The 54,456-nt window shown below is 59.7% G+C and carries 66 protein-coding genes (2 of these 66 running past the window's edge); 25 read left to right on the top strand and 41 right to left on the bottom strand.

Translation table 11 applies throughout. From position 1 onward, the window contains the following. From LDN04_RS05275 to LDN04_RS05215, 12 genes are all read right to left on the bottom strand, one after another. Window positions 1-515, bottom strand: partial view of a GGDEF domain-containing protein gene (locus LDN04_RS05275; RefSeq protein WP_223907250.1) — the 5' portion only. 145 nt of this gene lie to the left of the window's left edge; only the first 515 of its 660 coding nucleotides appear in the window; the start codon lies at window positions 513-515; its stop codon lies off the left edge, out of view. 27 nt (window positions 516-542) lie between these two features. After that, on the bottom strand, window positions 543-1,811 hold the full coding sequence (gene nuoF / locus LDN04_RS05270) for an NADH-quinone oxidoreductase subunit NuoF (RefSeq protein WP_223907247.1): 1,269 nt from the start codon (window positions 1,809-1,811) through the stop codon (window positions 543-545). A gap of 25 nt (window positions 1,812-1,836) precedes the next feature. Continuing rightward, the gene (locus tag LDN04_RS05265) at window positions 1,837-2,175 is read right to left on the bottom strand and encodes a DUF488 domain-containing protein (RefSeq protein WP_223907244.1); all 339 of its coding nucleotides are present in this window, start codon (window positions 2,173-2,175) and stop codon (window positions 1,837-1,839) included. Between the two features lie 59 nt (window positions 2,176-2,234). Continuing rightward, a complete protein-coding gene (locus LDN04_RS05260) occupies window positions 2,235-2,543 on the bottom strand; it encodes a c-type cytochrome (RefSeq protein ID WP_223907242.1) in 309 nt (102 codons plus the stop codon). A 41-nt stretch (window positions 2,544-2,584) separates the two neighbouring features. Next, window positions 2,585-2,926, bottom strand: coding sequence for a c-type cytochrome (locus tag LDN04_RS05255; RefSeq protein ID WP_223907239.1), 342 nt, complete (start codon window positions 2,924-2,926; stop codon window positions 2,585-2,587). 24 nt (window positions 2,927-2,950) lie between these two features. Beyond that, window positions 2,951-3,433, bottom strand: a complete 483-nt coding sequence (gene nuoE / locus LDN04_RS05250) for an NADH-quinone oxidoreductase subunit NuoE (protein ID WP_223907236.1) — start codon at window positions 3,431-3,433, stop codon at window positions 2,951-2,953. Window positions 3,434-3,444: 11 nt separating this feature from the next. Then, a complete protein-coding gene (locus LDN04_RS05245; protein ID WP_223913341.1) occupies window positions 3,445-5,820 on the bottom strand; it encodes an NADH-quinone oxidoreductase subunit B/C/D in 2,376 nt (791 codons plus the stop codon). Next, entirely contained in the window at window positions 5,807-6,244 is a 438-nt protein-coding gene (locus LDN04_RS05240; RefSeq protein ID WP_223907233.1) for an NADH-quinone oxidoreductase subunit A, read from the bottom strand. Before LDN04_RS05240 ends, LDN04_RS05245 begins: the two co-directional genes overlap by 14 nt. Window positions 6,245-6,313: 69 nt before the next feature. Continuing rightward, window positions 6,314-6,775 carry a co-chaperone YbbN gene (locus LDN04_RS16795; protein ID WP_238482226.1) on the bottom strand — a complete coding sequence of 154 codons (462 nt, stop codon included), beginning with the start codon at window positions 6,773-6,775 and terminating at the stop codon, window positions 6,314-6,316. Between the two features lie 27 nt (window positions 6,776-6,802). Next, window positions 6,803-7,213 (bottom strand): bacteriohemerythrin, encoded by a 411-nt coding sequence (locus LDN04_RS05225; RefSeq protein WP_223907225.1) that lies wholly within the window; start codon window positions 7,211-7,213, stop codon window positions 6,803-6,805. 32 nt (window positions 7,214-7,245) lie between these two features. Continuing rightward, window positions 7,246-7,740: a peroxiredoxin gene (locus LDN04_RS05220; RefSeq protein ID WP_223907223.1), complete on the bottom strand. Its 495-nt coding sequence runs from the start codon at window positions 7,738-7,740 to the stop codon at window positions 7,246-7,248. Between the two features lie 51 nt (window positions 7,741-7,791). Then, window positions 7,792-12,378 (bottom strand): glutamate synthase-related protein, encoded by a 4,587-nt coding sequence (locus LDN04_RS05215; protein ID WP_223907220.1) that lies wholly within the window; start codon window positions 12,376-12,378, stop codon window positions 7,792-7,794. Between the two features lie 235 nt (window positions 12,379-12,613). Here LDN04_RS05215 and LDN04_RS05210 point away from each other — a divergent pair, with 235 nt between their 5' ends. Continuing rightward, window positions 12,614-13,009, top strand: a complete 396-nt coding sequence (locus tag LDN04_RS05210) for a hypothetical protein (RefSeq protein ID WP_223907218.1) — start codon at window positions 12,614-12,616, stop codon at window positions 13,007-13,009. Between the two features lie 74 nt (window positions 13,010-13,083). Here the strand turns inward: LDN04_RS05210 and greB are convergent, their stop codons facing one another. Both greB and rpsA read right to left on the bottom strand, forming a co-directional pair. After that, the gene (greB, locus tag LDN04_RS05205; protein ID WP_223907215.1) at window positions 13,084-13,599 is read right to left on the bottom strand and encodes a transcription elongation factor GreB; all 516 of its coding nucleotides are present in this window, start codon (window positions 13,597-13,599) and stop codon (window positions 13,084-13,086) included. A gap of 4 nt (window positions 13,600-13,603) precedes the next feature. Then, the gene (rpsA, locus tag LDN04_RS05200) at window positions 13,604-14,815 is read right to left on the bottom strand and encodes a 30S ribosomal protein S1 (RefSeq protein WP_223907213.1); all 1,212 of its coding nucleotides are present in this window, start codon (window positions 14,813-14,815) and stop codon (window positions 13,604-13,606) included. 450 nt (window positions 14,816-15,265) lie between these two features. Between rpsA and LDN04_RS05195 the strand changes: the two genes are divergently transcribed. Continuing rightward, window positions 15,266-15,415, top strand: a complete 150-nt coding sequence (locus LDN04_RS05195) for a hypothetical protein (protein WP_223907210.1) — start codon at window positions 15,266-15,268, stop codon at window positions 15,413-15,415. A 79-nt stretch (window positions 15,416-15,494) separates the two neighbouring features. Here the strand turns inward: LDN04_RS05195 and LDN04_RS05190 are convergent, their stop codons facing one another. After that, the gene (locus tag LDN04_RS05190) at window positions 15,495-15,758 is read right to left on the bottom strand and encodes a cytochrome c3 family protein (RefSeq protein WP_223907208.1); all 264 of its coding nucleotides are present in this window, start codon (window positions 15,756-15,758) and stop codon (window positions 15,495-15,497) included. A gap of 293 nt (window positions 15,759-16,051) precedes the next feature. Between LDN04_RS05190 and LDN04_RS05185 the strand changes: the two genes are divergently transcribed. The 6 genes from LDN04_RS05185 (at window position 16,052) to LDN04_RS05160 (ending at window position 19,988) form a co-directional block, all read left to right on the top strand. Next, entirely contained in the window at window positions 16,052-16,816 is a 765-nt protein-coding gene (locus LDN04_RS05185; protein ID WP_223907205.1) for a GldG family protein, read from the top strand. 135 nt (window positions 16,817-16,951) lie between these two features. Then, window positions 16,952-17,332 (top strand): desulfoferrodoxin, encoded by a 381-nt coding sequence (locus LDN04_RS05180; protein ID WP_223907202.1) that lies wholly within the window; start codon window positions 16,952-16,954, stop codon window positions 17,330-17,332. Between the two features lie 177 nt (window positions 17,333-17,509). Beyond that, complete coding sequence (locus LDN04_RS05175) at window positions 17,510-17,851, top strand: PilZ domain-containing protein (protein ID WP_223907199.1); 342 nt, start codon at window positions 17,510-17,512, stop codon at window positions 17,849-17,851. 56 nt (window positions 17,852-17,907) lie between these two features. Further along, window positions 17,908-18,423, top strand: coding sequence for a thiol peroxidase (tpx, locus tag LDN04_RS05170; RefSeq protein ID WP_223907196.1), 516 nt, complete (start codon window positions 17,908-17,910; stop codon window positions 18,421-18,423). A gap of 45 nt (window positions 18,424-18,468) precedes the next feature. Further along, the gene (locus tag LDN04_RS05165) at window positions 18,469-18,966 is read left to right on the top strand and encodes a ferritin family protein (RefSeq protein ID WP_223907192.1); all 498 of its coding nucleotides are present in this window, start codon (window positions 18,469-18,471) and stop codon (window positions 18,964-18,966) included. Between the two features lie 179 nt (window positions 18,967-19,145). Further along, window positions 19,146-19,988, top strand: a complete 843-nt coding sequence (locus LDN04_RS05160; RefSeq protein WP_223907190.1) for an RluA family pseudouridine synthase — start codon at window positions 19,146-19,148, stop codon at window positions 19,986-19,988. Here the strand turns inward: LDN04_RS05160 and LDN04_RS05155 are convergent. The 9 genes from LDN04_RS05155 to LDN04_RS05115 all read right to left on the bottom strand — a co-directional run bounded on the left by LDN04_RS05155 (window position 19,985) and on the right by LDN04_RS05115 (window position 29,106). Further along, window positions 19,985-20,308 carry a two-CW domain-containing protein gene (locus LDN04_RS05155; protein WP_223907187.1) on the bottom strand — a complete coding sequence of 108 codons (324 nt, stop codon included), beginning with the start codon at window positions 20,306-20,308 and terminating at the stop codon, window positions 19,985-19,987. The genes LDN04_RS05160 and LDN04_RS05155 overlap by 4 nt on opposite strands. A 133-nt stretch (window positions 20,309-20,441) precedes the next feature. Continuing rightward, window positions 20,442-21,431, bottom strand: coding sequence for an NAD(P)H-quinone oxidoreductase (locus LDN04_RS05150; protein WP_223907185.1), 990 nt, complete (start codon window positions 21,429-21,431; stop codon window positions 20,442-20,444). Between the two features lie 222 nt (window positions 21,432-21,653). Next, window positions 21,654-22,496 carry a M48 family metallopeptidase gene (locus tag LDN04_RS05145; protein ID WP_223907182.1) on the bottom strand — a complete coding sequence of 281 codons (843 nt, stop codon included), beginning with the start codon at window positions 22,494-22,496 and terminating at the stop codon, window positions 21,654-21,656. A gap of 123 nt (window positions 22,497-22,619) precedes the next feature. Beyond that, window positions 22,620-23,501 (bottom strand): ATP-binding protein, encoded by an 882-nt coding sequence (locus LDN04_RS05140; protein WP_223907179.1) that lies wholly within the window; start codon window positions 23,499-23,501, stop codon window positions 22,620-22,622. A gap of 149 nt (window positions 23,502-23,650) precedes the next feature. Beyond that, on the bottom strand, window positions 23,651-24,055 hold the full coding sequence (locus tag LDN04_RS05135; RefSeq protein ID WP_223907178.1) for a CoA-binding protein: 405 nt from the start codon (window positions 24,053-24,055) through the stop codon (window positions 23,651-23,653). 224 nt (window positions 24,056-24,279) lie between these two features. Then, window positions 24,280-25,221, bottom strand: coding sequence for a hypothetical protein (locus LDN04_RS05130; protein WP_223907176.1), 942 nt, complete (start codon window positions 25,219-25,221; stop codon window positions 24,280-24,282). Between the two features lie 86 nt (window positions 25,222-25,307). Beyond that, window positions 25,308-26,219 (bottom strand): AMIN domain-containing protein, encoded by a 912-nt coding sequence (locus LDN04_RS05125; RefSeq protein WP_223907174.1) that lies wholly within the window; start codon window positions 26,217-26,219, stop codon window positions 25,308-25,310. A 304-nt stretch (window positions 26,220-26,523) separates the two neighbouring features. Continuing rightward, window positions 26,524-28,785: a primosomal protein N' gene (gene priA / locus LDN04_RS05120; RefSeq protein WP_223907171.1), complete on the bottom strand. Its 2,262-nt coding sequence runs from the start codon at window positions 28,783-28,785 to the stop codon at window positions 26,524-26,526. Window positions 28,786-28,926: 141 nt separating this feature from the next. After that, on the bottom strand, window positions 28,927-29,106 hold the full coding sequence (locus tag LDN04_RS05115; RefSeq protein WP_223907168.1) for a helix-turn-helix domain-containing protein: 180 nt from the start codon (window positions 29,104-29,106) through the stop codon (window positions 28,927-28,929). Between the two features lie 180 nt (window positions 29,107-29,286). On the opposite strand from LDN04_RS05115, the gene LDN04_RS05110 reads away from it, so the two are divergent. The 9 genes from LDN04_RS05110 to LDN04_RS05070 all read left to right on the top strand — a co-directional run bounded on the left by LDN04_RS05110 (window position 29,287) and on the right by LDN04_RS05070 (window position 34,053). Continuing rightward, complete coding sequence (locus LDN04_RS05110) at window positions 29,287-29,964, top strand: DUF2238 domain-containing protein (protein WP_223907165.1); 678 nt, start codon at window positions 29,287-29,289, stop codon at window positions 29,962-29,964. Between the two features lie 115 nt (window positions 29,965-30,079). After that, window positions 30,080-30,373 (top strand): DUF2845 domain-containing protein, encoded by a 294-nt coding sequence (locus tag LDN04_RS05105; protein WP_223907162.1) that lies wholly within the window; start codon window positions 30,080-30,082, stop codon window positions 30,371-30,373. A gap of 160 nt (window positions 30,374-30,533) precedes the next feature. Continuing rightward, entirely contained in the window at window positions 30,534-31,646 is a 1,113-nt protein-coding gene (locus LDN04_RS05100; protein ID WP_223907159.1) for an aspartyl protease family protein, read from the top strand. Window positions 31,647-31,771: 125 nt separating this feature from the next. After that, complete coding sequence (locus LDN04_RS05095) at window positions 31,772-32,554, top strand: hypothetical protein (RefSeq protein ID WP_223907156.1); 783 nt, start codon at window positions 31,772-31,774, stop codon at window positions 32,552-32,554. Beyond that, a complete protein-coding gene (locus tag LDN04_RS05090) occupies window positions 32,551-32,799 on the top strand; it encodes a VF530 family DNA-binding protein (protein WP_223907153.1) in 249 nt (82 codons plus the stop codon). The genes LDN04_RS05095 and LDN04_RS05090 overlap by 4 nt, the downstream gene beginning before the upstream one ends. After that, window positions 32,796-33,053, top strand: coding sequence for a hypothetical protein (locus LDN04_RS05085; RefSeq protein ID WP_223907150.1), 258 nt, complete (start codon window positions 32,796-32,798; stop codon window positions 33,051-33,053). The genes LDN04_RS05090 and LDN04_RS05085 overlap by 4 nt, the downstream gene beginning before the upstream one ends. 34 nt (window positions 33,054-33,087) lie before the next feature. Beyond that, window positions 33,088-33,432, top strand: a complete 345-nt coding sequence (locus LDN04_RS05080) for an HIT family protein (protein WP_223907147.1) — start codon at window positions 33,088-33,090, stop codon at window positions 33,430-33,432. A 118-nt stretch (window positions 33,433-33,550) separates the two neighbouring features. After that, window positions 33,551-33,721, top strand: a complete 171-nt coding sequence (locus LDN04_RS05075) for a hypothetical protein (protein WP_223907145.1) — start codon at window positions 33,551-33,553, stop codon at window positions 33,719-33,721. A 104-nt stretch (window positions 33,722-33,825) separates the two neighbouring features. Beyond that, a complete protein-coding gene (locus LDN04_RS05070; RefSeq protein WP_223907142.1) occupies window positions 33,826-34,053 on the top strand; it encodes a hypothetical protein in 228 nt (75 codons plus the stop codon). Window positions 34,054-34,594: 541 nt separating this feature from the next. Here the strand turns inward: LDN04_RS05070 and LDN04_RS05065 are convergent. The 4 genes from LDN04_RS05065 to LDN04_RS05050 form a co-directional block, all read right to left on the bottom strand. Next, window positions 34,595-35,422 carry a PA4780 family RIO1-like protein kinase gene (locus LDN04_RS05065; protein WP_374045137.1) on the bottom strand — a complete coding sequence of 276 codons (828 nt, stop codon included), beginning with the start codon at window positions 35,420-35,422 and terminating at the stop codon, window positions 34,595-34,597. Between the two features lie 312 nt (window positions 35,423-35,734). Continuing rightward, entirely contained in the window at window positions 35,735-35,911 is a 177-nt protein-coding gene (locus LDN04_RS05060; protein WP_223907135.1) for a hypothetical protein, read from the bottom strand. A 97-nt stretch (window positions 35,912-36,008) separates the two neighbouring features. Next, on the bottom strand, window positions 36,009-36,449 hold the full coding sequence (locus LDN04_RS05055) for a hypothetical protein (protein ID WP_223907132.1): 441 nt from the start codon (window positions 36,447-36,449) through the stop codon (window positions 36,009-36,011). A 161-nt stretch (window positions 36,450-36,610) separates the two neighbouring features. Continuing rightward, complete coding sequence (locus tag LDN04_RS05050) at window positions 36,611-36,991, bottom strand: VOC family protein (RefSeq protein ID WP_223907129.1); 381 nt, start codon at window positions 36,989-36,991, stop codon at window positions 36,611-36,613. Between the two features lie 314 nt (window positions 36,992-37,305). Between LDN04_RS05050 and LDN04_RS05045 the strand changes: the two genes are divergently transcribed. Next, window positions 37,306-37,992 (top strand): DUF554 domain-containing protein, encoded by a 687-nt coding sequence (locus tag LDN04_RS05045; protein WP_223907127.1) that lies wholly within the window; start codon window positions 37,306-37,308, stop codon window positions 37,990-37,992. 21 nt (window positions 37,993-38,013) lie between these two features. On the opposite strand, the gene LDN04_RS05040 is transcribed toward LDN04_RS05045, so the two are convergent. Both LDN04_RS05040 and LDN04_RS05035 read right to left on the bottom strand, forming a co-directional pair. After that, entirely contained in the window at window positions 38,014-38,295 is a 282-nt protein-coding gene (locus LDN04_RS05040) for a hydrogenase maturation nickel metallochaperone HypA (protein ID WP_223907124.1), read from the bottom strand. Window positions 38,296-38,417: 122 nt separating this feature from the next. After that, the gene (locus tag LDN04_RS05035; RefSeq protein WP_223907122.1) at window positions 38,418-39,038 is read right to left on the bottom strand and encodes a trimeric intracellular cation channel family protein; all 621 of its coding nucleotides are present in this window, start codon (window positions 39,036-39,038) and stop codon (window positions 38,418-38,420) included. A gap of 532 nt (window positions 39,039-39,570) precedes the next feature. Between LDN04_RS05035 and LDN04_RS05030 the strand changes: the two genes are divergently transcribed. Continuing rightward, window positions 39,571-39,981, top strand: a complete 411-nt coding sequence (locus LDN04_RS05030) for a DoxX family protein (protein ID WP_223907120.1) — start codon at window positions 39,571-39,573, stop codon at window positions 39,979-39,981. Between the two features lie 111 nt (window positions 39,982-40,092). On the opposite strand, the gene LDN04_RS05025 is transcribed toward LDN04_RS05030, so the two are convergent. Both LDN04_RS05025 and LDN04_RS05020 read right to left on the bottom strand, forming a co-directional pair. Continuing rightward, window positions 40,093-40,920 carry a transglycosylase domain-containing protein gene (locus LDN04_RS05025; protein ID WP_223907118.1) on the bottom strand — a complete coding sequence of 276 codons (828 nt, stop codon included), beginning with the start codon at window positions 40,918-40,920 and terminating at the stop codon, window positions 40,093-40,095. 26 nt (window positions 40,921-40,946) lie between these two features. After that, a complete protein-coding gene (locus LDN04_RS05020; protein ID WP_223907115.1) occupies window positions 40,947-41,858 on the bottom strand; it encodes a YceI family protein in 912 nt (303 codons plus the stop codon). A gap of 205 nt (window positions 41,859-42,063) precedes the next feature. On the opposite strand from LDN04_RS05020, the gene LDN04_RS05015 reads away from it, so the two are divergent. From LDN04_RS05015 to LDN04_RS05000, 4 genes are all read left to right on the top strand, one after another. Continuing rightward, window positions 42,064-42,345 (top strand): peptidylprolyl isomerase, encoded by a 282-nt coding sequence (locus LDN04_RS05015; protein WP_238482225.1) that lies wholly within the window; start codon window positions 42,064-42,066, stop codon window positions 42,343-42,345. Window positions 42,346-42,585: 240 nt separating this feature from the next. Continuing rightward, window positions 42,586-43,974, top strand: a complete 1,389-nt coding sequence (locus LDN04_RS05010; protein WP_223907113.1) for a lipase family protein — start codon at window positions 42,586-42,588, stop codon at window positions 43,972-43,974. Between the two features lie 135 nt (window positions 43,975-44,109). Further along, window positions 44,110-44,607 (top strand): GbsR/MarR family transcriptional regulator, encoded by a 498-nt coding sequence (locus LDN04_RS05005; protein ID WP_223907110.1) that lies wholly within the window; start codon window positions 44,110-44,112, stop codon window positions 44,605-44,607. A gap of 54 nt (window positions 44,608-44,661) precedes the next feature. After that, window positions 44,662-45,582: an SDR family oxidoreductase gene (locus LDN04_RS05000; protein ID WP_223907108.1), complete on the top strand. Its 921-nt coding sequence runs from the start codon at window positions 44,662-44,664 to the stop codon at window positions 45,580-45,582. 54 nt (window positions 45,583-45,636) lie between these two features. Here the strand turns inward: LDN04_RS05000 and LDN04_RS04995 are convergent, their stop codons facing one another. Then, window positions 45,637-45,840: a hypothetical protein gene (locus LDN04_RS04995; protein ID WP_223907106.1), complete on the bottom strand. Its 204-nt coding sequence runs from the start codon at window positions 45,838-45,840 to the stop codon at window positions 45,637-45,639. Window positions 45,841-45,854: 14 nt separating this feature from the next. On the opposite strand from LDN04_RS04995, the gene LDN04_RS04990 reads away from it, so the two are divergent. Then, window positions 45,855-46,703, top strand: coding sequence for a mechanosensitive ion channel family protein (locus LDN04_RS04990; RefSeq protein WP_223907104.1), 849 nt, complete (start codon window positions 45,855-45,857; stop codon window positions 46,701-46,703). Between the two features lie 161 nt (window positions 46,704-46,864). Continuing rightward, complete coding sequence (locus tag LDN04_RS04985) at window positions 46,865-47,044, top strand: CsbD family protein (RefSeq protein WP_214173672.1); 180 nt, start codon at window positions 46,865-46,867, stop codon at window positions 47,042-47,044. 95 nt (window positions 47,045-47,139) lie between these two features. Here the strand turns inward: LDN04_RS04985 and LDN04_RS04980 are convergent, their stop codons facing one another. The 8 genes from LDN04_RS04980 to LDN04_RS04945 form a co-directional block, all read right to left on the bottom strand. After that, window positions 47,140-47,604: an HAD family hydrolase gene (locus LDN04_RS04980; protein WP_308464655.1), complete on the bottom strand. Its 465-nt coding sequence runs from the start codon at window positions 47,602-47,604 to the stop codon at window positions 47,140-47,142. Window positions 47,605-47,707: 103 nt separating this feature from the next. Beyond that, window positions 47,708-49,456, bottom strand: a complete 1,749-nt coding sequence (locus tag LDN04_RS04975; protein WP_223907102.1) for a thioesterase domain-containing protein — start codon at window positions 49,454-49,456, stop codon at window positions 47,708-47,710. A gap of 58 nt (window positions 49,457-49,514) precedes the next feature. Next, complete coding sequence (locus LDN04_RS04970; RefSeq protein WP_223907100.1) at window positions 49,515-50,477, bottom strand: methionyl-tRNA formyltransferase; 963 nt, start codon at window positions 50,475-50,477, stop codon at window positions 49,515-49,517. Continuing rightward, entirely contained in the window at window positions 50,474-51,235 is a 762-nt protein-coding gene (locus tag LDN04_RS04965) for an acetyltransferase (RefSeq protein WP_223907097.1), read from the bottom strand. The genes LDN04_RS04970 and LDN04_RS04965 overlap by 4 nt, the downstream gene beginning before the upstream one ends. Before the next feature lie 11 nt (window positions 51,236-51,246). Next, on the bottom strand, window positions 51,247-52,170 hold the full coding sequence (locus LDN04_RS04960) for a radical SAM/SPASM domain-containing protein (protein ID WP_223907094.1): 924 nt from the start codon (window positions 52,168-52,170) through the stop codon (window positions 51,247-51,249). A gap of 145 nt (window positions 52,171-52,315) precedes the next feature. Next, window positions 52,316-52,594, bottom strand: coding sequence for an acyl carrier protein (locus tag LDN04_RS04955; protein ID WP_223907091.1), 279 nt, complete (start codon window positions 52,592-52,594; stop codon window positions 52,316-52,318). Continuing rightward, window positions 52,591-54,165 (bottom strand): amino acid adenylation domain-containing protein, encoded by a 1,575-nt coding sequence (locus LDN04_RS04950; protein WP_223907088.1) that lies wholly within the window; start codon window positions 54,163-54,165, stop codon window positions 52,591-52,593. The genes LDN04_RS04955 and LDN04_RS04950 overlap by 4 nt, the downstream gene beginning before the upstream one ends. 268 nt (window positions 54,166-54,433) lie before the next feature. Then, on the bottom strand, window positions 54,434-54,456 hold the end of the coding sequence (locus LDN04_RS04945) for an HAD family hydrolase (protein ID WP_223907086.1). The gene runs 610 nt beyond the window's last position; the window shows 23 of its 633 coding nt (coding positions 611-633); its start codon lies beyond the right edge, outside the window; its stop codon occupies window positions 54,434-54,436.

Here is a 54,456-nt window from a genome sequence, read left to right as displayed (position 1 = left end):
TCAAATTCTCTGATCCGCTCCAGTATTACACCGGATGCGTTCATGTTGGCCTTCGGCAGGAGCATGGCAAATGCGCCATCCCCATACCAGGCAACCACATCCCCTCCCCGGACCACTCGCTGGAGAACCAACGCCGTGTTGCGGATGAGCTGGTCACGGGCCACCTTCCCCTGGTGGGTACCGAGATCGCCCAGCCCGTCCAGTTCGACGAGGATAATGCTGACCGGGAACTGCCTTCCCCGCTCATGGAGGGCAAGTACCTCTTCGAAATAGTCCCTTGTGTAAAGTCCGGTGAGAGAGTCACGGCCGGCAAGGAAAGAGTGCCGTTCGGAGGCTGTAAGTTGTTCGATGGCATGGCCCGTAGCGGTGACAAGGCGATCGATGGACCTGCAAAGCAGCGCCAGATCGGCATTGGATTCGCCGCTGGAGAGATGCTGCTGCAGCGACTTGTTTTCGAGAAACGATTCGATAGCAGTCGTCAGTTGCTGAATGATCTTCCGCTCTGGGGCTTTCATGATGACCTTCCTTTTTTGCGCCACCGTTCAATGATTGGAGAACGGACAGCTCTTCCTGAGGATATGTTGCCGGATTTCGTCCTCGAACAGTCGCAGAAGCCCCTCTACCGGCCCCATGGCACCAGGGGCAAGGGGACAGAAGGCGTAATTGAGATACTGCACATGCTCCCGGAGCATGGCGATATGCTCCTTCGTACCCCGTCCCGCCTCAATCTCCTCAAGAATCCACCGCACGTAAGGAAGCCCTTCCCTGCAGGGGGTGCACCAGCCGCACGACTCCCGGGCGTAGAAGGAGATGAGGTTCAGGGTCGCCGCCACCATGCAGGTGTCCGTGTCGAAGACCACGATACCGCCGGTTCCCAGCCGAGAGCCGGCCTTGGCCACGGCGTCGAAGTCCATGGGGACCCCCCAGTGTTCCTTCGTGAAAAATGGCGTCGAGGCGCCGCCGGGGATGCACGCCTTAAACTCCCGCCCCGGGAGCATCCCGCCACAGGGGCCGTCGATGATCTCTCCCAGAGGCATCCCGAGAGGGAGCTCAAAGCAGGCAGTGTTCCGGACGTGGCCACTGATGCAGAAGAGCTTGGTTCCCGACGCCTCGGGGATCCGCGCCAGCCCCTTGAACCAGGCGGGGCCATGGGCAACGATGGCGGGAATGTTTGCCAGGGTCTCCACGTTGTTCACCACCGTCGGCCCGCCCCAGAGCCCCTTCACCGCCGGGAAGGGTGGCTTGGCGCGGGGGTTGGCCCGCCGCCCCTCCAGGGCGTTCATGAGGGCCGTCTCCTCGCCGCAGATGTAGCGGCCTGCGGAGACGTGCACGTCGATGTCGCAGGAAAAGCCGCTCCCCAGGATATTCTCCCCCAGTAGCCCCGCTTCCTGCGCCTCGACGATGGCCCGCCGGAGATTAGCCGCCGCCGTCTCGTATCCGCGCCGGATGAAGATGAAGGCGTGGCGGACGCCGATGGCGTAGGCAGCCAGCACCATCCCTTCCACCAGCGAGTAGGGGTTAGCCTCCAGGAGCACCCGGTCCTTGTAGGTCCCCGGTTCCATCTCGTCGCAGTTGCAGATGAGCCAGCGGGGGCCCGGGAGATCGCGGGGGACGAAGGACCATTTCTTCCCCGTCGGGAAGCCCGCGCCACCACGGCCGCGCAGGTTGGCGTCGATCACCAGCTGCTGAACGGCATCGGGAGAGAGCTCACGGAGCGCCTTCCGGAGAGCGTCGAATCCCCCCTCACCGGCATACTCGGCAAAGGTGACCGCCCGGCCGGGGCGGTTATGGCGGAAGAGGAGCTGTTCCATGGAAAGTTCTCTGAATCCCCTGTGGCTAATCGAGCAGTTCTTTCAGCACCAGCGCATTGTTGTGTTCTTCATCCTTTGCCGCGTAGAGGAGGGTGACGGTCCCCTTGTTCGCCGCGGCGCGCAGCGTTGCCAATGTCTCAGCATGGGATTGCAGCTCGGTACGGTATCGGGTTCGAAACTCCTCCCACTTCGCCGGGTCGTGGCCGAACCACTTCCGCAGTGCGTCGCTCGGAGCGATCTCTTTCAGCCAGTCGTCGAGCCGCGCCTCCTCCTTCGCGATTCCGCGGGGCCAGAGGCGGTCCACCAGCACCCGTCTCCCGTCGTCCGGCGCCGGAGGGTCGTAAATGCGTTTGAGCTTGATCATGGTAATGACACCTCAAAGAGCGGAGCACCCACGGGGGGTGCCCCCACAGAGCCGGCAATCTACTTGAACGTCTTCAGGATATACTCCGCCACGGCCTTGGCGTCCTTGTCCGGCAGGGCCTTGGCGTCGAACCTGGTCATGCCGGGGCCGGGGTTACGCATATACTTGACCAGCGCCTTGGTGTTGTTCAGCTTGTTGGCGGCTAGGTCCTTCCCCTTCAGGGTCTTTTCCTTTTTCATGATGTTGCCGCCGTCCGGATGGCAGGCCATGCATTTCGCCTTGAAGATATCCTCGCCGGACGCGAACGCCGTTGCGGCAAACAGGGTGGATGCTGCCAGGGTCACTGCTGCGGTCGTGAAACGTTTCATTGCATACCTCCACGGGTGGTTGGATTACGGGTCAGATAACGTTACTTGAATGTCTTCAGGATATAGTCGGCAATTGCCTTCGCTTCCTTGTCGGAGATGGTCTTCTTGTCGAAGGCAGTCATCCCCGGGCCGGGTTTGCGCATCGTGGCGGTGATATCCTTGGCGTTCTTCACGCCGCTTGCCTCCCGGTCCTTTTTGCTGAGGGTCTTGGCCGGATTGACGATGTTGCCGCCATCCTTGTGGCAGACGGCACAGTGCTCCTCGAACTCCTTCTTGCCGTCGATCTTCTGCCCCTTTTTCGTGTCCGCGAAGCTGCCGGTGGCAAATGCAGTCAGGGCAAGCATGCAAACGGTAGTGAGTACGCCTTGTTTCATCCTGTTCATTTCTTCCTCCTCATGGGTTGGCGATCAGTGCCGTTCAGCGCCCGCGCGCTCCTCGGCAAGTATCTCATCGATTCTGTCGGCGGTCAGCCGACCGTAAAGGGTGTCGCCGACCATCATGGTCGGCCCCTCGCCGCAATTACCGAGACAGCAACAAGGGAGGAGGGTGAAGACCCCGTCACCGGTAGTTTCCCCCGGCTCCACGCCGAGACGCCGGGCAAGATGTGCCAGCATGGTCTCCCCCCCAACCGCCCAGCAGGATATGGAGTCGCAGACATGGATCACCCGCTTCCCCACCGGCCGGCGGTAGATCATCTCGTAGAAGGTCGCCAGCTCCTCCACCTGGAGCAGCGTGAGACCGAGGAGTTCCGCCGCTTCACCCACCGCCTCGTCGGTCAGCCAGCCGTCGTGCCGCTGCAACTCCTTCATCACGTCCACCGCCGCCTCGCGGGGGGTGACGGCGGCGGCAATGCGGGCCTGGATTTCAGTTTTGAGTGATTCTGGAATCATGAAAACCTTTTTTACCTGTCCAGATCCGCCAGCACGAAATCTATCGACCCGATGATCGCCAGAAAATCCGCCACGAGCCACCCCCTGCTCATGAGGGGAAGGGCCTGGATGTGGGGGAAGCTGGGGGTCTTGATCCGGACCCGGTACGGGACGTTGAGGCCGTCGGAGACGACGAAGTAGCCGTTCTCCCCCTTGGGGGCCTCGATGGCATGATAGCACTCCCCGGCCGGCGGCGCCATCCCCCGGGTGCTGTTGACAAAGTGGTGGATGAGCGACTCGATGTCGTTCAGGGTGTCCCGTTTCTGTGGCAGGACGAAACGATAATCATCGGTGATCCAGCGGCCAACCGGCATATCTTCGAGGCACTGCCGGACAATGCGGAGCGACTGGCGGATCTCCTCCATCCGGACCAGGTAGCGAGCCCAGCAGTCCCCACCTTCCGCCACCGCCACATCGAAGTCGAACCGCTCGTATCCGGCATAGGGGATCTTCCTGCGCAGGTCCCACTCTACCCCGCAGGCCCGCAGGTTGGGGCCGGAAAGCCCCCACTCCATGGCCTCCGTCGCGGTGATCACCCCTATTCCCTTGAGTCGGGCGGTGAAGATCGGATTGCCGTTCAGCAGATCCTCGTACTCCTTGAGCCGCTGCGGCATCCAGGCGAGGAGCTCACGCACCGGTCCTTCCCATCCGTCGGGCAGGTCCTCGGCCACGCCACCGATCCGGAACCAGGCCGGATGCATCCGGCCGCCGGTGATCTGCTCCACGATGTCGAAGATCTTTTCCCGGTCGGTGAAGGTGTAGAAGACCGGGGTCATGGCTCCCACGTCGGCGGCGAAGGTGCCGAGCCAGACCAGGTGGCTGGCGATCCGGAACAGCTCCGCCAGCATGACCCGAACGGTGACGGCCCGCTCGGGAACGGTGATACCGCAGAGCTTCTCCACGCTCGTGACATAGGCCAGGTTGTTCTGCACCCCCGCCAGGTAGTCGATCCGGTCGGTATAGGGGATGAACTGGTTCCAGTGCTGGCGTTCGCCGATCTTCTCCGCCCCCCGGTGGTGGAAGCCGATATCCGTGTCCATGTCGACGATCTCCTCGCCGTTCAGCTTCAGGATAAAGCGGATGATGCCGTGGGTGCCGGGATGCTGGGGTCCGAGGTTGAGGATAAGCGTTTCATCGTCTACCCGGTCGAAGAAATCACTCGCGGGGAGCGGCTGGTGGCGCCGGGCATCCTCCGTGGTGTAGGGGGGCATCTCCGTCGCCCGGAACGGGTGCTCCTTCCTGAGGGGGTGCCCCTCCCAGTCGGGGGGCATGAGGATGCGCCGCAGGTCGGGGTGGCCGGCGAACCGGATGCCGAACATGTCGAAGACTTCCCGCTCGTACCAGTTGGCGGCGGGGAAGACGGGGGCCACGCTCGGCAGCTCGGGAAAATCACCTTTCAGGTCGGTCTTGATCCGGATATGGCCAGGGGTGTCGAAACAGAGGAGGTGGTAGTTGAGGGTGAAATCGGGAAAGCAGTCACGCTCGCGGCGGCACGACTCGTCCACGGCCGCCACGTCCTCCAGGCGACGGAACGGGTTGGTGCCGCGGCTTTTCAGAAACTTCAGCACCTCCGGCACCAGTTCCGCCGGGGCCCGGTAGGTGAGCATGTCGGTGGCAACCGGGTCGATGGCAACCCGTCCTTCAAAGACGCGCTCCAGTTCGCCGGGAAGGCCAAAATCGGGATAGGGGTGTTTCGGGGCGGGAGGACGCCACATCTCGTCGGAGCGGGGCATCCAGAACCGGGGGTGCTGCACCGACGTGCCGCGGATGGCGGTTCCCTCCATGCCGGGGCCACGGGTATCACGGGACTTGGTCACACCGTCCACGAGGACCGGCGCCGTGGTCCCCTGGATGCCACCCTGGAGGTGGAATACCGGCCGGGCCGGCCGCTCGTCCCGCCTGATCTTTTCCTGCAGCAGCATGAGCCCCTGGAGGAACGCCTCGGGACGGGGGGGGCAACCGGGGACGTACACGTCTACGGGAAGGATCTGGTTTACCCCCTGCACCACGCTGTAGACATCGTACATGCCGCCGGAATTGGCGCAACTCCCCATGGAGATGACCCAGCGGGGCTCGGCCATCTGCTCGTAGAGGCGAAGTATGGAGGGGGCCATCTTCTTGAAGACCGTCCCGGCGATCACCATCAGGTCCGCCTCCCGCGGGGTACCGCGCAGCACCTCGGCGCCGAAGCGGGAGATGTCGTACCGGGAAGTGAAGGAGGTCATCATCTCGACAAAACAGCAGGAGAGCCCGAAGAACATCGGCCAGAGGGAGTTGGCCCGCCCCCAGTTGATGAGATCGTCCAGGCGGGTGAGGAGGATATTGTCGGGTGTTTCAGTTTCCATCAGCATCCTTGAGCTGTTCGCGCGAAGGGCCCCAATCTAACCCCCCTTTGATCCAGAGCCAGACAAGCCCCAGCAGGAGCACCACGATGAAGAAGGAGATGTGGATGAGGCCGGGAAGTCCCAGCTCGTTCCAGACCACGGCCCAGGCGAAGATAAAAACCGCCTCCACGTCGAAGACGATGAAGAAGATGGCAACCAGGTAGAAGGGAACCGGGTAGGCGAGACGGGCGGTACCGGTGGGGATGACCCCCGATTCGTACGCCTCGTCCTTGACGTCGCTGCGCCGCCGGGCACCGAGCCACCAGGCCGCCAGGAGGAGCACCCCGATGAGAAGGACCGCTATGGCCGTGTAGGCAATGAGCGGCGCCAGCTCCCCCTGGAGAGTGGGGGTCGGTAGCGATACGGTATTAATTGGCGGTTTTGGCATCGTCCCCTCTGCACATGCCCCGACTGACCGGGTGCAGCATCTAAAATGTTAGCCGGTACCCTCTGCTTGTCAACGTTCTTGCCGGATCACCCGGTGGAACCAGGCAATGAGGGAGCTCTTGTCGCGGGAGCCGCTGAAGGAATCGAGCACCCTCCCCTGCCGGAGGATGAGAAGGGCCGGTATCCCCCGGATGCCGAACCGCTGGGCAAGCCGGGGGTTCTCCTCCGTATTGACCTGAACGACGGCTGTCTGCCCGGCCAGTCCCCTGGCCACTTCCCGCACCACCGGCGCGAAATCGCGGCAGTGCGGTCACCAGGGGGCCCAGAACTCGGCCAGAACCGGTACCGGATAAGCGTTAACAAACGAGTCGAAGCTTTGGTCGGTGAGGGGGACCGGCGTCGAATACAGGGGGGGGAGGTGGGCGCGGCAGTTGCCGCATCTCCCCGCATCCCCTTCACGACTTGCCGGAACCCGGTTGGCGGTGCCGCACTGCGGGCAGGCCACGATGAAAACGGTGCTGTCGGTCGTCATGGGCTACCTTCCTCCGGTTCCCTTTGCTCACTTCCCGGCCTTGGCAGCGAGGTAGTCGCCGATCTGCCGGTCAAGCTTGGAGATGTGGTTGATGAGCCAGTCCACCATCATGTGGTTGGTCTGGAGTATGACGGGGAGCGAGGCGCCGTCCGTGGCCAGCTGCCGCTTCAGATCGTTGAGACGGGAAACGAACTGCTGGTGCTGTCGGCGGTGCTCCGTGTACCCCGGGAAGTTGCTGTTGGCCTGGATCCGTTCCTCGTCGCGGAAGTGGGTCCGGACGTAATCGTCGAGAAAATCCAGCAGTCGGGCGATCTCCTTCTGTCCCTGACCGCTGTCACAGGCCTTCAGCAGTTCGTCGAAACGGCGGAAAAGTTCCTGGTGCTGTTTGTCTATTTCCGCCACGTTAATGGCAAGTTCCGGTCGCCATTCTACTCCCATGGTAGGTGTGTCTCCTTCTCACGTTGTATGTTTCACTTGGATGCGCCGGCGGCTAAAACACCCTGTTTCTGCTGCAGAAAGGCAAGCACATCCGCCGGATGGGCCTCCGCCTTGGCCACCTTTGCCCAGTGCCTGACGACCTTTCCGTCCGGGCCGACGATGACTGTGGAGCGGATGGTGCCGGTGGTCTTCTTGCCGTACATCACCTTTTCCCCGAAGGCGCCGTAGGCCGCCATCATCTTCGCGTCGGGGTCGGAGAGGAGGACGAAGGGGAGCTTGAAATCGGCGATGAACTTGTCGTGGGACGTGAGGCTATCCTTGCTGACGCCGAGCACCACCGCATTAAGCCCCGTCAGGGTCTGGTGGTGGTCACGAAAGCCACATGCCTCCTTGGTGCAACCCGGCGTATTGTCGCGGGGGTAAAAATAGATGACGACGGTCTTGCCGGCATACTCCGTCAATGAATGCATCCTGCCGTCGCTTCCGGCCAGTTCGAAGGCCGGCGCCTGCTTCCCTTCAAGTGACATGCTTCCTCCTCTTCAGTGTGGTGGACGTCAACCGGACAAGTGTACCACAGATTATTCCGTTATCAGCCGGGGAGGGACATCTCCGGCTACCGGCACGATCTTCACGAAGCGACTCCGGCACCGGGCGATGGCACTCTCCACCCAGTCCGCCTCATCTTCCTGGTGGGAGTGGAGGAGCTCCCGGTGATAGGCGAGGAGCAGTTCCTCGACCTGGGCGATGTCACTTTCCTCCAAGTCGCGGATCTCCACCGATGCTCCCCGGGCAATCCGGCGCCGGAGGGCATCGCGAGTCATCCCCAGCTCTTCGTCCAGATGGCAGTATACGATGCCGCCGGTCATGCCGGAACAGAGCCATGGCCCCGGATCCCCCAGCACCACTGCCCGGCCGGCGGTCATGTATTCGAAGGCGAACCCCTTGATATTGGCCTGTCCGGCCAGGTTGCCGACAACGTCGTTGCGCGGGCCCCGTAGCCGTCCGCCGATTACCACGTCCGCCCCGGAGAGGCGGATGCCGGCCCGGCTGTCGGCGTCACCCTGGATGATGAAGGTCCCCCCCTGGGCGCCGTAGGCAAGCCCTTTCCCCACCGATCCCCCCACCCGCTGACCGTTGCGGTTCTCCCCCTTGAGGATGACAATCTTCCCCCCCCGGGCCGATTTGCCGACCCCGTCCTGGGCGCCACCCTCGACGCGGATGTTGATGCGGGGGGTGTTGAAGGCCGCCAGCCCGTTGCCGGGAATGGCGTCGCGATGGAAATGGAGGAGGGCCTCGTTGCCGCCACTGAAGCGCCCCTCTTCGAGACCGCGCACCAGCGCGCCGGCGAGATGGGTGCCGATGGCGCGATCGGAACTGGTGGCATTGTCGTCCTCATAGCGAACCCGCTCTTCGCCGGCATCGAAGGCGCTGGTCACCAGGTTGGAAACAAGAGAGGTGAGGTAGTTGAGTGGCTTGCGGATGATGCGTACCTTGGCTTCCGCCGGCCTGGAGCTTCCTGCCGGAACCGGGGCCAGGAGTTCCGTCAGGTCGAGACGGTCGAGTCCCCGGGCCTGGACCAGCAGATCGGCACGGCCCACCAGGTCCTGGGTCCGTTTGAAGCCGAGCCTGGCGGTGAGGATACGGATCTCCCGTGCCATTCCCCGGAAGAAGGTGGTCTCGTAGATGACGCCGTTTTCCAGCACCCGCGGTACGAACCGCTTTAAACCCCGTTTTTCCGCCTCCTCCACGGTCTCGATCTGGGTGGCGATCCCCACGTGGCAGGTCCCCAGGTGGCAACCGCGGCAGGCGGTGCAGCCGACGATGATCATGGCCATGGTGCCGAAGCCGACCCGATTGGCCCCCAGGAGCATCAGCTTGAGCACGTCGCGGCCGGTGCGGGCGCCGCCATCGGCCCAAAGCTCAACCTTGTGGCGCATCCCCGCCTGGGTCAGGGCGCGGTGGGCTTCCCGTACCCCGATCTCGGCCGGGAAGCCGACGAACTTGATGGCATGCTTGCGCGCCGCACCGGTTCCCCCGTCATAACCGCTGATGGTGATGATGTCCGCTCCCGCCTTGGCGATGCCGAGGGCGATGGTGCCGATCCCCGCCACCGACGGCACTTTCACCGAGATGCGGGCCCGGGGGTTGGCGGTGCGGAGTTCCTCGATGATCTGGGCCAGGTCCTCGATGGAGTAAATGTCATGGTTGTTGGAGGGGGAGATGAGGGCGACTCCCGGCGTGGCATGGCGGGCGGCGGCAATCTTCTCGGTCACCTTGAAACCGGGGAGGTGTCCCCCTTCTCCCGGTTTGGCCCCCTGCCCCACCTTGATCTCCAGGAAGTCCACCGAATTGAGGAACTCCATGGATACGCCGAAGCGGCCGGAGGCAATCTGCTGGCCACGGTTGTGCCGGTAGGCACCGAGCATGTCGGCGATCTCCCCCCCTTCGCCATTCATGCAGATGATGTTGAGACGGCGCGCCGCCTCGGCGTAAATGCGAAACGGCGTCTCTCCCTGGGAGCCGAAGCTCATGGCGGAGAAAAGGATGGGGAGGCTGTGGCTGCCGATTCCCGTGTCCACCTCCTCCGGATCGACGGAAAGCTCGTCGGGGAAGCGAAGGTCGATGAGGTGGCGAACCGCCAGGGGGTTCTCCCCCTCCAGCTGCTGGATGAGGCGGGAGAGATCGGCATAGGTCTCATCCATCCTGGCCACAGCGCCGACCATCTTCCAGATGCGGGGATAGAGACGGAACTGCACCTGGGCCGGCTGTTTCGCCCGGCTCCTGGCCACTGCCGTGCGGCTCCGGTTCTCCTGTTCCAGCCGGGCCAGGGTCAGTCCCCCCTCGCCGGAACCGCAGAAGTTGGGGGTCTCGAATATTCCCGCCAGGTGCCGGCAGAGGCCGATGGAGGCGAAATACTTGCCGTAGCCGCCGATCTCGTGGGTCCCCATGGTGGATATCACCTTCTCCAGCCCCTTGGCGAGGACGGAGAGGAGGTTGCGGGTACCGTTCACCTCCTCCCCTGCCAGTTCCCACATGAGGTAGGGACAGAGGGCATCGGCACCCATGCCGAGGGCGAAGATCAGGTCGTGGAGGTTGCGGAGCGCCCCGGAACGGACCACCAGGGAAACCTTTCGCCGCAGGCTGCTGCCGTCGGCGAGGGTCGCCTCCTTCAATCCCTTGTGAAGGACCGCCACCGCCAGGTAGGGATCGAGGAAATCGCGACCGGGCGCAAAGACCGCCGTGTCGTCCAGCACGAGCAGGCGGGCGCCCCGTTTGACGGCCGCTATCGCCTCCGCCGCTAACCGGGCGGCGGCCTGATCGATGGTCTCGCCGCGTCGGAGCGTGCAGGGGAGCGTGCGGCTGCCACGGGGGCCGAAATGACCGATCAGCACCTCCAGGGTGCAGGTGCCGAATTCCCGGGCCGCATCCCGGTCGGCCAAGGACTCTTCTCCCGGCCGGCCACCGGTGAGGAGCGGTACGTCGAGGGACAGGCTCCGCTCCGCTTTTCCCCGCAGGGTGGGACGTGGACCGAGGTAGACCCGGGTGGAGAAGTGCTCCGCCTCCCGCTCCCGGTCGATGGCCGGGTTGGTCACCACCGCCACCTGTTCCTTGAAATAGTCGGAGAGGTTCTGGCGCAGGTTGGAGAGTGCGGCCAGGGGACCGTCATAGCCGAGGGACGCGATGGGGTCCTGGCAGGTGCGGGCCATGTCCCGCAGGTTCTGCAGGTCGGTGCTTTTCCAGGCCAGGGCGGAGAGGAAGTTGTCGCGGAGAGGGGGCCTTGCTTTGCCGGCTGTACCGGTGTTGGCTGCGGTGCCCTGTAGGGGCGCCCCCTGCGGGCGCCCGGCATCAGGATACCCGCGAGGGGTATCCCTACAAAGTGCCGCTGCCTCAACCAGATTTCCGGCATGGCCCGCCAGGTTGGTCCGGCGGCGGAACAGCTGGTAGACCTCGCTCCGGAGATCCTGGTGCTCCAGCACCTGGACCCGCTTCCCGGCGGCGAGCCGGAGGCCGATCTTCTCTCCCGGTGCCAGTGGTTTCGGGTCGGAGCTGATCTCCTCGTGGGGTACCACACCCAGCTCGGAGGAGGCGAACAGCTCCTTTTCCGTCTCGCCGAACCAGAGGGGCCTGAGCCCCATGGCATCGACGCTGAAGACGCAAAGGTCACGGTGACGGGCGATGATGGCGGCCGGCCCCTGGGCGGAGGCCTTGAGATAGCGACGCATCCAGCCGTACATGGACTTGAGCTCGGGGGGAAACTGCTCCATCTGGCTGAAGATGGGAGGGAAGACCATCTCCATCGCCTCGAACAGGGTGAGGCCGGAGCGGAACATGAGCCCTTCCAGGGTCCGGTTCAGATCCTGGGAGTCGCTGCCGTCGCTGGTGAGGTCGATCCCCATCATCCTGGCCTCTTCCCGTAGCCGGGCGATGGTGTTGATTTCGCCGTTGTGGCCGAGTAGTGAAAAGGGCTGGGCGCGGAGAACGGTGGGGAGGGTGTTGGTGGAGTAGCGGCTGTGGCCGATGGTGACGGCGGAGAGAAAATCCCGCCTCTTCAGCTCCGGATAGTAGCGGGAAAGGATCTCCGGCGCGCCGTGGACCTTGTAGGCGGCGACGGTCGTGGAGAGGGATGCGACGTGGACCGGAAACCGCCGTTCCAGCTCGACCTGAAGGCCATAGAGGAGCGCGGGTGCCACGGCCGGGTCGGGGCAGAAGAGTGCGATCTGCCGAAAGAGAGGCTCCCCGGCCTTTGCCATGGCGGAAAGCACTTCGTTCCTGACGAGACCGTCCCGTTCCAGGAGCAACTCCACGCCGGCGGCACGGCAGCAGTCCCGAATGGCGGCGTGCAGGTCCGGCGTGGCGACAAGATCCTCCCGGGGGATAAGGAGGTGTCCGACGGCAAAGCCGGCCTCCTCGGCCAGTTCCGGGTCGAGGCCGGCCTCGGCAAGAATCTCGCGCCAGATGAGCCGCGGAATGTCGGTGAGGATGCCGCAGCCGTCCCCTTCGCCGTTGATCTCGCCGGCCCGGTGCCCCATCTTGATGAGGGCCTCGATGGTCCGCTGCACGTTGCCGTGGGTCGGCCGGACCTCCTTGTTGACGTAACAGATTATGGCACAGGCATCCCGTTCGACGGGAAACTGGCCTGAAGGGTCGTAATGGGGGATGGTCATGAAGACTCCTGTAGTTCGTGGTAACATCGAAAACGGCATCCGCGTACCGGCTTGGGCAACATCACCTCGCTACCGTGCGTCGCCTGCTGGCGTCACGTTCAGCTACAGGTATAGCAGAGGGGAGAGCAACAGGCAAGCGGGGACAGCCTCCTGCACCGTACCCGGGGAAAACGGGTTGCGACCCCCTTCGTTCCATGCTAAACTCCCCCAAAATTAATTTCGTTGGAGGTGTCACATGAAAAAACTGTTGACCGTTCTTGCCGCTACCCTTACCGCCACAGCCTTTGCCGGCCTCGCCTGGGCCGCAGAGCCTGCCAAGGAGTACTCCCCCACCACCGATCTCATGAAAAAGCACGACGAGATGAAGGAAAAGGCCGTAAAAAAAGAGGGGGAGATGAAGGAGAAGGCTGCCAAAAAGGAATCGGCAGTAACGGATAAGGCCAAGAAAAAAGAGGCGGAACTGCAGGAGAAGAAGAAAAAGTCGGACGAGAAAGCCGCCGCGCAGAAGAAGAAGGCGGAAGAGAAAAAGGCTGCCCTGAAGAAAAAGAAGGAAGATACGACCAAGGCGGTGAAAGGGGTTCAGGAGCAGGGAAAACAGGACCTCAAGGATATCAAAGAGATCGGCAAATAACGGATTCTCGTTTTTATCGAATATTCACGGGAAAAGCCGCTGGCAACAGCGGCTTTTTTTCGTTTTGCACGGAATTATAGGTCGCTGGTGAGCGGCTGGTAGCTGACATCGAGAATGGTGAAAGTGGCGTCCCCGGCCGGCCGGCGGACCATCACCTCGTCCCCCTCCCGCTTGCCGAGCAGCGCCCTCCCCATGGGGGCATCGAGGCTGATCCACCCCTGGGCGGCATCCGATTCGTCCGGGCCGACGATGCGGTAGACCCGTTCCTCCCCCGCCTCGTCTTCCAGCCGCACCCAGGCACCGAAGTAAACCCGGTCGGTGCTGGAGGGAGGTGACGTGACCACGGTCAGGAGGTCGAGCCGCTTGGTAAGGAAGCGGATGCGCCGGTCGATCTCCCGCAGGCGCTTCTTGCCGTAGATGTATTCGGCATTCTCCGAGCGGTCACCCTCAGCCGCCGCATCGGACACCCCCTGGGTCACCTTGGGACGCTCCACCTTCCAGAGCCAGTCCAGTTCTTCCCGCAGGCGCTTCGCCCCGTCGGGGGTGATGTAGTCCGCCCGGGACGCCTGTGCCGCCGGTTCTTTCTCCATTGTATTAGTTCTTTCCCTTTTCCAGCTTCGCCTTCAAAAGTTCCCCCAGCGACCCGAGGGACTGGGCCGAACTCTCCTCGGCGCTCTTCCGAAACGAGGCAAGGGTTGCCTCCTCTTCGTCGGCGGCCCGGGCCACGCCTGCCAGGGCGAGGGAGATGCGGCGGTTGTCCCGGTCGACACTCTCCACCTTGACCTCCACCTCCTCACCTTCCTTGAGCACTTCCCGCGGGTGATTAATCCGCTTCCCCGCACCGAGACGGGAGATATGGATAAGACCGTCGATCCCTTCGCCGAGGGTGACAAAGGCGCCGAACTGGGCCAGGCGTGCCACCCGGCCGGTATGGAAGGAGCCTTCCGGATAGCTCATCACCGCCTTTTCCCACGGGTCGGCCAGCGTCTCACGCAGGCTCAGGGAGATGCGGTCCTTGTCCCAGTCAAGCTGCTTGATGACCACCTGCACCTGCTGCCCCACGCTGAGGGCGTCCCGGATATCGGTCACCCGTCCCCACCCCACCTCGGCCATGGGGATGAGCCCTTCCACCCCGCCGATGTCGACAAAAGCGCCGAAGTCCCGCAGGGATGTGACGGTGCCGGTGACGGTCTGGTCAACCTGAAGGGCAGCCTTGAGCCGCTCCTTTTCCTGGTGCTGCAGTTCTTCCAGCACCGCCCGGTGGGAAAGGACGATGTTGCGCCCCTTTTCCCCGTATTCGGTGATCCTGAAAGAGAGGTGCTGTCCCACATAGACGGCGGCATCGGCGACCCGTTTCAACCCCATCTGGGAGTAAGGGCAGAAGGCGCGGACCGTCCCGAGCTTAACCTCGAAGCCCCCCTTGATCTCCTTTTCCACACGCCCTTCCACGGGGATGCCGCTGCGCCATGCATCTTCCAGCTGGGCATTGCCGGCCACCCCGCCGCCGACCTTGGTAGTGAACCGCATTTCATTATGGTGGGAGGAGAGAAACCAGGCGGTGACCGTGTCCCCTTCCCGGACCGTCAGGTTCCCCTCCGCGTCCAGGAGCTCCTTCCGCTCCAGCACCCCCTCCCCTTTGCGGCCGGTATCGAGGAATATCCACTCTCCGGAGATCTTGAGGACCTTCGCTTCCACCTTGTCTCCTGGCGCCAGGCGGGGAGTCGCGGCGAAACTCTGGGCAAGGAGGTCGGCGAAATTCTCTTCGCCGTTGTTTTCTTCGTTCACTGGTTTGTCATTGTCGGTCATGGTGAGAACACCTCGTTGATAGAGTAACATCGTGCAGACACAGGCCGAGCATACAAGCTGGAGCACCTCCTTGTCAACCGTCTCCTCCGGTCATCGTCCCGCCGTCTGCGTTTGCGGATAGCGCCATCATGCATGTATAAATTTCTCATACAAATCAGGCGAAACACCGCTCGTTTTCCTTCGTACCGTAATTTTTTCAACACAGGGAAATTACAAGCAATTATGACTTGTAGCGATGGTTACCATCAAAAACCCCGCCTGACCCCCTGCATATTATTTACATACAAAAGAGACGACATCAGGCCGTTCCCAACTTGGTAGAGATAGTGTTTTGGGGAATCATTCTACCACGTTACAAAGTTATCATAAACTTTTTATAATAATGGTACGGTCACTGCAAGGGATAATACCGGAACGAGAAGAGAAAACATACTCCGGAAGGGAGAGATCATGGGGATACTGGTACAGAAACGGGACAGGATTTATGACGTGGTGATGGAACAGTTCCTGGGTGAGATGATCGCCGCGGGCTCGATACTGAAATACCGGGATGACAGCAGATGGATACGGGTCGGTGCCGGGACGAGAGGCGCCTGTTAGGGCGCAAAAATCGGCTGCGCAGGTCGTCACTTCTGCAGGAACCGACCGTTGCGCAATGAGTTGGTGTAGTAGGCTAGTTCTAGGAAGCCTTGTGGCAGTCGCTGCAATGAACGACCGGTCCGGCTCCCACTTTTTTATGGCACCCCAGGCAGAGTTTGTGGGCGGATTCCTTGGTCATCTCGATATAGCGGGGGGGGCCTTCGTGGCAGTCGGCACAGCCGAAATTCTTTCGGTGTGCCATATGGTCGAAATCTACGTTGCCGTTGTAGGCCTTGAGGTTTATGGCATCGGCACCAAAAGCGACAGCCAGCAGAATGACAACGGCTCCCAGCAACTCTCTCATATCACGGTTTCCTTCCTGGTCGGGCCACTGCGCGACAGCATCGCGTCAGCCTCCACAAGCTCTCTTCTATTACATCGTTGCCACTCTTTCTGTCAACAGGAAACCTCGGCTCGGGACATCGACGCATCGTTTTGTCCTGACCCTGAAAGGGTGAGTGCGCCGTGAAGCGAAAGTTCCATCTCGCGGGCCGAAAGAAAATCAGTTGCATCGGCCACGGTCTGATGCTATAAACCAACAAGACCTATTTTGTCTTTTATCGTCAATTCATCTTCATAGATGCCGGGGAGGAGTAGATGGAACGCGTTAGAGTCATTGCAGGAATGACCGTAGTGTTGATTGTGCTGTGTATGGCCGGTGTCAGCAACGCCAGTGCCAAGCAGGTGGTGCTGTTCGATGAAGGGCACGGCCAGCGATTCTCCATCGGAGAAAAGGGTCCCCTCCATCTGGCCGGCCTGGCCGAACGGTTCCGCATGGGCGGGTTCGAAGTGACGCAGAGCACCGGCATACTTGCCGATGGGACACTGGCAGCCACCGACGTCCTGGTACTGTCCGGACCGTTCACCCCCTATGCACCCGACGAGGTTGCCGCCATCGCCCATTTTCTCGAACGGGGGGGACGCCTGGCCGTGATGCTCCATGTTGCCCCCCCTCTGGGAGATGTCCTGCACCGGATCGGCGTCGATTTTTCCAACGGCGTCATCAGGGAGCATGACAACGTCATCGGGGATGAGCCGCTCAACTTCCGGGTTACCAGCCTGGCCGGCGATCCCCTTCTGGCCGGCCTCGGCGGTTTCAGTGTCTACGGCTGCTGGGCACTGACCAACATCGATTCCCGCGCGACAATCATCGCGTCCACCGGAGCCCGTGCGTCTGTCGATCTGGGAACGGGGGCTGACGGAAAGCCTCTGCAGGCGGTCCAGTCTTTCGGCGTGGCCGTCGCAGGGAAACTGGGGCAGGGGCGGTTCGTGGTGTTCGGCGACGACGCCATTTTCCAGAACCGGTTTCTTGATGTTGACAATCGGCATCTTGCGGATAACCTTGTTCAGTGGCTCAAGTAGCCGGTGCCCCGGCTGAGATGCGTATACAAAAATCTGCAACTGACACACCTATACATCTTGAATCCGTGGGGAATGGGTGTCCCGTGGGCGCTCAGCTCCCGCGGATTCAGGTAAATAACAAGGAGGAGCATGTTCATGGCAAACAATCTGGAAGTGTACAAGTGTGAACTCTGTGGCAATATCGTCGAGGTATTCCATGCCGGTGGCGGCGAACTGGTCTGCTGCGGTGAGCCGATGAAGTTGCAGGCCGAAAATACGGTGGATGCGGCCAAGGAAAAGCACGTCCCGGTCATGGAAAAGGGGAACGGCACCCTGACGGTCAACGTAGGGAGTGTCCCCCATCCCATGGAGGAAAAGCACTACATAGAATGGATCGAGGTCATCGCCGACGGCAAGGTCTATCGGCAAGGTCTCAAACCGGGGGATGCGCCCCAGGCGACGTTCCCCATCAGCGCGGAGCACGTGGTGGTGCGTGAGTACTGCAATCTCCACGGCCAGTGGTCGGCCAAGAGCTGACAACGGTCTCGGCACCGCTCCACCGCGGTTTTCCATGGACAAAAGCAGGTCTGCCTCCGCAGGCCTGTTTTTGTCGGGAGGAAACTCCCGGGGAGTCCACCACATGGGGGTTGCGTATGCAGTCGTTATGGTATACTTGACGTGGCTTGACATTACATCACTCAAAGGAAGCCGGCCATGGATACGAACGAATTTTCGGGGAAGCACCGGGCCTGTCCGCGGGTCAATAAACTGTTCTTCATCGCCTATGTCAACCGGGAGGGGGAGGAGCAGAAAACCCCTGTTTCCCTGGGGCGGACGCTGAACATCAGCAAGAACGGGGTCGGCATGGAGGTGTTTCAGCAGATCGGCATCGGCTCTTCCATGGAGATGGAACTCGACCTGGAGAACTCGCTTCTCCCCGTGCAGGGGCGGGTTGTCCATGCGGAGTCCTACGGAAACGGAGCCTATTATCTCGGCATCGTGTTCAACGAACCCCAGGAGCAACTGGCCCACCTGGACAGAGAAGTCCCGGGTTAGCAGCACACAATTGTCCGCCATGGCGACGTGATCATAACAGCAAAAGGAGACACACGATGGAGGAAAGAACGGGTAGCGTTACCTTCAAGGGGAACCTCATAACACTTGTTGGCCCGGAACTCAAGGTCGGAGACCGGGCTCCCGATTTCCGGGTGGTCGATACCGCCCTTGCGCCGCTGGCCCTTGCGGATTTTGCCGGCAAGATCAAGATATTCAGCGCCGTCCCCTCTCTGGACACGCCGGTATGCGACATGGAAACGCGCCGTTTCAACCAGGAGGCGGCCACCCTTCCCGATTCGGTGGTGGTGCTCACGGTGAGCCTCGACCTCCCCTTTGCCCAGAAGCGCTGGTGCGGTGCGGCAGGGATCGACCGGGTTCGAACCCTCTCCGACTACCAGGACCGTTCCTTCGGCCTCTCCTACGGGGTGCTCATTAAGGAACTGAAGCTCCTCTCACGCTCCATCTTCGTGGTGGACGCCCAGGACACCATCCGCTACATCCAGCATGTGCCGGAAGTCACCACGGAGCCGGATTACGGGGCGGTCATGAACGCGGTGAAGGGGTTGCTGTAACCTTCGGTGGCATTCCGCGGCACAGAACTACATTTGGAGGCGATAATGTTCGACAACATCGGTGTGCAGGGAGCGGTGAGAAAGGCGATACAAACGGAAAAAAACGCCATGAATTTTTACGAGCTTGGGGCACGGCTAATGCAGGACAGGGACGCCAAGCGAGTTTTCGAGCTCCTGGCTCAGGAAGAGCGTGTCCATGCCGGCCATTTTTTCAAGGCGTACGACGGCAGTGACATTGCATCCTTCGACGACTTCATGAATGCCCCTCCTGAAGAAGAGTCAACCTGGTTGGCCGCCATGGCCAAGACCATCGACGAAGGGTTCAATGAGCAGAAAGCGCTGGAACTGGCACTGAAAAACGAGCAGAAGCTCGAAAAGACCCTGCGGGAAACTGCCGCCAAAATAGAGAACCAGCAGGTACGGGCGGTTTTCGAGCTCAATGCCCGGGAGACCCACAATCACTTCGAGGTTATCGAAGCGGAGTACGCCCGGGTCATGGGGATGGTCCACGATTCGGACATGGATACCTACGTGCGGGAATGACCGTCGCGGGTATGGATAACGGGAAGAAGGCCTGCACTGTTGCAGGCCTTTTTTTGTTGAGTGGCAGGGACCGTGCTCATACGCAGACAGGGACAAATCGGCTTGCGCCTTCCCGCTTCGCGGGCTATACTCCCCCCATGTTTACTTACCGCATTACGGAAACCGATCACTGCCGCCGGATGGAGAACCTGCTCTACAACCTTCTCCCGGCCGCTCCCCACGGCTACCTGAAACAGCTGGCGAAAACAGGCCACCTGCAGGTCAACGGTGCCCCCACCTCCCTCGACACGCTCCTGCGCCTGGGGGATGCAGTGACCCTCAAGGAGAGCGGCCGGACCCGGCAACTCCTGGCCGGCAGCCGGCCCGGCCTCGACATCCTCTACGAAGACCAGTGGCTCATGGTGTTCAACAAGGAGCCCGGCCTTCCCATGCACCGGGCCGCGGAAGTCGATGAGCGGAACCTGGTCGAGCTCGGGATGAAACTCGTGACGGAACGGGGGGGAGAAGGGAAGCTGCGGCCGATCAACCGGCTCGACCGGGGGACCTCCGGCGTGGTTATGCTGGCAAAGAGTTCGGCATCTGCGGCCATGTTCGGCCAGATGCTGCAGGAAGAGGGGCTGGACAAGCTGTACCTTGCGGTGGTGGCAGGAAAACCGGCGCCGACGGGGAGCATTTCGGCTGCATTGGAGGGTAAGGAGGCCGAAACCAGGTTCCGCGTCCTGTTCCAGGGAAAAGGGATCGCCTTCGTGGCGGTCTGGCCGGTCACCGGCCGGATGCACCAGATCCGCCAGCACTTCAAGATCACCGGCCATCCCATCCGCGGGGACAAGCGGTACGGCGGTGGAACTCTGCCGGAGTACCCCGGCCATCTCCTCCACTCCTTCCGCACTACCTTCGTGCACCCCTCCACCGGAACCAGACTGACGCTCCACGCCCCCCTCCCCGCCGGCTTCATCGCCCAGCTCAGGCTCATGGCAGGAGACATGCTCGCCCCCCTGTTGCGGGAACTGCCCGAGCTCTAGCCGGCGGATTCTCCGACACGACGGGCAAGCCGGTCAAGGAGTTCGCGGGGTTTCAGCATCGTCCCCTTCTCCTCGCCGCGCACCTGCTCGTAGAAGGCGCAGGAACGGCAATCGAAGTACTTACGGGCGAACTGCCCCTGGACCACGCCACCGCAGAAGGTGCCGGCCACCACCCAGCATGCGCGCCCACCGTTAGTACCCCCATGGACGCCATCGAGCGCACCGGCCAACGCCGCCGGGCAAACATCCTCCCCGGCTCCGCCGTTACCCGCCGGTCCGCGCCCGCAGGCCATGATTTCCCAGCAGTTCTTCTTTCCCACGCGATTCCCCGTCATCCATTGTCGTGCGATTTTACCATACGTAGAACGCGGAAGAACCGCTGTATTCGTATGGCAGATTTATCCACGAAAAAGGGGAGAGCCGTTGGCTCCCCCCGATGACATCAAACTGCTGTCAGGCGCCGATCTTCAGTACGATCTTGCCGAAGTGCCGGTCCTCTTCCATCATCCGGTGGGCTTCCACCACCTGGTCGAGGGGGAAGACCTTCTCGATGATCGGGACGATAGTCCGGTCGGCGAATTTGGGGAGGGCGGTCTTCGTGAACTCGGCGACGATCTCCCCCTTGTCCTTCACCGGCCGGGAACGGAGCACGGAGCCGATGATCTGCTGGCGCTTCACCATCATGAGGGCGAGGTTGAGCTCCGCCTTGATGCCGGAGATGATGCCGATGATGACGAGACGGCCCGCATAGCCGAGGGAGTTCATGTTCGGTGCCAGGTACTTGGCTCCCACATGGTCGAGGATCACGTCCACCCCCTTCTTGTTGGTGAACTCCTTGACGAGCTCGGAGAAGTCGGGGGTCTCCCGGAAGTTGACGACCAGGTCGGCGCCCAGCTGTTTGACCCGGTCGATCTTTTCCGGCGCGGCGGTGACGATGATCTTCGTGGCGGGGACCAGCGCCTTGCAGAGCTGGATGCCGGCGGTATTCACTCCGCCGCCGCCGCCGTGGAGGATGACAGTATTGTTGTCCTTCAGCCCGCCGATCATGAAGACGTTCAGGAATGCGGTTATGTAGGACTCGCAGACGCAGGCCGCCTCCTCGAAGCTCATGGCCTCCGGAATCCGCATCAGGTGGCTGGCGTAGGCAACCGCGTACTCAGCGTAGGCCCCTCCCCCCACCAGGGACATGACCCGCTCTCCCTTCTGCCAGCCGGTGACCCCCGGCCCGACCGCTTCGATCACCCCGGCGACCTCGAGCCCGAGGATCTCCGAGTCACCCGGCGGCGGCGGATATTTCCCTTCCCGCTGCACCAGGTCCGGCCGGTTGATGGAGGTCGCCATCACCTTGACGAGCACCTGTCCTTCACCCGGCTGGGGAATGGCCACCTCCCCGATCTTCAGCACCTCCAGCCCGCCGAATCCTTCCAGTAATACCGCTTTCATACCGTCCCTCCTCTCATATCGATAATATCAATCCCGCATTATTTTTCGTGTCCAACCGGAAACTCCGGATGTGACACTATCGGTTTCCAATTCGGAAACGAGGAGTTTTTCGTCCTGGCAAGGAAACCGAGGGGTTGCGCGGAGGTGTACGTCGGTACGCCGCACAAGCAAACCCGATGGTTGACACCGCCAGGGCGGAAAAGAACCGTTTCCGGATGGAAACTATTTCGTGCCGGTGGCCGGCTTGGCCGGTGGCGCCACCAGCTTGGACACCTTCGCCCTGATCCGCTTGAACTCGGCCGGGTCCCCCGGCTGCCAGCTCTTCGGTGGCAGTTGGCCGATCTCGGACCGCACCTCCTGGATCCGTTCGGCGGTAAGGGGGTGGGAGGAGAAGAACCGGGCCAGCTGGCTCGGGTTACTGGCGCTCTTGCTGTCGAGCTTGGTGAAGAAGGTGAGCATCCCTTCCGGGTTGTACCCCGCCTTGTACATGGTCTCCACCCCCAGGTAGTCCGCCTGGCTCTCCATGCTCCTGCTGTAGGACATCATGCCGGCCTTGCCGAACATCTGGGAGGCAAGCTGGGCCAGGAGTCCGGGATTCTGCCCCAGCACCAGCTGGAGGACCAGGGAGTAGCCGTACTCCTGGGTCATCTGACGGGTGCCGTGGCGCGCCACCACGTGATTGATCTCGTGGGCCATGACCGCCGCCATTTCGGCTTCCGAGTCGGCCATCTTGATGAGGCCCGTGTTGACGTAGGTGTGCCCGCCGGGAATGGCGAAGGCGTTGACGCTGTCGTCCAGCACCACCTTGAAGGTATAGGGGAAATCGACGCTCCGCGCACCGGTCAGAAGCCTCCTCCCGACTCGCTCCACGTACCCCTGCAGCTCCGGATCGTTCACTACCGTGTACTGTTTCTCGATCTCCACGGCAAACTTGTCCCCCAGATCCTTTTCCTCGGCGACGGAGATGAGATTGAACCCCTGGATATCGGTCTTGTTCACGGCGCAACCGGCCATGAACTGGGTGAGAAGGAGCAGACCGAGGATTAGCATCCGGCGCATGTTCATGTCAGAGACCTCCCGGTCCCGGGGAAAGGTACTTCCCGCGGACCTTAATTATGATCAGTACTGGTAGAGAGTGATGGGGTGAACGGCGTGAAAAGGGCCTGGACCGGTACTCAGTGTACCACCTTAACTCCGTTGCGCCAGGAGCTTCCTCCCCACCCAGTGGCTGGCGAACTGGTAGGCGATACGGCCGCTCCAGTCCCCTTTCTTCCGGGACCAGAGAATCGCCTCGTCCTGCGCATCCTTGTCCCATGACAGGGTGGTGCCGTTCTTCGTGCAGAGCCGGTCGATCCACTGGGCGACCACCTCCAGGTACTGGTCCTGGGTAAAGGGGTGGAAACCGACCCAGAGGCCGAACCGGCCGGAGAGGGAGATCTTCTCCTCCACCGCCTCCCCGTGGTGGATTTCGTTGTTGACGAGCATGGCCCCCCGGTTGTCGCTTTCGTACTCGGGAAGGAGGTGGCGGCGGTTGGAGGTGACGTAGATGAGGACGTTGTCGGGGGGGGCGTAGACCGACCCGTCGAGGGCGCTCTTCAGCATCTTGTAGCTGGAATCCCCCGTCTCGAAGGAGGCGTCGTCGGAGAAAATGATGTACTTGTACGGCTCGGTCTTGATGGCGTCCACGATGTCGGGAAGATGGATCAGGTCGTCCTTGTCCACCTGGATAACCCGCAACCCCCGGGGAGCGTAGCGGTGAAGCAGCGCCCGCACCAGTGACGACTTGCCGGTCCCCCGGGTCCCCCAGAGGAGGACGTTGTTGGCGGGAAGTCCGGCCAGGAACTGGCGGGTGTTTTCCTCCACGGCCCCCTTCTGCTTGTCGATGCCGAGCAGGTCGTCCATCTGGATGCTTTCGATCTCCGGCACCGGTTCCAGGCAGCCGCTGAAGGAATGGCGGCGCCAGTTGGCGGCGTGGCATGCGCTCCAATCGATCGGTGGCACCGGCCGGGGGAGAAGCATCTCCACCGAGGTCAACACCCTCTTGAGCTGGTCGCGCAGTTCCTCATCCATCTGGTTTGTCCTCCTGTCAGTAGGGATCGCGCCCGGATTTATGCCAGATTTGGTCGGACTGAGTGAGCAAAACCGCAGGCGTAGCAGGGCCACGTCGAGGATTGTGCGATTGAAGGCCGGTCAAAGATGGCGTGAAGACGGGTGCGATTCTAGTGGTCGTGATAGCCGAGCACCACCAGTATGCAGCTCCCGTCGGCGATGACGTTGATGCCGTGCTCCTCGCAGGCGGCGATCGCCCTGGGGCTCTGGGCGCCGGGCTGCATCCAGATGTTCTCGATTCCCCTGGAAATCGCCTCCGCCACCACCTGCTCGGTGATGGCAGGGGGGGTAATGACGGAAAGGCTCTTCACCTCGGGGGGGAGGTCGGCCACGGTCGCCACGCAGGGGGCACCCTCGATCTCCGTGGCCCGGGGATTGATGCCGATGACCCTTTTTCCGTTTTCAAGGTAACAGCGGAGGACCTTGTTGCCGAACTTCTCCCGGTTGGTGGACGCCCCCGCCACACCGAAGACCTCCGCCCCAAGGAATTTTTCGATCCGTTCACGTACGTTCATGGTCTCTCCTCCATGTTCAGGTTTTTTCCTCCATTCCCGCGGACGTCCGTCATGGCCTCAGGAGTGGAGGGAAAGCCCGAGCGGCAAGCGGACACCCGCCGAAGTTCTCCATTGCAGGGAATGCCGGGCGAAACACTGCAGCTCTTACGGTTACAATCGGCCAGGGTCCGCAGCGAAGGGCCGACCGCAGCGGATGAGGCGATGACGGACGTTCCCGTTCCCTTTCAGCGCTTGGCAGTGGTAACACCGCCCGACAGTTCGCGGACCAGTTCGTCGTAGGTACCGAGGGACTTGATCAGGGGACTGGCCTTGCGGCTGCTGTCGTTGAACAGCTGCAGCTTGGCATTGAAGGCACCGTTCCGGTTCTTCAGTCCGGCGATGCTCTCGCTGAGAAAGCTCTTTTCCTTCTTGGCCGCATCCCCCCGGGTGATGAACGACTTGGTCTTGTTCCAGTATTCGTCGGTGCTCCCCACGTAGTGGTTGACGCTCTCCAGGAAGGCGAGGGAGGAGGCGGACAGATCGGCGGTGCCGGTGAGCTTCTGCTGCACATCCTGCATGTCCCGCCCGAGCTGCTCGTCGGCAAACCGGTTCAGCGCCCCGACTTCCTTGGGGTTCGGCCGGGCCGGGTCGAGGGCCTCGACACGACTGACGAACTGCTGGGAACTCCCCAGGTAGCGGCTGATCGCAACCGACGTGGCATTGAGGGAGAGGACCCCCTGGGAGACGAACTTGGTGAGGAGCGAGGCCTGGCCGGCATAGGGGATGGGGAGAACCCGGGCGAACCCGGCCGCGATGGACCCCGCCTCGATATACTTGGCATAGCCGGAAAGGCTGCCGGACATCCATTTCACGTAACTTTCGAAATCGGCCATGGACTGGCGCTGGGTCTTGGTGTCCCGGGCGATCTCCTGCAGCCGCTGGAAGTTCCTGGTGGCGAGGGCTTCGGCGGTCAGGGCCGGTTTTTCCTCGAGGGCCTTGAGTCGCTCCTGCAGGCGGGCGTTCTCCTGCTGCAGGGTGGTTATGGTCAGGTCCTTCTGGTCGACGGGGGGTACCGTCTCCGTGACCACGGCGGGGGCAGCCTCCCCGATCGGTGCCTCGGCGGCAACGGCGACCCCTCTCCCGACCGACAGGCCGAGAATGATGGCGAGTGTAATGGTGATGCGCATGAACAGAATTCTCCCTGGAAATGTGTTATGGAAGCAGTCCCGGCAAGGCCCAACATACCGGAATTACGGGGCTAAGACAAGGGATATTACTTGCGGCCCGCCGGCGCGACGGGACCGAAGACGATCTTCAGCCCCGAGCCGACCCGCTGCAACGCATGGACCGGGAAGACCGCCCTGTCCGCGTCCAGCACCAGCCGGACCTTGTCCGGGTATCTGCCGACGCGGAGCTTGCGCACGCCGAAACGGTTGATCGCCACTTCCTTGGCCGCCATGGAACTCTCCCCCGGCGCGATGTCGATCACCAGCCGCCCCGGATTGGTGAGAGTGAAGGTGGTGAAGCGCTCGATGGCGGTCTGGGCGACGATCTCGATGCTCTCCTTGCTGCTCCTGACGTCGCTCACCACGGGGGGTGGGCCGAAGGACGGTACCACCGGCTGGAGGGCCTGTTTTACAGAGGATTTTTCCGTCGTCTTGCTCTCGGGAGCCTTGGCTGCCGGGGCTTTCCCTGCCGCCGGAAGTGGCGGCGGCGTTACGGTTTTCTTGCTCTCCTTCTTCACCGGAGCGGGGGGCGCGACGGCAGCCCCGGCCACCGGCAGGGGCTTGAGCATGGCGAATACCCTGGTCTTCTCCACGGGATGGGGAGCGACGCTGATCTCCGCGTCCCGGGCGAGGTCGATGATGGCGCGGCTCAGGACCCGTCCGTTGATCGTGCGCCGCTCCACGGTGACCCGCTTGATGAGGCTCGTGTCCGCCGGTACCACCGGCGCGATGTTTCCCGGCTCGATGTCGTAGAGGTCTACCATGGCCCGCCGGAGCTGGGGCATGGTGTAGCAGGAGACCTCCGTAGGTTGCCGGTCGGTGACGAATTCCACCCGGGGAGAAGCGCCGCCGCCGGTCTTGATCTCCTTCAGGGTTCCGGCAGCAGAAGCCGCCTGGACGGCGGTCAGGGTGAACATGAACAACAGGATGGCGGTGCAGACGGTCCGTACGTGACCCATGGGGACTCCTCGCGGTAAACAGGTTAGTTTCCATCCGGAAACTCCGGATGGAAACCAGGTTAAGTGCCCTTAAAATAACGGATTGGGGGGCGGCAGGCAAGGGATATTTGAGACCGGGACTCGGGACTCGGGACTGGAGGCCGGTAAAGGCTCACACGAACTCGTTTCCGACCCGGAAAGGAGGGATTTTTTGTCCTGGCAAGGAAATCAAGGAATTGCACGGAGGCGTGTATATCGGTACGCCGCACACGCAAGGCCGCAGATTGACACCGCCAGGGCAAAAAAGGACCCTTTCCGTTCGAAACTACATCATTTCCACCGGATCGATGTCGATCACAAGCCTTACCTGGGCCGGCAGGTCGATGGCACCGCGGAAGCCGTTCACCAGCCGGTGCAGGTCGCTGCGGGCGGGGGCCTTGAGGAGAATCTGCCAACGGAAGCGGCCGCGCAGCTTGCCGAGGGGTGAGGTGACGGGGCCGAGGATCTCCACCCTGCTCCGGAGGCGCCCCTTGAGCTGCTGCAGGAGACGGGCGGCCCGTTCCGCCCCCTGCTCCACGGCTGCCGCGTTGGTGCCGGAGAGGTGGAGGGCGGCCAGGAAAGCGAAGGGAGGGTAGCCGGTCTCCCGGCGGAAGGCCAGTTCCTCCTCGTAGAATCCGGCCACGTCGTGGCTGACGGCATGGCGGATGGCGTAGTGATCGGGCGCCAGGCTCTGGACGATGACCCGCCCCGGCGCGTCCCCCCGGCCGGCCCGGCCGAGCACCTGGGTGATGAGCTGGAAGGTCCGCTCGGCGCTGCGGAAATCGGGGATATTGAGGGTCGCATCGGCGGAGACCACCCCCACCAGGGTGACGCCGGGGAAGTCGTGCCCCTTGGCAATCATCTGGGTGCCGATGAGGATGTCGATCCGCCCCTCCTCCAGCCCCCGCAGGATCCGGGCGTGCCCTCCCCGGCCGCTCGTGGTGTCCCGGTCCATCCTGCTCACCCGGGCCTCGGGAAGGAGCTCCCGCACCTCCTCCTCCACCCGCTCCGTCCCCCGCCCCAGCAGACCGATGGACGGACTCTCGCAGCCGGGGCAGACGGAGGGGGCCGGGATGGAGTAGTCGCAGTAGTGGCAGAAGTGGCGCTCCCGGCGCCGATGGTAGGTGAGGGTCACGGCACAGTTGGGGCAGCGGAGGACGAAGCCGCACTCCTGGCAGACCAGGTAGGTGGCGAACCCGCGCCGGTTGAGAAAGAGGAGTGACTGCCCCCCTCCCGCCAGGTTGTCGGCCAGCGCGGCGGCCAGGGGGGGAAGGAAGGTCTCCCCCTTCTTCCCCCGGGCATCCACCAGCTCCACCGTCGGCATGGGGAGGTCGCGCACCCGCCGGGGGAGCTCCAGGCAGCCGAGCCGCCCTTCTCGGGCGGCGTGGAAGCTCGTTACCAGCGGTGTGGCGGAACCGAGGAGGACCACCCCCTTTTCCATCTTCCCCCGGACCAGGGCCAGGTCCCGGGCATGGTAGCGCACCCCTTCCGACTGCTTGTAGGACCCCTCGTGCTCCTCGTCCACCACGATGATGCCGAGCCGTTCCAGGGGGGCGAATATGGCGGAGCGGGCGCCGATGACGATCTCCGCCTCCCCGCGCCGGATCCGGCGCCATTCGTCGAAACGCTCCCCATCGGAGAGGCCGCTGTGGAGGACCGCGATGCCGCAGCGGAAGCGGCGCTTGAAGCGGCGAACCAGCTGGGGGGTGAGGGCGATCTCCGGCACCAGGACGAGCGCCGTCTTCCCCCGGGAGAGCACGTGGGCGATGGCCTGGAGGTAGACCTCGGTCTTGCCGCTCCCCGTAACCCCGTGAAGGAGGAAGGGAGCGAAGGCGGCCGTATCGCAAGCAGCGACGAGGCGGGCCAGGGCCGCCGCCTGGTCGTCGTTCAGGACATGGGGGGTGTCGTGCTCGAACACTTCCTCCCGGAACGGGTCGCGGTAGACCTCCCGCGCCGTGGCCGCCACGAACCCCAGTTCCCGGAGCCGCTTGAGCTGGGGGGCGCAGGGACCGAACCGCTGGCGGAGAAGATGGGCCGGCGCCTCCTCCATCCCCGCCAGGAACGCCAGGATCTCTCCCCCCCTTCCCCGTGGTTGTGTGACTCCTGCCGCAGCCGGGAGGGACCGGTAGAACAGCTCCGTCTTCACCCGCTTCCCGCCCGCCAGCACCTCTTCGGTGGCGCTGGTCCCGTCCGGACCCGCCACCTGGCGCTTTCGGCTGGTGAGGTTGATCCCCGCCGGCAGTGCCGTCTTCAGCACCTCGCCGAGGGGAAAGAGGTAGTAGGAGGCGACCCAGCGGAGAAACGCCAGCTCCGCCTTCGTGACGAGTGGTTCCGCGTCCAGTACCTCGATGATCTCCTTCAACTCCGCCGCCGTGGCGTCCCCCGGACCGAGGACGTACCCGGTCACCTTGCGCCGGCCAAACGGCACCAGCACCCGCTTGCCGGCCGCTGCCGACGCCGCGAGCCGTTCCGGCACCCGGTAGGAGAAGGTCTGGTCGATCCTTACCGGAATGGCGACCTCGATGATGGTGGGGGGGGATGCTGACATAATGGTGGAGTCTACAGCGGACGGGAAAAATAGACAAGGGGGAGATGGGGGAAGTGCCAGATCCCGAGTCCCGGCCTTTCCCTATTGCATTTCACCAATCCCAGGTCCCGGATCCCGGATCCCGAGTCCCGGCTTACCAGCCTACACGGACGGCACCATGTCCAGTTCCTGTTCTATGTCATTTCCGTTGACCAGCACCTTGTCCCCATTCTCCTCGGTGCGAACCAGGCCACTTTCCACCCATTCGTCTATCCGAGATGCGGGGATACCGTACTTTGCGGCTGCCTGCTCGACTGTGTACCACGTTTTGGTAAGTGACATGGCGCTCCCCTTCCCTTTCGTTTCAGTAACTATACCACATCTTCGGCACCGGTCCCCGCCTTCAAAGATTTGCTGACCCCAGGTCCCGAGTCCCGGGCCACGGCCTTTAAACCTTGACACACCTGTCTCCACGTGTGTATGTAGATGAGGAATTTGCCATGCAGTACCCAGGAGGGGCCGATGAGTGACGACGATCAACCCAAAAGCCATGTCGAACCGCTGCTCCTTCTGTGTGGCGCCTTCCTTGCACTCGCCATTTCGGGCCTCAATCCACATGACCGTCTGACGTGGATACTGGAAATTTTCCCCTTTCTGCTAGCCGTGCCGATTCTTGCCGCGACCTACCGCACATTCCCCCTCACGCCGCTGCTCTACCGGCTGATCGTCGTCCACGCCATCATCCTTTTCATCGGCGGGCATTACACCTACGCCGAGGTCCCGTTCGGCTTCACCCTGCAGGATATGTTCGGGCTCTCTCGGAACCCCTATGACCGGATCGGCCATTTTGCCCAGGGCTTCGTGCCGGCAATCGCAGCCCGGGAAATTCTTCTGCGGCGGACTCCCCTTGTTCGCGGAGGTTGGCTGTTCTTTATCGTTGCTTCCATCTGCCTCGCCATCAGCGCCTGTTACGAGTTCATCGAATGGTGGTCGGCAGTTGCGCTCGGACAGGGCGCCGATGCCTTCCTGGGAACGCAGGGCGATCCCTGGGATACCCAGTGGGACATGTTCACTGCGCTTCTGGGGGCGTTGACAGCACAATTGGTGCTTGCGCCGCTGCATGACCGGCAGATGCGTCTCGTTGCCGCACAGCAAAAAGGTACGGCTTCCCCTGAAGTTGCGACTCAAGGCGAGAGTTGAGTGCCTGTTGTCAGTGTGGGAGCTGATGGGGCAGTTTTTTATGATCGCAATACAAATGCCTATCACCAGATTCTTTCCCAGGGGGTGGGGGTATGACAGATATTAGGAGGGCATATTGAAGATTATAGTTATAATTTGCTTTACTGTCACGGCTCTGGCAGTAAACGCAACTGCAGAAATGAATGAATTCGAATCGTGCCACTGCAAAAACGGTCTGGCCACCAAGGGAGACACAAAACAGGAGGTACTGGAGGATTGTGGTCAACCAGTTCGTAGTCAGTTTAATGTTCGGCGGGATTGTTACGAAATGTGGCTGTACAACTTTGGTCCTACGGAGTTCATGCAGGGCGTCTGTTTTGACAACAGTGGTCGGGTGAAGAAGGTTCTTAGTCTTGAACGCGGCTATTAGCTGCGCGATGTAAGTAGACTAACTGTGCAATAATGCCAACATGGCAGAAGGACCGCCTGAAATTAGCAGAGCAAGAGGGTTAAAAACAATTACACCGATAGACTCGCCACAAATGATTGTCGCCTCGTGTCAGGAATTTCAAAAACGAGTAGCCGATGAATTGAAGTGGGCCGGGAACGGAGACGAGCAGAACTCTATCCTCATTTCCGCACTCTACGAGTTCGCCGATGCTATTCTTGATGCACTCCGGAAGGCCGCAGAGGCAGGCGGCGAAGCATCACATGACTATATCAAGGCCCAGACGACAACCCTCGATCTCTTGAGTTGGCTGGCGATCCCTCTGGTTCGTTCCAGCACGAGTTACCGAAGTGCCATCACGGTGTTCGATGACGTGACGGAAAAGTGTGCCGATCCGCAGGTGCGCAAGAAGCTCGTAAGCTACACGAACCAGCTCAAAAACCGATGGCTCCAGGAAGAGCCCGCAGTGCTGATCCATAATCCTCGTGCGCGCAGACTTCGGCGTGGCGGCGAGGGGCAAAGCCATTCTATGCTCATCACCATGCTGGTTGTGCTGGCAGTCGGGGTGGTTGCCGTTTTCATGTTGGCTCCCGGCCATTTCGGGACGCTCTTGGTGGGTAATCGTACCGGGCAGTCCATGCAACCACCGGCACCGGCCAGTACGGCGACCGGAACAGAGCTGCAACAGCCTCCGGCAGCCTCAAATGAACCACCAGTCCCAAATCAGGTGCTAGCGACCCCTTCCGAAGGAGCCAACTTCTACAAGTACACGGACGCCAATGGTGTAATCCACTTCGTCGACAATGGAGACAACATCCCCCCTGCCTATCGCAACCAGGTTACGCAGTACAAGGATAGCGAGAAGGGGCAGACGACCAGCGTGAGAATTGTCGGTGACCAGGTGCTTGTGCCGGTAACCTTGCGCAACGGCAGTATAGCCGTACAGGTGTGGCTCGTCCTTGATACCGGGGCTTCGTTGACCACGATCCATGAAGATGTCGCCGCCCGGCTCAATATCGACTGGAACTCCACTCGTGGAAGGTCGGTGCGGATTGCCGACGGAAGCCAAGTTGCCACCAGGTCAGCCATGCTCGAATCAATTTCTGTCGGGTCGAAGACCAGCTCCCCTGCAGAGGTGAGCATCATGCCGTTTCAGGGTGAGAAGGGGAAAGCAGAAGGGCTTCTTGGCATGAACTTTCTCCGTGACCATCGCTTCCACATCGACTTCGCCAACCAGCAGTTGCGCTGGAACTGATTAAACCCGCCACTCACGATCGCGGCAAGTTCCCAGAATTGATGTAGACTATACTGACAGATTTCAATGACCGCGGTTCTCCCGGAAATGCGGAACGCGTCTTCGTTGCAAGCAAGGGGTAACGTATGAACCTTCATCGAATCGTATGGTTTGTAAACCGTTTTACGATCTATGTGGTGCTGTTCGTGCTTTTAGTTGCCATCATAGTTACACTTGCCTATGAACAGTGGCTGATCAGCCTTGTTGCCATGGTCGTGTTCTTCCTTGCCCTCTACAAAGGGCTGATCCGGCTCAAGATCCTCACGAATTCGGTGGTAGTGCGCGACGGGAAGGTGGTCTTCTTTGTTCCCGAGACGACGGTTCGTAACCGGTTCGATTTTGTATCGCGCGGGCAGAGCATCGTCGAATTACCGGAATTCCAGTTGCTGGACCGGCCATTCAAGGTGGAGATCTTTTCTCCGGGCCGAGAGGGGACGGTGTGGAGCTGCCGTCTGTCGCTCCGCTTCGAATACCTCATGCAGCCGGCAGCGTGGCAGCGTGCCTACGACAGTTTTGTCGCCCACGGGGAACGCCTGCCATCGGCAGTCAAGAAGCTGCTGGTGGAGAGCTCTGCCCGGCTGGAACTCAAGCCGGTCGCCATGACCGGCGACGACGCCATGCGGGAGTTCCTGACGCCGGTCGTCGCGCACCTGAATCGTGCGCTGGCGGACGTTGGCCTGGAAGTGGTGGACGTGCAGTGCTCATTCACCGAAGCTCCGACCCTGGCCCGCCTTCTGGGTGGCGATCAGCAGGAGGCTGAAAAGGGATCGACGGAAGAGGTTTTCAAGTGGCAGGTCCGGGAGGAAAAAGGGTCGCCGAAAGGAAGGGGTGCGCTTCTGGAGGTGCCTGGTAAAGAGAGCACACTATGATCGATCGCACAACGAAAGACCCCCTGCACGGCATCACCCTGGAAGCCATGCTTGCCTGGCTGGTGGAACATCAGGGCTGGGAAGCCATGGGACGGCGGATCGATATCCGGTGTTTCCACAATTCCCCCAGCATCAAGTCCAGCCTGCAATTCCTGCGCAGGACCCCCTGGGCGAGGGCCAAGGTCGAGCGGCTGTACCTGCGGCTTGCCGCCTCGGCCCGGTTGCCGGGAAAGGAGCGGCCATGAAACTGACAGGGGCACCCAAGCTGGTGGTCTGGGCGGAGAAGGTGCGGAAGGACCGGCTGAAGGTCTGGCAGGAGACCTCTCCGGAGGTATTCAAGGCCATCGAACCCCTGGTGAACCGGCAGACGAATGCCGACTGGTGGATATCCAACAAGGACAAGGGGCTGGAGGTGGTCTGCACGCAGCTGCTCACAGGGAAACGGCCGCAGTCGGCCGCCGGCCCGCGGAAGCAGGGAAAGCCCGGGGGTAGCGATTGACATGCACACAGCCGGCTCGAGAGGACGACAACCGATGACCGATTCCACCTGTGATTTCTATTGCGGCAAGATCCTGAAGGGCCTGCTGGACGTGCCGGTCTACTACGAGAACGAGCGGGTCTTCGCCTTCCACCACACCAACCCCCTGTGGGAAAACCACGTCGTCCTCCTCCCCAAAAAGCACGTCGAGTCGCTGATCACCCTGGAAGATGCGGACAATGACCTGCTGCTGGAGCTGATGCAGACGGCGAAAATGATCGCCGGGGACTTCATGGCCCGCTTCGGGGCGGCCCGGGTCTACACCAACCTGGGCGAGTACCAGTCCTCCAAACATCTCCACTGGCATATCGGCGCAGGCCCGCAGCTGCGGCCGTACTGAGCGGCGGGAAATTCTGGGGACCGTTCAGCCCCGGATGTGCTATTATAAAGCCAGGCAGAAACAATGGTTCGACGCAGTTGCACCGTGAACGAACCGAGAAGGAAAGGAGGTTGCCACCATGACAGGCATCGGCTGGGAAATGTTCGGAACGGGCATGAGCCTGCTTATCATCACACTGGTATCGGCCATCCTCTTCGTGTACATCTGGTTGCGGTCGGGAGACGATATGCATATGACCACCCATCCCCATGTGGACAGAATGGCCGGAGATGAAGGGGAAGACTGGTAAACAATACAACACGAGCAGTGATAACGGGACAGGCTGCGTTTCGCGGGAAATGCAGCCTGTCCCGATTTTGCGAGAAACACACATCAACTCTGGAGAACACACCTATGAAAGTCGACCTGGCCCTGCTGAACAACCTGCTAAGCAAACGATCCGATGAGATTGAACAGAGCGTTGCCGGGACCGGCTATCTGGCAAGAACGGTCATCGGCGTCGGCACCTTTTTGCTCGATAACGAAGGGGACACCGATCTGCTGACCTCCAAGCAACTCGCCACCTTTGAAAAGTTTCTCGAACCGCTGCTGGAGTCCCGCCCGATCAGACCGGGGAAGTGATTTCCGGAATTTGTGCCGCTCCCGTTCCAAGGAGTGGTATAGTATGGCTAACCGTGGAGAGATGTTTTGATACGCACCATAACCGTACGTGATAAGGAGTACCAGTCATGAGCAAAGGCGAGGACACCAAGAAAGCCGTTAAAAAAGCACCTGCCAAGACACCGAAGGAAAAGAAGGCTGAAAAAAAGATCAAAAAAGCGGAAAAGAAGAAATAGTCCGACAATCTCGACACAGAAAAATTAGGAACTGAAGGTGGAACTATGAGGATATTTAACGTGTGGAGTGCCGAGAGAATTTGCCGTACCCGCATGATCAGCCAGGATTTTTTCGAGTGCAAGGTGAAAAAGCCAAACCCCAAGTTCTGTGAGTACTCTCTCCGCATGGGGGGCAGCTTCATCTGCAATCATCTGGGCCGTCTCGGATTTTCGAACCAGAAATAGCGGGCCCGTCTCCCTTGCGGTGTACGGGGTAGAGGCGGCCAATCGGCCGCCTTTGCTGTTTCTGCGGCAACGTCCGATGTCACCGCCCTATGTGCGCATTTTCAACTGTTGCGCTCATGCCAGCGCCGCACCGCATCCACATCCCGCATGACGCCATGCACGTCGGCCGGTTTGCTGCCCTGCTCAAAACGGCCGGTCAGCGGGGTCTCCGGCCTGAGCTCGCCGGTGGCATAGAGTTTCCAGATCTCCCGGCCGTAGTCGGTGGCCAGGAGTTCGGGCGCGAACCGGCCGAAGTAGGCGGTCATGTTGGCGACATCCCGCAAGAGCATGCCGGCTGCGTTGTTGTTCCCCGCGGCATCGATGGCCTGGGGAAGGTCGATGATGACCGGCCCGTCGCTGCCGACGAGCACGTTGTACTCGGACAGGTCGCCGTGGACGAGTCCGGCGCAGAGCATGAGAACGATCTGCCCGATCAAGGTGCGGTGGTATTCGCGGGCCTGCGTCCCGGTCAGCTTGACATCGTTGAGCCTCGGCGCGGTGTTGCCGTTATCGTCGACCACCAGCTCCATCAGCAATATTCCACCGACGTAGCTGAAAATTTTCGGCACGCGCACGCCAGCAGCGGCAAGGCGGCGCAGGGCATCCACCTCGGCGTTCTGCCAGGCACCTTCCTGCTCTTTCCTGCCATATTTCGTGTTCTTCCCTATGGCGCGGGCCTGGCGGCTGTTCTTCACCTTGCGCCCTTCCTGGTACAGGGTCTGCCTGCTGAAGCTCCGGTTGTCGGCGTCCTTGTATACCTTGGCACAGCGAAGCTCTCCCATGGACTGGACAACATAGACCTCGGCCTCCTTGCCGCTCATGAGCTGGGCGACGACCTCGTCGACGAGGCCGTTATGGACAAGCATCTCAAATTTTTTCGGCATTTTCATAAGGGTGTCATATCCTGTTCTGGCCGCGAGGGAGATGTTTTCACACATTTCCCCGTTCGTTGTGTGTTTTGGGTTGGGGGGAGGTTCGCTCGGAAGGAGTTGTGCGGAGTATCCCCGAGGGGGAGGAGAAGGAATTTCGGATTGAGGGTCCGTGAGGAGGTGTTTTCTGGAGGTACGCCGAGGTCAACTATACGCTAAGCAGCGGACAAAGGATAGCGCATTCCCGCCTTGCAACATCAAAGGGTGACCACCCGGCCACCCTTCTCGCCCCATCTCCCTTTGTCAGCGTCTGTTCCGCCAGCACTCGCAGCATTAACTGAGCGCGTGCTCATCGCCACTGATATGAACAAATCCTTCATGGCTTACTTCATGGTCGATGCTGCTGATCGTCCCGCAGACGTCACACAGGTATTTGTCCCCGATGCTTTCGTAGGAGCTGTGCTCACAGGCTCCGCTCCAGACCTTGATGTCGCACCGTTCATTCGTCATGACCTTTCGCCCCCTTTCTTCCTGGTCCCATTATAGCACGGGACGGAAGTCGACCGGGCGGGAAATTCCGGAATGCCGGGCCGTCTTGCGCACCTTCTTATCCGCAACGGAGCCGCTTCTTCCCCCCCTTAAACAGCACGTCGATCTTGTTCGGCAGGACGAGCTGCACGATGCCGAGCCCGAACAGGGGGTGCAGCAGCAGGTTGTTGACGCGGTACTTTCTTTCCATGTCGTACGGGATCGCCTTTTCCGGATCCCAGCCCGGCTGCAGTGCCTCCCACTCGGCAGCAGCAGCGGCCACCGGATCGGCTTTCGCCGTGCGCGTACGGGGCGTCGCCGTTTTTTTCAGGGTGGTCCTGGCAGCAGCAGGCTCTTTGGCCGCCTTGACCGGGTGATAGTTGTGCATGCTGTGGCAGGTATTGCACTCGACGCGCACGATCTTTTCCCCGACCATGGCGACGATGGTATGATTCATCAGTGCCCGGCAGCGGGTGCACTGGGTTTCAATGATGCTTCCGGCCGATAACGGTCTTCTCATGATGTTCTCCCTCGGTGTGGTGCCCAATAAAAAAACCACAGGGGTGGTCCCTGTGGTTCGGGTGACGGTCAGTTATAGCATGTTTCTCCATGCGGGGCAATTGCTAAACCGTCATCCTTTGTTCTGCGGCACCTGCGCTTCGGGCATGGGTTGCGCGACACCTAAGCCATGCTGTGCAGCGCCACCACGTTCCCTTCCGTATCCTCGAAGCGGCCGATGAAGCCATACTGACCGATGCTCGTCTTCGGCAGAAGCTCTTTTCCGCCGCCGGCTGCGACCCGTTCCAGCGTCGCCGGTATGTCCTGCACGGAGAAATAGATCACGGTCCCCGTCCTCGCGGGAACATAGCCATCACCCTTTACCAGCGAACCGGCGGCCCCCTGAGTCGCATTCTCGTTCATGGGGAACATTGCCATCAGGAGCGGGCCCATGTCCGACGTGGTGAGCGTATAGCCGAATACGGCTTCATAAAAGGCCTTGGCCCGATCCAGATCGACGACCGGAATCTCGAACCAGATAACCGGATTGATTGCGGTTGCCATCGTTATCGCCTCCTTTTCGTTTCCCGAAGTGACGACTGCCTTGTCACTTTGCTGTACTTACAGTGTAATCCTTTGGCGGTAAGACATAAAGGCAGTTTGTGATATGGTACGGGAGGGGCACGTCCCTGCTCCCGATTGCATTCCGGCCCCGGTGAGGTAAGCTCCCCTATGACGAGTGGCCACCCACCTGGCAGCAAGCGTTGCACCCGGTCGCGATTGACCATCCTCCGTGATTCTGGTACAGTGCCCCCGTCCGGTTACACGGGATTCGGCAGTTGATGGGAACGCACTACTGCCCAGGAGGATGAAGAAGCATGATTCTGACCGGAACCATCGTCAACGTTGCCGCGATCTGTGCCGGCGCCCTGGTCGGCCGCTATGCCGGCCGCATCGCCCCGAGCCGGATGCGGCAGACTGTCATGGCGGGGCTGGGGCTGACGGTGCTGTTGATCGGGCTGCAACTGGCGCTGAAGAGCAGGCAGCCGATGATCGTTATCGGCAGTCTGCTGCTGGGCGGGGTGATCGGTGAGATCGTGCAGATAGAGGCGCGTCTGGAGAGGTTCGGCCAGTGGATGCAGGGCCGTTTTGCCGGCGCGGGGAACAGTGCGGAGGGCTTTGTGGCGGCCAGCCTCCTCTACTGCGTCGGCGCCATGGCGATCATGGGATCGCTCCAGGACGGCCTGGGGGGGAAGCCGGCCATTCTCTACGCCAAAGCCGCGCTGGACGGGATAGCTTCCATTGCCCTGGCTTCGACGCTCGGAATCGGCGTGCTCTTTTCGGCACTGCCGGTGGCGCTCTACCAGGGGGGGATAACCCTGGCTGCCGTCTCCGCCAGGGCGATGCTGACCGAACCCGTCGTCCTGGAGATGAATGCGGTCGGCGGCCTGCTGATCGCCGCAATCGGTCTCGACCTGATCGGGATCAAGCGTCTGCCGGTGGGCAACATGCTGCCGTCGGTCTTTGTGGCGGTGGGGCTTGTCTGGATATTCGGCCTGGCATAATTTTCCGTTACCCCTTCAGCTTCACGGCAACGTGTAACCCGCCCCTGCAAACTGGATATTCGCCGGATCGTCGCAGCGTGGCGGCGATACGGCATGAACACCACCACAGGCCGGGCAGCTGTCCACAAAGCTGATCAGGGTGAAGGGGGCGCCGCACCCCCGACAGGTGGTGGGTAAGCCGCCACCGGGAACTGGCCGCTCCCTGAGGCTGCCGCCGTGGGCTCGGCTGACGAACTCCACCAGTTCCCTTCCTTCTGCATAAGGCCCAGCCCCGGCGTCGTGGCCGCATCCGCAATTTCCCATGGTTCAAACTCCTTGTGAATGGTTGGTAACTGGCGGGCGTCATCCCCGTCAGCAAGTGCCAGAGTACACGGAGTCCGCAGCAGGTCACATGACCCAGGTCAAGAAATCGTGATACGCAGCGATCAGCAGCTGCCGGAATTTCGGGAGGCCTTCGGCAATGACCAGTTGAAGTGGATGGCGCAGACACGCAGCACGATCACCGCCAGCGCGGAGAGGATGAGCGACCAGGTGGTCGGCAGGGGGGTGAGGTGGAGCAGGTAGAGGAGGGTCCCCCCCACCAGGCAGGCTGAGGCGTAGACCTCCTTTTGCAGCACCAGCGGAACCTGGGAGGAGAGCATGTCGCGCATCATCCCCCCGGCGGTGGCGGTCATGACCCCCATCATCACCGAGCCGATGAAACCCATCTGGAAGTCGAGCGCCTTGCCGGTGCCGATCACCACGAAGGTGCCCAGTCCCAGTGCGTCGAGGTAGAGGAGGGGGAGCTGCAGGAGGCCCACCCGCCTGTGGAACAGAAAAACCGCCAGGGAGACGAAAATCGAGAGGTAGAAATAGGTCTCGTCCTTGAAGACGAAGGGCGGAGTGTCCCCCAGAAGCAGGTCCCGCAGGGTTCCGCCGCCGGTCGCGGTTACCATGCCGAGCATCAGCACGCCGAACAGGTCCATATCCCGGCGAATGCCGGCCAGTGCGCCGGACGCTGCAAAGGCAGCGGTACCGAGCAGATCGAGGCTGTAGAGCAGGTTCACGGTTACCATCCTCCTTGCCGGCAGTTTACCCGGATGTCCGGGCAAAGGCAATCCGGGAAATGCAAGCATAGCGGCACAAACGACAAAGGCGGCCAATTGGCCGCCTTTGTCGTTTCATAACCCGTCTTCGCCGTGAAGAGCACGGCTGTCCCTGGGGGGGTGCAGTGCCAACAAGGGGACTGGCGGACCGCCAGCCGGGAGACAGGCCGATAGGGAAAGAAAAAGCCCCCGTATTTCTACAGGGGCTTTCTGGAATCGCCCGCCAATCAGCTTGGCGGGCTAAATACTGCAACCTTCCTTGCAACGGGATACCGGGCGAATACGAAATCTTTCAGTCCACATCGGCGTAGTCTCCTTTCAATCCTGGTTTGCGTTGATGCCTGGAGTTACTATACATGCATACGAAGAGCTTCGTCAATTATAATCGGATATATGAGGTCTTTTTTATTTACTCACCCCTGGGGCGTCCCCCACTTTCTCCATCACGGTGTATAATGAACGCAAGGCAGAGCAATTAACGGGAGGTGTTACCATGAAATCATTCATGTCGAAGTACAGTTCCCACTGTTACGCGCTGATGCGGATCGTTGTCGGTTTTCTGTTTCTGTGGCACGGCGCCCAGAAGCTGTTCGGATTTCCGATGGGCATGCCGCCAGGAGTTCCCCCCTTCATTACCTATGTCGGTGGCTCCATCGAACTGGTTGGGGGCATCCTGGTGATGGTCGGCCTGTTCACCCACTGGGCAGCCTTCATAGCGAGCGGTGAGATGGCCGTCGCCTACTGGATGGCGCACGGGCCCAAGGCGCTGTTGCCGATCCAGAACAATGGCGAACTCGCCGTAATTTACTGCTTTGTGTTCCTGTTCATCGCTGCGCAGGGGGGTGGAATCTGGAGCATCGATTCCCTGAGGGCTGGCGGCAACGGCACAGTTCCTGACCGATAGGCGGGGTGGTCCCGGAGGTTCCGGAAGAACGGAGATTGTGTATCAGCTGAAAAGGCGGCCAGTCGGCCGCCTTGTGCATTGAGTATCGTTCCCGGCAATCCTGCACCGGGCTCACCGGGAAAACCCGAACAGGTCCCTGAAGAATCGCCGCGCCTTGGCGGAGAAACTCTGATCCACCTTCTTCTGCATGCCGCTGATATTGGGCGTCTCCGCCAGCGCCTGGCGGTACTCCGCCTCACTCAGTACCCCCTTCTGGCGCAACTGTCCCAGGATCATGTCGGAGCGTTTCAGCACCCGGTCCAGGTGGCGATATGGATTGTAGACCTTCTGCGGGCCGGGAAGCATGGCGGCGAGGAAGGCGCATTCACGTGGGGTGAGAGTGCTGGCCGGCTTGCCGAAATAGTAACGGGCACCATGGCCGACCCCGTACACCATCGGTCCCAGCTCGACGACGTTGAGGTAGAGTTCGATGATCCGCCCCTTGGTCAGTTCCTGTTCCAGCCGCTTGGCGAGATAGAGCTCCTTGATCTTGCGGGTGATGGTCTTGTCCCGGGAGAGAAAGAGATTCTTCGCCGTCTGCTGGGTGATGGTCGAGGCACCCCGGGCGAAGCGCTTCTTCTCCAGGTCATACGTGATGGCGTTCTTGAGCGCTTTGACATCGATCCCCTCGTGCCGGTAGAAGTTGACGTCTTCCGCCACGATGACCGCCCATTTCATCTCCGCGGGGATGCTTTTCGACGGGGTCCACCAGGGGTTCTGCGGACCGACGACAAAAGGGTGAAGCTTCCCCCTCCAGTCCTTCACCTGGATGGTCAGGTTCGCCGAGCGGTCGGCAAGCGCTGCCACCGAGGGGAGACGGTAGAGGGAAATGCCAATATAGATGCTATAGAGGGCAATGCAGCCAAGGACGATTGTTGTCAGCCATTTTACATACTTCAATGGTGCCTCGCAGGGGAAGAGTCGATCTACCCGGACCGTCGCGCGACGATGAACAGCTCGATATCGATCCGGTCGTGAACCAGATGCATCCCCAGTTTTTCGAACAGTTTGCCCGAACCGTAGGCGATATTCCAGGCGGTTCGGTCGATGTCAAAGGCCGCCTGGGCCTTGAGGCTGCCGTCTTCCTGGGGCGCCACCGCGGCCGGGAAGGCTATCCGCCGGGTGATCCCCTTGATGGTCAGCTCACCCTCCACGGTGTGGTCGGGCGCTCCCGGTGTGGCACCGGCAATCCGCTGCCAGCCGCTGATCCGGATGCCGGCCACGGGATACCGGTCGACGGCGAAGAAGTCATCCGACTTCAGGTGGTGGACGAGCATCCGCCGGTAGGTTTCGTCCTGCAGGTCCAGGTTGGTGATCCCGGTCATATCCAGGGTAAGCTCCCCCCGCTGCAGTTCCCCGGCGGCGATGACGAGCTCGCCACCGCTGAAGGGGATCCGGCCATAGTGCCGGTTGTTGAAATTCCGGCCGATCCATTCCAGAACCGAAGCGGACGGGTCGAGCCGATAGGTTCCATCCCTGAGGACCGGTTCCGGTGGCGGGTCGGCCGCCGGTTCCACGGGAAAGCCGGCTGCACACCAGCCAGCCAGACCGCCGGACAGGACGCGCACATCACGGTAGCCGGCCTCCAGCAGCTTCTCGCGAGCCGTTGCCGCCGCCATGGTCGTGCCGGTGGCGTCGTACAGCACTAGCGGCGTGGCCGGGTCGGGCGCCAGTTCTGCAACGCCCTTCAGAAAAACGATCTCATAGACGCAGGCGTTGCGGGCGCCGGGAAGATGCCGGGCCGCATATACCTCCGGTGGCAGGACATCGACAACACGCAGTGCACCGCCGTCAGCGAGCCGCTTGTTCAGTTCCTGACAGGTTATGGTTGCTGTCATGGCTGCTCCCCCTTTCTTGCGTTATAGCTACAGTTTAGCGCCCCAGTCCGCCGTTGACCAGCAGTATGGCAAGAAACGGCGGCTGACACCGAACAGAGCCTTTCCCGCCGGGTGGGCAGCGCCAAAAGACGCTGTCCACCATTGAACTACTGTGCTATGATTTCCCATCCCACACGGGAGAAACTTACACAACAAGGAGAACACAATGGCAAGAGCCACTGCCCGCCACATCCTGGTGAAAAGCAAGGAGGTCTGTGAAGACCTCAAGAAGCAGATTGAGACTGGTGCCGACTTTGCGGCCGTTGCGCGGGAACATTCCCTCTGCCCGTCGGGCAAGCAGGGCGGAGATCTGGGTGCCTTCGGCCCGGGCCAGATGGTCAAGGAGTTCGATCAGGCTGTTTTCACCGGCGAAGTGGGAAAGGTCCTCGGTCCGATCCAGACCCAGTTCGGCTTCCACCTGCTGGAGGTCACCAGCCGCACCGAATAGAAGGTGGATTCGTAGCGCAATCAGTGCGACAAGGGGGCCAGGCTGCTTATGCCTGGCCCTTTTCCTTCCTAAATTACGTATAGTCCCTGTATTTTCCACAACAGCCGTCGCCGGGCATACGGCGGAACAGCCCGCGTTTGAGACTTGATTCATGACGTTTACAGGCATACACTCTTAACTGTATGCGGTTGTCCACTATTGACAATCCCGCACCGGACATACGGAACAGGAGATATAACCATGACCATGTTCATCGGCGCACCACGCGTACTTCGTACGGTAGTTGTGGCCATGTCGCTCCTCGCTGCAGGCTGCGGTTCACATTCATCCCCTCAGCAGGCTGCTGCGGGCGTAGTCAACATCGACCCCAAGGCACTGCTGGCCAGCATCACCACCGGCATTCAGCAACCTGCCGCGCGGGCATTGGGCGGCTGGGAGTGGGGCGGTTTTATCAACAGCTTCGGCACGCTGCTGACCAGCATCTCCTATACCCTCGAAATGCAGAAAGTTACCTATCAATCCACCGGAGCGGATGGCCGACTGCACACCATGACCGGCCTGCTCATCCTCCCGAAATCGATCTTCGGCGCCAAACCTTCGGTACCGATCCTCCTGTACCAGCACGGCACCGAACCGTACCGCCCTTATTCCCCATCCCAGTATCTGGCTCACCTGGACAGGCCGGCCGATTATCCTGAAGTCATGGTTGCGGCAGCAATCGCATCCACTGGTTATGCCGTTGCCATGGCCGATTACGAAGGGCTGGGGGACAACACAGGCACTCAGCCCTATGTCCATGGCAGTTCACTGGCGCAGCAGGTGATCGACATGCTCAGGGCAAGCCGCGACTTGATCGGTGGAAGCAGCTCGCCCTGCTCATGGAACAGCCAGCTCTTTCTCATGGGGTATTCCGAGGGGGGGTACGTGACCATGACCACAACGCGGGAACTGCAGATCAATCATGCCGCAGAGTTCACCGTCACCGCCTCGGCCCCCCTCTCCGGTCCCTATGACCTTTCCGGCGTCATGCGAGGGGTCATACTCTCCAACACCACCTTCAAGGCCCCGTACTTCCTCCCTTTCCTGCTCACCAGCTACAATTACGCCTCCGGAGGGGCTCTCTTCAACACCGCATCCGCCTTGACGTCAACCTATAGCACCACCATTCCTCCCTTGTTCGACGGCAATTCGCCATCGGACAGGATCAACGAGGCCATGGGGATGGGCTACAGCCCGGTGAACCTGATCATACCGAAAAGCGTCCTGACCCAGCAGTTCGTCGACCAGCTCACGCTCCCTGCGAGCCCGCTGCTCGACTTCCTCAAGGCGAACGACGCGTACCGGGACCGGCTGAACGTGAATGCCGCCTGGAAGCCAACCGTACCGATACGGATGTATCACCATAAGAGCGACGATCTGGTCCCCTACGCCAATTCCCAGGTCGCTTTCGACGCCTTCAGCAGTGCCGGGGCCAAGAATCACACGCTGCGGGGCCCCGGTGTCGAACTGCTGGAAGAACCGGTCTTCCTCAACATCTCCCCCTCCGACCCGGTCAAGACGGTCCATCTCGGTGCCGCATTCCCGGAACTGAGCGATGGGTGGAAATGGCTCGATAGCTTCAAGAAATAGGTATGAAGGCCCTTTGCCGGCGCAGGATAAGTGAAGACAGAGTCAAGCCTTGAAACACTTTTTAGTGCCGACAAATGGCTTGACAAAGTTCTGTATGTTCTGTATGTTCTGAACATACAGAACCTGGAGTGATCGATGAACGAAGAGCTGATCAATCAATTCGTAGAAACGTGGGGAACCATGGGGAGTGCGTGGGGAGTCAACAACTCCGTGGCCAGAGTTCATGGTTTGCTCATTATCACTGACCGCCCATGGTGTATCGATGAGATAGTCGAGCGGCTGCAGATCAGCAAGAGCAACGTCAGCACATCTCTCAAGGAACTGCGTTCCTGGAACGTCATAAGAAAGGTCTTTCTTCCGGGCGACCGGCGCGAATTCTATGCCTGTGAACCTGACGCGTGGGAAATGCTGTTTAATATCATGAGGCAACGTAAGCAACGTGAACTGGATCCAATCCTGGCAAGCATCTCCTTGACCTGCGAGCAAGCGAAAAAAGCACCATCAGGAATCGCCGTCGACCGACTCGCCCAGATGAAGCAGATGCTGGATGTCTTTGACAACCTTGCCCGTCTTGCGCTTAAGAGTGAAGCCCAGGTCAAGGCGCTGGTTTCTCTGCTTCCGAACCGAAAGTAATTTTTTTGATTGCTTTGTTCACAAAATTCTGAACAAAAAGAACGGAGGGCGATCATGTCAACAAAAGAACTGCATGTAGTCACTGGGGCCTTTGGTTACACGGGAAAATCCATCGCACAAAAGTTGCTGCAAGAAGGGGTTAAGGTGCGCACGATAACCAACAGCCGGTCAGCCACGGACCCTTTCCAGGGGCAGGTCGAAGCGCACCCCCTCGCCTTCGAGCATCCGCAGCAACTGCAAGAGTCTCTCTCCGGAGCGAAGGTACTCTATAACACCTACTGGGTCAGGTTCAATCACCGGCGTTTTTCACACAAGGCGGCGGTGGAAAACACCAAGCGGCTGTTCGATGCAGCCAAGGCGGCCGGAGTCGAGCGGATCGTCCATGTCAGCATTACCAATCCAACCGCGGACTCTCCTTTCGAATATTTTCGCGGCAAGGCAGAACTGGAGTCATATCTCAAGAATCTGGGAGTATCGTATGCGATCCTTCGCCCGGCTGTCTTCTTTGGCAGGGAGGATATCCTGATCAACAACATCGCCTGGGTGCTGCGTACATTTCCCGTCTACGGCCTGTTCGGTAACGGCCGCTACGGGATCCAGCCGATTCATGTCGATGATTTTGCAGAACTGGCCATTGCGGCAGGAAAGCGCACCGATAACCTGACATGGGATGCAATTGGGCCGGAATCATTTACCTTCCGCGAATTGGTGGAGAATTTAGCCCGGGTCATCGATTGCCGGCGGCCCATCATCGATCTCCCCCCATGGCTCGGCCTGCTCGCCGGGAAAATCATGGGGGTAATGACGCACGATGTCGTCATAACCCGCGAGGAAATCGGAGGGTTGATGGCCGGCTTACTGGCAGTTGATTCTCCTCCTTTGGGTAAAACCAGGCTGACAGACTGGGCCAGGAAACACCGCGATTCTCTGGGGGTCAACTACGCCAGTGAACTGACACGCAGACAGATTCAATAGTTGAAGAGTTCGATCCATCGTTTCACCGGCGAAGTGGGGAAGGTCCTCTCCGGTTCAGACCCAGTTCGGCTTCCACCTGCTGGAGGTCACCAGCCGCACCGAATAGGCAGGTATTTTTTGAAGCACAACCAGGATGATAAAGGGGCCAAGCAATTTGTTTTCAAAGTAGCCTGGCCCTTTTTCTTGCAGAATTACGTAAAGTGTTCCCCGGAATTCCTGATTCTTGATCTCAAATTCATTGCGAATTTCCCTTCTCATGATATCCTGACCCCATGGTGGACATTAATCCGGCAAAAAAAGCAGCAGTGGCTACATCACCGGAATTGACCGAAAAAATAATTTTCTATTTTGTCGATCACGGGATGCAGATTCTCACCGCTATTGTTCTGATGGGCATAGGGGTGTTTATCGCCCGCTGGGTCGGCAATCTCATCCATCGCTGGCTGAAGTCAAAGGCGTATGACGAGCCGGTCAGCAACCTCATTGTCAAGGTTGTCAAGCTCCTGATCATAGCATTCATAGGGATCATGTCGCTTGGCCAAATGGGGGTACAGATCACGCCGCTCATAGCCGGAATCGGCGTGGCTGGGGTCGGCATCAGCCTTGCGATGCAGGGGATCCTCGGTAACCTTGTGGCCGGACTGACAATCATTTTTTCAAAACCATTCACCATCGGTGAATATATCGAACTTCTCGGGGTATACGGTCAGGTAACCGATATAGCCTTATTTTCCACCACACTGCTGCATTCGGACAATTCGCGTGTTATTGTCCCCAACAGGAAGATTGTGGGTGAGATACTCCACAACTACGGCACCATTCGCCAGCTTGATCTGACTGCAACCATAGGGTACAGTGCGGACCTCGCGCTGGCACTCTCAATAGTGAGTGATATCCTGCAGCAAAACCCCAAAGTGCTGAGGGATCCTGCTCCTGTTGTCGGTATAGCTGCCCTGAATGAATCATCTGTCGCCTTGGCGATCAGGCCATGGGTGCAGGTTGAAGATTTTGTCCCCACGCAGGCTGCGATCTACCAGGCTGTAATAGAACGTTTCCGGGACCAGAAGATCGAAATCCCGATTCCCCGCCGCGATATTCATTTTCTGAATTCGTTGACCTGAGCCAGACGACCTGACCCCATAGCTTTGCCCCCTACGTGCAAACCTTATATTTCAAGACCTCACCTTATCCTTTGTGATATACTGTGATTGTCAGAAGAGGCAATGCAGTTGTGGCTGTAGAACCGGTAAGCCGTTGCTTCTCAAGCGGCAGGAGGTGCATCATGAGAACCAGTACCAAGCGGATGGCAAAAGGGATATTTCATGAAGTACGAGGTACGGCAAAAAGAATGGTCGGCTCACTGATTTCGAACAGGACATTGGAAACAAAGGGGAGATTCGAGCGGATTACGGGCAAGGTCCAGAGAAAAATCGGCAAAGTACAGGGTGCATGGGGATTTTAGGAAGGGCAGCGCTCGCCTGTTCCACGGTACTTCAGAAGTAAAAAAAGGCGGCCGATTGGCCGCCTTTTGAATTAGTCCATGTGCATCGACTGGGGTCAGGAGGCCGGCACGGGAACGGCATCCGTCAACCCCTGGGCCAACTCCTCAAGATTTGCCGCCGCCAGGTCGGCAAGTTCCGCCAGCGGAAGGCGCCGCTGCGGTCCACATGGATGGTGGCGGTGCCGGCGGCGCGCCCCACCTGGAGGTCGAAGAGGTAGTCCCCCACCATCATCCGGTGCGCTCCTCCAGGCGTCGAGCAGCTTGGCGATCCCCGCCGGATGGGGTTTCGGCGCGGCGGCGGTCCTGGCGACCAGTTCATACTCGATCTCGAACAGCCGGGCATGCTTTTTCACGGCCTCGACCGCCGGCAGGGAGGCAAGGAACTGGATAATGTCGGGGTCGGATTCGGCCATGCCGAGTTCTGCGCGGATGGTGGCAAAATCGTGCACCGGCAGGGTCAACGTGCCGTCCAGGTCGAAGATCCAGCAGCGACGGTCTAGTATGTGGTGGTGAGATGCCATAGGAACAGGATAGACTTTATATGGGAACGACGAAGGCGGCCGATTGGCCGCCTTCTGAATCAGGAATGGTGCCCCCTGTTGTGCCGAGAATTTTCTGAACACCCTATTGTTCCGCGCTAGTTAATGCCTGCCCCAGGTAACGATTGATTTCTTCCGCCAAACTCTGCACAAATGGCTCAACGAGCATGGCTTTAGGATAGATTGGCAGACTACACACGGAAAGGCCTTCGCGAACTACCTCGCCCCATCCAAACGTGGCATCATTCTGTCCCAGAAAATGGACTTTGGGCCGGAACACCACCACCCGGCCTGAATACTCCCTCGGAATATATTCCGTTGCCGCCTGTTCATTCGCTTCTGTTACGGCCAAATGGGGGTACGGCATCCTCTCCTCCCCCTTCCTTCCCCACGAGGCGAATCGAAGTGCGAGTCTCCCCTTCTCAACGGACAACTTCTTTTTCAGGAACCTCAACCGATCCGACATCCCAAGAGAGAGAAGATTCCCCAGATGATACCCCACATTCTGCAGCAGGTGAACAAGAGACACGAGATGAGATCGGGGCGTTGGATTGAAGTGAACGTTGTAGGTTTCGATCATCCCGACGAGAGCGACCTCCTCTCCCTCCGCTCTTAGCTGTTGCGCCATTTCGAGGGCAATGATTCCCCCAAGACAATAGCCTCCCAGAAAATAGGGGCCCTTTGACTGGAGACCCCTTATTTCTCGAACATAACAAGATGCCATCTCTTCAACGGTAGCCAGAAGACGTCCGCTTCCGTCCAGCCCCTGGGACTGCAAACCGTACACCGGCTGATCCTCTCCGAGATAATTGGTCAATTCTCGGTACAGCAATATGTTTCCTTCAGCGCCATGAACCAGGAAGAGGGGAGGCCTGTCCCCTCCTTCTCTGATGGGAACCAGTGACGACCAGTCAGGTTTCTGCACACCCTCCTGAATGAAGCTCGTCAATTGCCTGAGTGTGGGGGCCTGAAGCAGAATCGGGAGAGGAAGTCTCACCTGAAACGCCTGTTCTATCTCCACGAAGAGGTTGACCGCATCGATCGACGTGCCTCCTAACAGGAAAAAGTCGTCATTACGGCCGACACGCTTAACGTTCAGGATCTTCATCCAGAGCGCGGCGAGTTTCCGCTCAATCTCCGTCGAGGGCAATTCAAAGGCTTCCTGATCTGAATGCTGATGAGTTGCTGGAGTTTCCACTCTCTGCATCAGAATCTGCGCCGGAACCCCCATGACCGACGCCCCTGCAGGGACATCCTGAACAACCGCAGAGTTTGCGCCGATGACCGATCCATGGCCAATTTTCAATTCCGGCATGATAGAGGCGTTTGTTCCGACATACACACCGTCGCCAAGTTCAACCCGGGCGTTAATCACAGCGCCTGGGGCGACAATGCACCCCTTTCCCAGACGGCAACCATGACCAATTATTGCACCGGCGAAAATGATGGACCCATCGCCCACGGTAGCGTTCGCGCAAAACAGGGAATTTCGGTAGACGGTAATATTGCTGCCCAGATCAACCCCCTGAATATCCACGTCCGGAGCGATGAGGGTTGCAAAGGGCACTCCGTACTGCTCGATCTTGTGGTATGCCACCTGGCGACCCGTCGCCGTACGGGCCACCATATTCGAAACTTCAGCGGTAGCGGGGTTCGCGTCCTGAAGAAGAGAAAATGCCCCGGCGATCTCAATGCCTAGAATCTGCTGGCCATGCTTGGAGACATCATCATCGAGAATGACAATCCGGTCCCAGCGCTTATGAACACTGTTGACCGTAAGCGCCAGCCTCACACCTTCCGGGTTCCCGGCACCGCAAAGGTAAAGCGTTTTCACAGGGTCTCTCCACCTTCAATTCGCGTCAATGAATCAATGGGATTGAAGATTCAACAGATCAATATGAGGCACGTCCACATGGCTGCATCTGACTGCCGACTTCAAGGTTGTATGTTTCAATAAAACTACCCATACGAATCGGCTTCATCGTATCGTTCAGAACCTCCGTGATACGTATGGCATTATTATTTATTTTTACGTCAATCCCGCTTTTGCAAAGCCCGAAAATCCTTCCGGGCGCCACTGTTTCGGGAACGGATTCTTTGCACCTTGATATAGTGTGAATAAAAAAGGCCCTTGAATTCACTATTGATTTTGGATGTACAAAACTGTTGTGGATCGGGCTGAACCTGAGCCCCCTTACAAAGCGATCGAACGCATCGAAATTCCAGCTGTAATCGACAAACCCATCATTGGGAATATCTCTCCTGGTATAGTGACTCGCCAGGGTTTGATCCTGCCTTATTCTTGGAATGTTCCCCTCAAGAACAACCGGTAAAAACCGCTCAAAAAGCGCGGTACCTTCCTTGATGCATTTTACGATCAAGCTGAAGGCTGTCTCGGTTTCAGAGATATCGAAACATGCTTGAGCGACAATATCTCCCGAATCTATGGCCTTCTCCGCAAAATGCCAGGTAACTCCGTACCTTTTTTCGCCGTTCATGATTGCCCAGGAGCAGACATTTATCCCCCTGTACCTGGGTAAAGGGCCATTATGGAAGTTGATTATCCCTTCACGCGGAATTGCGATCAATTCCTCCCTGATAATTTGAAAACTGTTGATGTTGAATAGTATGTGCGGACCAATAGCTTTGATTTTCTCAACAATCTCTGCAGAATTGACATTACTGCTAAGTTCGAGATCGAGAGCTTCTGCTTTGCAATAGTGTCGCAAAAACATCAGCGATATATCTTGGGGATCGGCAATGACCAATGCAACATGAGCTTGCCGATGCATCTTCATGATTTTCAGGCAATCAACCGCCATACTTCCATTGCCTATGACGACGATTGTTTTCAATGTATACCCTTTATCGATACGTGTGCCGGGCCACGTTCAAGTTGAACGTTCAATTCGTTGCGTATGTCGGGAGGAAGTGTTTCGTCCTTTTCAGATGCGAGTTTTTGTTTGAGCGTCATGACTGTTTTTGCGGGAACCCCCATGACCGTAGTCCCTGCCGGAACGTCGCAAATGACCGCGGAGCAGGCGCCAATGGTTGACCACTCCCCCACTTTCACCTCGGGCATGATCGCCGCGTTCGTCCCCACATAGGTTCCGTCCCCGAGTTTAACCCTCGAATTGGCAACCGCATTCGGGGCCAGGATACAGCACTTGCCCAGAAGGGATCCATGCCCCGCCACAGCTCCCACCATGACTACCGACCCGTCACCCACAACAACCGCCGGGCCGACAATTGAATTCTGGTAGACCGTAACCCCTTCGCCAAGTTCCGCACCATAGGTATCGGCATTCGGGTGGATCAGAGTGGCAAAGGGAAGACCGTACTGTTTGAGCTTACCCCAGGCCAGCCACCGTCTCACCGCACTTCGTGTGATTAGGTTGACGATTTCCGCAGAGCCCGCATCGACATCGTCCAGCACGGAAAAGGGCCCGACAATCTCCACACCGAGGACTGATTTCCCCTGCTTGTTCGGATCATCGTCCAATAGGACTATTCGATCCCAGCGCTGCTGATCCATGTTGACCGTGAGTGCCAATCGTACGCCCTCAAGGTTTCCGGCACCGCAGAGATACAGTGTTTTCCTGACCTGTTCCATCGTTTCCCAATTCAATTATCGTTGACCGAAACGAGATTGATTCTCTCGGCAGCTCCTGTCATCCAGTCCTTACAGTCCCGGCACCGATCCGGCAGTTCCTCAAAGCGCTGTTCAAGGTGTATTTTCCTATACTGCCCGAGACGTCTCCACAAGATGGACAGCGGTTCGTCCCAGGCATTCCCCACACCCTCCTCCCCTTCTGTGTCGCCGGGGCACCGGGGAATTCTGCCATCCCAATACACATGCATCATGGTCGTGGCCCAGGGACAGGGGATCCGCTCCTGTTTCGGAATCTCCAGTGAAGTTTCAAACTGCCCCCCCCAACTCAGCTTGTTGCGCAATTTTATCGTGGCACCCCGTTCCAACCAGTATTGCACGAACGTGTCCCGTTCATTCTCATTCTCAGCCATTTCGATGAACTGGACCTGGATCTCGGGGCCATAATGACGTTTTTGACGCTCGACCAGAAGGTGCATGACATTCGCATAGAGCAGATCCCGATTCCCTTTGACGCGTATCTTTTCATAGGTTTCCCGGTAAAAGCCGTCGATCCCGAACACGATGAGATCAACGCCGGAATCGAGAATGCGATCGGAAAGTTCAGGTCTGACTAGCATTCCGTTGGTGTTTACATTGAGAGAGCGGAGCCCCGCCCTTTTGCCATACTGAATCATCTGCAAAAGCCGGTCGGGCTCGAGAAACGGATCTCCGATGAACGAGAACCAGCACTGGGTTTCGGGGGAAAGAGCCGCTATCTCATCGGCACAGATTTTCCACAATTCAAACGGCATCCTCCCCTTCGGCCTGCGCATGTTGGGATGATGACACATGATGCATTCCAGGTTGCAATCCGAGCAGACCTCTACCGCAAAGCGGGTAGGAAACGGAAGTTCCTCCAGCGTGGCGACGATTCTGGAAAGTTCGGGATTTATCACGGTCCCTCCTCCATCATTTCCGTGCACTATTTTTTATGAATCTTCAAAACGACAGCCTCTTGGAAAAGTACTCTGGGTTCCCCTCGGTCCCTGCTTTCAGGTAGATCTCGAGTGGGCAATTCCGTGAACGTTTGATTGCCGCCATTTACGCGAGACCTTTCAGTTTCAGCGAACTGACGTAATGACAAAGGGATCCAACGATGGAAAGCTGCACCGGGTCAATTTCGTCAAAATCAAGCTCCACCTCAAACTGCTCCTGCAGCACTACGGTCATCTCCAGAAACGCAAGGGAATCGATTACCCCACTGACGAGGAGATCAAAGTCGTCGTTGACCTCCGCTGCAGAAATGCCACACACCATTAGCCGCTCTTCGACGAAATCAAGCAGAAACTCCCGCACCATGCCAGCTGAAAAATGGTTCATGACTGACTCCCCAAGAGATTCATGAGTGTCTTGCGATCGACCTTGCCGTTACTGTTCAGAGGGAAGCTCTCCACGAGGTAAACCTGCTTAGGAACCATATAATCAGGCAACCTTTTTTCGACCCGTGATAGGATTTCCTGAACAGATCGACGGGATTTTTTCAAAAAGCCGATCACACCCTTTGCCCCGCTTTCAGTCACCGGCCATCCCAGCACAATTGCAACATCGGTCTCGGCCTCCTCGCGAAGCACCGACTCGACCTCGCCAAGTTCCACCCGATGCCCGAGAACCTTTATCTGCATATCCATCCGCCCCAGATAAATCAGCGGCTTATCGCCAACCGGCCGTCGCACTCGGTCACCGGTACGATAGTAGGTATCCTTTTTGCCTGGTGGCACCACAAAAGCGGCCGCGGTCTTCTCGGGGTCCTGCCAGTAACCGAGGCTCCTCTGCGGGCCGGTCATCAACAGTTCGCCGATTTCCCCCGGCTCGACTTCCTCCAGGTTCTCATTCACCACCAGTTTCGACATCGCAGGATAGGGCTGGCCGATAGGCACCAGACCATTTTCACATTCGGCGGGAGAGTTGTGGCGGTCCCAGCGGTAAAGGGTGCATGCAATGGTCAGTTCCGTCGGGCCGTACAGGTTTTCAATGAGAGACTGTGGGACAGCTTCGCACCATGCCGAAACCAGTGATGCAGGCAGTCCCTCTCCGCAAAAAAGACTGAGCCGGAGCGTGGGATATGAGTTGGGTTTGAGCATGCCCAGTGTTTTCATGAAAATTCCGGTCGAGGGGACGGAAAACCATACGGTGATTTTCGAATCCTGAATGTACTTCTGGGGCATAATGGCCTGTTTTTTCGATGGACAGCAGACACATGCACCCCGCTCCCAGGCGACAAACATGTCGAAAACCGAAAGATCGAAGGTCATGTCAAACATCTGGGAAAACCGGTCATACTCGTTGATCCGGTAACGCTCGACCATGGCATCGATGAACGTGAGAACATTGCGATGTGAAACCATGACCCCCTTGGGAATGCCGGTGCTACCGGAAGTGAAGAGCACATAGGCCGGCGAATTCTGAGATATCTCGACAGGACTCCAGCGCTCTGCAGGTTCCAGGTCATCTGCCCCCAAAAACCTGTGCAACGGGAATTGCTCCGCCAGGAAGCCAACATCCCTGCGTTCAGGAAGGATGATGGTGAGCGGTTCACTGACCCCCTCCAGAATCTGGTTGAACTGCTGTGCCGATTCGGTGTCGACGATCATCCGTCCGCAACCGGACCGCTGCAGCATAAGCCGCGTCCGTTCCGGCGGGAAGGTCGTGTTTAAGGGGACATACCCGTGGCCGCTGAAAAGGGCTGCCAAAACGCCGACAAAAGCCGTTTCGGAGCGGTAGGCGAACACAGCCGTGAGGTCAGACTGGGGACTGGGTGCTTGTTGCTGCAACGTTGCCGCAAGCGAGGCCGCCTTTTCATAAAGTTTTCCGTAGGTCAGAAGTGTCCCCTGCACTTCAAGGGCGGGGCGTTCCGCGAAATACTCTCGCGAGTGAATGAATCCTGAAGTCAATGTACGAGGCTTCCGACTCATGTGATGTTACCTTCTCGGATCATTCATGGCGAACCGGGTGAATGATCCCTGACGCCACCAGCTCCTCACAAAAACATGAATTTACTCTAATACATATTTTGGCGAAGTCAATCACCATGGCCCCCTGAACTGCTTGAGTTCGACTCTGACCTGCACATCGTGCCGTCACAACCCGGAGCAACGCGCAAATGCAAAAAAGGCGGCCGATTGGCCGCCTTTTGAATTAGTCCATGTGCATCGACTGGGGTCAGGAGGCCGGCACGGGAACGG

The sequence above is a fragment of the Geobacter sp. AOG1 genome (assembly GCF_019972315.1).
Classification (GTDB): Bacteria; Desulfobacterota; Desulfuromonadia; order Geobacterales; family Geobacteraceae; genus Geomobilimonas.
This window is presented reverse-complemented; position numbering and strand designations above follow the sequence as displayed.

Coding starts and splice junctions, on each gene's coding strand:
- nuoF (WP_223907247.1), bottom strand. CDS start 1,811: ATGGAACAGCTCCTCTTCCGCCATAACCGCCCCGGCCGGGCGGTCACC.
- LDN04_RS05265 (WP_223907244.1), bottom strand. CDS start 2,175: ATGATCAAGCTCAAACGCATTTACGACCCTCCGGCGCCGGACGACGGG.
- LDN04_RS05260 (WP_223907242.1), bottom strand. CDS start 2,543: ATGAAACGTTTCACGACCGCAGCAGTGACCCTGGCAGCATCCACCCTG.
- LDN04_RS05255 (WP_223907239.1), bottom strand. CDS start 2,926: ATGAACAGGATGAAACAAGGCGTACTCACTACCGTTTGCATGCTTGCC.
- nuoE (WP_223907236.1), bottom strand. CDS start 3,433: ATGATTCCAGAATCACTCAAAACTGAAATCCAGGCCCGCATTGCCGCC.
- LDN04_RS05240 (WP_223907233.1), bottom strand. CDS start 6,244: ATGCCAAAACCGCCAATTAATACCGTATCGCTACCGACCCCCACTCTC.
- LDN04_RS05225 (WP_223907225.1), bottom strand. CDS start 7,213: ATGGGAGTAGAATGGCGACCGGAACTTGCCATTAACGTGGCGGAAATA.
- LDN04_RS05220 (WP_223907223.1), bottom strand. CDS start 7,740: ATGTCACTTGAAGGGAAGCAGGCGCCGGCCTTCGAACTGGCCGGAAGC.
- LDN04_RS05215 (WP_223907220.1), bottom strand. CDS start 12,378: ATGACCATCCCCCATTACGACCCTTCAGGCCAGTTTCCCGTCGAACGG.
- LDN04_RS05210 (WP_223907218.1), top strand. CDS start 12,614: ATGAAAAAACTGTTGACCGTTCTTGCCGCTACCCTTACCGCCACAGCC.
- greB (WP_223907215.1), bottom strand. CDS start 13,599: ATGGAGAAAGAACCGGCGGCACAGGCGTCCCGGGCGGACTACATCACC.
- rpsA (WP_223907213.1), bottom strand. CDS start 14,815: ATGACCGACAATGACAAACCAGTGAACGAAGAAAACAACGGCGAAGAG.
- LDN04_RS05195 (WP_223907210.1), top strand. CDS start 15,266: ATGGGGATACTGGTACAGAAACGGGACAGGATTTATGACGTGGTGATG.
- LDN04_RS05190 (WP_223907208.1), bottom strand. CDS start 15,758: ATGAGAGAGTTGCTGGGAGCCGTTGTCATTCTGCTGGCTGTCGCTTTT.
- LDN04_RS05185 (WP_223907205.1), top strand. CDS start 16,052: ATGGAACGCGTTAGAGTCATTGCAGGAATGACCGTAGTGTTGATTGTG.
- LDN04_RS05180 (WP_223907202.1), top strand. CDS start 16,952: ATGGCAAACAATCTGGAAGTGTACAAGTGTGAACTCTGTGGCAATATC.
- LDN04_RS05175 (WP_223907199.1), top strand. CDS start 17,510: ATGGATACGAACGAATTTTCGGGGAAGCACCGGGCCTGTCCGCGGGTC.
- tpx (WP_223907196.1), top strand. CDS start 17,908: ATGGAGGAAAGAACGGGTAGCGTTACCTTCAAGGGGAACCTCATAACA.
- LDN04_RS05165 (WP_223907192.1), top strand. CDS start 18,469: ATGTTCGACAACATCGGTGTGCAGGGAGCGGTGAGAAAGGCGATACAA.
- LDN04_RS05160 (WP_223907190.1), top strand. CDS start 19,146: ATGGAGAACCTGCTCTACAACCTTCTCCCGGCCGCTCCCCACGGCTAC.
- LDN04_RS05150 (WP_223907185.1), bottom strand. CDS start 21,431: ATGAAAGCGGTATTACTGGAAGGATTCGGCGGGCTGGAGGTGCTGAAG.
- LDN04_RS05145 (WP_223907182.1), bottom strand. CDS start 22,496: ATGAACATGCGCCGGATGCTAATCCTCGGTCTGCTCCTTCTCACCCAG.
- LDN04_RS05140 (WP_223907179.1), bottom strand. CDS start 23,501: ATGGATGAGGAACTGCGCGACCAGCTCAAGAGGGTGTTGACCTCGGTG.
- LDN04_RS05135 (WP_223907178.1), bottom strand. CDS start 24,055: ATGAACGTACGTGAACGGATCGAAAAATTCCTTGGGGCGGAGGTCTTC.
- LDN04_RS05130 (WP_223907176.1), bottom strand. CDS start 25,221: ATGCGCATCACCATTACACTCGCCATCATTCTCGGCCTGTCGGTCGGG.
- LDN04_RS05125 (WP_223907174.1), bottom strand. CDS start 26,219: ATGGGTCACGTACGGACCGTCTGCACCGCCATCCTGTTGTTCATGTTC.
- priA (WP_223907171.1), bottom strand. CDS start 28,785: ATGTCAGCATCCCCCCCCACCATCATCGAGGTCGCCATTCCGGTAAGG.
- LDN04_RS05115 (WP_223907168.1), bottom strand. CDS start 29,106: ATGTCACTTACCAAAACGTGGTACACAGTCGAGCAGGCAGCCGCAAAG.
- LDN04_RS05110 (WP_223907165.1), top strand. CDS start 29,287: ATGAGTGACGACGATCAACCCAAAAGCCATGTCGAACCGCTGCTCCTT.
- LDN04_RS05095 (WP_223907156.1), top strand. CDS start 31,772: ATGAACCTTCATCGAATCGTATGGTTTGTAAACCGTTTTACGATCTAT.
- LDN04_RS05090 (WP_223907153.1), top strand. CDS start 32,551: ATGATCGATCGCACAACGAAAGACCCCCTGCACGGCATCACCCTGGAA.
- LDN04_RS05085 (WP_223907150.1), top strand. CDS start 32,796: ATGAAACTGACAGGGGCACCCAAGCTGGTGGTCTGGGCGGAGAAGGTG.
- LDN04_RS05080 (WP_223907147.1), top strand. CDS start 33,088: ATGACCGATTCCACCTGTGATTTCTATTGCGGCAAGATCCTGAAGGGC.
- LDN04_RS05075 (WP_223907145.1), top strand. CDS start 33,551: ATGACAGGCATCGGCTGGGAAATGTTCGGAACGGGCATGAGCCTGCTT.
- LDN04_RS05070 (WP_223907142.1), top strand. CDS start 33,826: ATGAAAGTCGACCTGGCCCTGCTGAACAACCTGCTAAGCAAACGATCC.
- LDN04_RS05065 (WP_374045137.1), bottom strand. CDS start 35,422: ATGAAAATGCCGAAAAAATTTGAGATGCTTGTCCATAACGGCCTCGTC.
- LDN04_RS05060 (WP_223907135.1), bottom strand. CDS start 35,911: ATGACGAATGAACGGTGCGACATCAAGGTCTGGAGCGGAGCCTGTGAG.
- LDN04_RS05055 (WP_223907132.1), bottom strand. CDS start 36,449: ATGAGAAGACCGTTATCGGCCGGAAGCATCATTGAAACCCAGTGCACC.
- LDN04_RS05050 (WP_223907129.1), bottom strand. CDS start 36,991: ATGGCAACCGCAATCAATCCGGTTATCTGGTTCGAGATTCCGGTCGTC.
- LDN04_RS05045 (WP_223907127.1), top strand. CDS start 37,306: ATGATTCTGACCGGAACCATCGTCAACGTTGCCGCGATCTGTGCCGGC.
- LDN04_RS05040 (WP_223907124.1), bottom strand. CDS start 38,295: ATGGGAAATTGCGGATGCGGCCACGACGCCGGGGCTGGGCCTTATGCA.
- LDN04_RS05030 (WP_223907120.1), top strand. CDS start 39,571: ATGAAATCATTCATGTCGAAGTACAGTTCCCACTGTTACGCGCTGATG.
- LDN04_RS05020 (WP_223907115.1), bottom strand. CDS start 41,858: ATGACAGCAACCATAACCTGTCAGGAACTGAACAAGCGGCTCGCTGAC.
- LDN04_RS05015 (WP_238482225.1), top strand. CDS start 42,064: ATGGCAAGAGCCACTGCCCGCCACATCCTGGTGAAAAGCAAGGAGGTC.
- LDN04_RS05010 (WP_223907113.1), top strand. CDS start 42,586: ATGACCATGTTCATCGGCGCACCACGCGTACTTCGTACGGTAGTTGTG.
- LDN04_RS05005 (WP_223907110.1), top strand. CDS start 44,110: ATGAACGAAGAGCTGATCAATCAATTCGTAGAAACGTGGGGAACCATG.
- LDN04_RS05000 (WP_223907108.1), top strand. CDS start 44,662: ATGTCAACAAAAGAACTGCATGTAGTCACTGGGGCCTTTGGTTACACG.
- LDN04_RS04995 (WP_223907106.1), bottom strand. CDS start 45,840: ATGAGAAGGGAAATTCGCAATGAATTTGAGATCAAGAATCAGGAATTC.
- LDN04_RS04990 (WP_223907104.1), top strand. CDS start 45,855: ATGGTGGACATTAATCCGGCAAAAAAAGCAGCAGTGGCTACATCACCG.
- LDN04_RS04985 (WP_214173672.1), top strand. CDS start 46,865: ATGAGAACCAGTACCAAGCGGATGGCAAAAGGGATATTTCATGAAGTA.
- LDN04_RS04980 (WP_308464655.1), bottom strand. CDS start 47,604: ATGGCATCTCACCACCACATACTAGACCGTCGCTGCTGGATCTTCGAC.
- LDN04_RS04965 (WP_223907097.1), bottom strand. CDS start 51,235: ATGGAACAGGTCAGGAAAACACTGTATCTCTGCGGTGCCGGAAACCTT.
- LDN04_RS04955 (WP_223907091.1), bottom strand. CDS start 52,594: ATGAACCATTTTTCAGCTGGCATGGTGCGGGAGTTTCTGCTTGATTTC.